Origin of the sequence: Paenibacillus sp. FSL R7-0163 (genome assembly GCF_037969975.1) — a bacterium.
In the GTDB taxonomy this organism is placed as follows: Bacteria; Bacillota; Bacilli; order Paenibacillales; family Paenibacillaceae; genus Paenibacillus_AQ; species Paenibacillus_AQ odorifer.
On the sequence record NZ_CP150224.1, the window covers coordinates 576716 to 634386 of the forward strand.

Consider the following 57671-nt stretch of genomic DNA (forward strand, 5'->3'; position numbering starts at 1 on the left):
AGCGCTGCCTGGTTTTTTAGTTTGCAGCGCGGCGGATTGACTAAAGCATCTCTATCTGGCAGATGCAGTTTTCGGTCTCCACCCAGCATTTTTTTTGTGCGCCGATTCTTGCTGGAATCCGCGAAATAACTGCATTCTATACAGTTATTTCTTATGCAAAAGGTGAATGTGTATCTTTAATTGCATTCTCTGCAACTAAAAACTAGAGAATTCACCTATCGGCGAGAAAAGCAAGAATATAAGTGTACGAAATACACTTATATCCTTTGGCTGAGTGATTTGATGCATTATAAGTGTACTAAATACAATTAAACGCGTAATGCCGCGTAATGCCGCGTAATTCAATGCTGAATTCAACGTTGAATTTATCCTCAGGGCAATCCTCAACGCAATCCTCAGTCCATACCTCCTACACTATGTACCGACGGCTCACTATATAGGTAATCTTGATGGCTAAGATTCTTAAGGGGTAGCATAAGGATCAGCCTCTTTTTTGTGTAATTAATTACCAATACATAGACACTAACAATCTCACAGTATTATGATAATCAGAGTGACCCTAAAGCGGAGCTTTGTTAGGCGAACATGAATAGGTAAAGAAAAGATACCGAATGTAAACGGTTCACACTCGCTGTGTTAACGCTTTCTTCTTACAATTAGGATATAGAAAATAAGGGAGGTTCAATAGATGAAAAGTAAGATTAAAGGCTTGCCTTTAATGGCATCGGCCATTGTTTTATCATTAGTTTTCAGTGGTTGCTCCAGCAATAATAGTGGAGACAGTAGTAGTTCCGCAGAGGGAAACACTAGTGCGCAAACGGAAATGGAAGGCGGTCCTTTAACCAAATATGATCCGCCGATCAAACTTCGCTCCACGATGAACGAAACAGGCAAAGAGACGTTGGCGCAGGGAGATACACATTCCAATAACATCTGGACCAGAGGATACGAGGAAGAACTTGGGATTAAAGTGTCCTATGACTGGATTGTGGCTGATGCCAACTATAACGATAAAATGAATGTTACCTTGGCGAGCGGAGATTTACCTGATTTGTTAAAGGTGTCCACGGTGCAATTCGAGCAGCTTTATGAAGCTGGCATGTTGGAGGATTTGACCGGGGTGTTTGATAAATATGCTTCGGATCTTGTGAAAGAATATTACGCTGAAGAGGACGGAGCAGGTCTAAAGCCGGTTACGAAAGATGGAAAACTGATGGCGATGGTAAGCTTCCCGGGTTCGCTGGATTCCTCTGATATGATATGGATTCGAAAAGACTGGATGGATAAGCTGGGTCTGGCAGAACCAACATCCATGCAGGATATTATTAAGATTGCAGAAGACTTTACATTTAAAGATCCAGACGGAAATGGCAAACAGGACACTTACGGCATTTCGTTGAACAAGGACTTGCCAATCAATGCGTTTCTACTCGGGTACCATGCTTACCTGGAAACTTGGATCAAAAATGCCGATGGCGAGGTTGTGAATGGTACGATTCAACCGGAGGTAAAGGCTGGACTTGCGGAGCTGCAAAGATTGTATAAAGAAGGAGTCATTGATCCAGAGTTTGGGGTAAAAGACTTTGCCAAAGCGATGGAGGATGTGAATGCTGGTAAATCCGGTATGTTATTTTTGCCGCAATGGGCACCTTTCCAAGTAAAGGACATGATTAAAAAAGATCAAAATGTTAACTGGGTGCCTTATCCAGTACAATCTATTGATGACCAACCTGCCAAAACTCAAAACCATCTTACAATTGGTGGCGTATTCGCGGTCCGTAAGGGCTACGAGCATCCGGAGGCATTGATCAAGCTGCTTAACTTCCAAGCAGAGAAAATGTTTGGGGAGTCCGCTAAAACAGAACGGGCAAAATATTTGAACGGGGACACAGGTCTGGGCTTCCAAAACGCGGTTGTATCCAACCTGCCACCGAACAAAAATGTAAAGGCACAGGATGAAGTGGAAAAAGCCCTTGAATCGGGGGATACCTCAAACATGGGCCTTGAAGCTAAATTATTCTATGATGATATTCAAAGCTACCGCGGCGGAGATCTTGATAAATGGCATATGGAACGGATCTTTGGGCCGCTTAGCTCACAATCGGTTATCAAACACTACCGCGACAATGACTTGGTGTTGATGAACGAGTTCATTTATGCCCCAACCAAAACGATGAACAGCAAAGCGGCTACCTTGGATAAACTGCGTGCAGAGACCTTCGTCAAAATCATTTACGGAAGTCTTCCTATCGATGAATTCGACAAATTCGTAGCCAACTGGAAAAAGCTCGGTGGAGATCAAATTACGAAAGAAGTAAATGATATCGTAAAAGCTAAATAGTAAAAACGACGCAGAAGAGGACTGCCCCTAGTCATGATAATGACAAACGGGTAGTTCTTTTTTTGGCTGAACAGCTATTCGGTTCGATAACCAGGTCAACAAAAGATACTTAAAGTCAATACGCTACACTATTAAGGCAATTTGGGGCTGCTCTATAATTGAGATACAAGGAGGAGAAAGCATATGCACTTTAATACTAAGCAATTTCTACGTAATATTCCGCTCCATTTAATGATTTTACCTGCCTTAATAGTAATCATTATTTTCAGTTATATTCCGATGGCTGGCCTTGTAATTGCCTTCCAGAATTTTTCCCCGATTTCAGGGTTTAAGAATATGAACTGGACAGGGCTCGAAAACTTTCGTTATTTGTTTGAGCTTCCCGGTTTTGGACAGGTCGTATGGAATACTGTATTTATCTCCGTCATGAAAATTATTGCTGGGCTGACCGTGCCGGTTATAGCGGCTTTATTGCTTAATGAGGTTCGTGTAAACGGCTTCAAACGTTCGATTCAGACGATTATTTATATGCCGCACTTTTTCTCATGGGTTATCTTGGGCGGGATTATCGTAGATGTACTGTCTCCGAGCAGCGGGATTGTTAACATGCTTTTAAAAGCACTAGGCATGCAGCCTATTCAATTTCTAGCCGACAATAGCTGGTTCCCATACGTACTAGTGATCACAGATCAATGGAAGGAGTTTGGATTCGGGACGATCATTTATTTGGCGGCTTTAACCAGCATTGACTCCTCCCTTTATGAAGCTGCTGTAATCGATGGTGCCGGAAGATGGAAGCAGACCTGGCATATTACGCTTCCGGGCATTCGCCCGATTATGATCCTGATGCTTACACTCAGTCTTGGCAACGTCCTGAACGGGGGATTTGACCAAGTGTTCAATCTGTACAATCCGCTAGTGTATGAATCAGGCGATATTTTGGACACGATGATTTACCGAATTGGTCTTCAGGATGCTCAGTACTCTGTATCGACCGCATTAGGATTGATAAAATCTGTAGTTTCCTTCGTATTTATCGGGCTGGGTTACTATCTGGCGTATCGTTTTGCTAAATATCGGATTTTTTAGAGAGAAAGGAGTGGACTAAATGCACCATACTTCAACTGCTTATCGTTGGTTTCTCCGCTGCAATTATGTATTTCTGACTTTGCTCGCAGTGCTTTGTCTTTTTCCGATCGTGAACATTCTGGCGATCTCCTTCAGCTCCAGCGCAGCTGTTAACGCGGGTAGCGTAACCTTCTGGCCTGTGGATTTCACACTTTCTTCCTATAAATATATCCTTCAGAACAACCAGTTCATTCACTCCTTCGGAACTAGTCTGCTCCGGGTAGTGCTTGGCGTATCCGTTAACCTGTTGTTTACGATTCTAGTAGCTTATCCATTGTCTAAAGAGGCAAAGTCCTTCCGCTCACGGACCGTGTATGCCTGGGTTTTTGTGTTCACGATGCTCTTCAGTGGGGGTCTGATTCCTGGCTATTTAATTGTAAAAGAAATGGGGCTGCTGGATAGCATCTGGGCGCTTGTTATACCGGGCGCGGTGCCGATCTTTAATGTTCTGCTTATGCTCAATTTCTTCAGAGGTTTGCCAAAAGAATTGGAGGAAGCCGCATGGATGGATGGCGCAGGACACTTACGTACGTTATGGAGTGTGTATCTGCCGGTATCTATGCCAAGTATTGCGACCATTACGTTGTTCGCTTTGGTGGGGCACTGGAATGCATGGTTCGATGGTATGATTTATATGAGAAGCCCGGAACATTATCCGCTGGCCACCTATTTACAATCCATACTTCAGCAGGTATCGATCCAGACTGAAAATATTACTTTTGAACAAGCTGCGTTATTAAATCAAATCTCAGACCGTACAACGCAAGCCTCCCAGATCTTCTTGTCTATCATTCCGATCCTGGCGATTTATCCGTTCCTGCAAAGATATTTTGTGCATGGACTAGTCGTGGGTAGTGTAAAGGGGTAAACTGGACTGGACCTAAATATAAGAAGGAGCCTGAACATGGCTCCTTCTTTATTATTATTCGATAGAAGAGGGAGAAAATTCCAATGAAATCATTCTCCATCGGGTGGAACCCCGATTCCATTGTGATCAAGCTGATCGGAGCTTTCCTATTGGTCATGCTTCCACTCTGTGCGCTGAGTATATCTATTACCTACTATAGCTCCAACCAAATGCAAGCTGAAGTGGAGAGGGCGAACGAATCGAAGGTTCATTTTTACTATAGCCATCTTGAATTTGAGCTGCAACGGATAACGGGCTTAGTCACGGAGTACTCTCAGGATGAAACGCTGGCTACCTTCAGTACCCGTATTCCAATTATGAGCCGGTACGAAGTGGATTCTAATCTGAACAATATATACACCAAGCTAAAACAAATCAAAGAAACCAGTCCTTATATTAGTGATGTTGTGTATTATGTACCGGAAATTAATAAGCGGGTTAGCGCTGCGGTGGGGGTTAGGGATGTCACCAATGAGGAATGGCAAAGTCTGCTGGCCACTATGGGCAATCTGAAGGGCGCTTTATCTAAATACGAAGACGAGTTGTATTTACTGCGCAGTAATCCCTATAACCTGGATCGCAATCTTTCACCTAATTTTTTGCTGGGAGTGAAGCTTTCGTCGCCTGAGCTTGAGTTGCGTTTGAAAGAATTTGCTGTATCAGGGGGGAGCGATATTACGTTGGCCTTCGGCAATAACGATTATGTGATATCAACTTCTGACCAGAAGCCCAGGTTATTCCCAGTAGAGAAACCGCTAAATAGTGAAGATACTGTAAGTGTGCAGCGGTATCGTTATGATGACTCTTTTTATTATTCGCTCTACGATCACAGCAATAACTTTAGGCTGACCGCAAATATTCCCAACACGGTGCTCATGAAGCCGATTCATGTGTACTCATTGCTGCTGTGGCTGTTGTTCGTTGTCTCGATAGTGATCATTATCTTGTTCTCTTTATGGACGTACAGGATGATTCATCGACCGATGTCTATTCTTATCAGAGGGTTTAAGAAAGCGGAGCAGGGGCAGACGGGGATCTTTATTACTCACTCCCGCAGGGATGAGTTTGGGTATCTATATTCTCGTTTCAATGAGATGCTTAAGCATTTAAATACACTAATTGATGAGAACTACGTGCAGCGTATCCGGACAGGGGAAGCGGAGCTTAAACATTTACAATCGCAGATCACACCTCATTTTCTCTACAACAGTCTATTTAGCATAAAACAGATGGCTGAGGTGGAAAATGTAGAGCTGATCAAGGAGTTCTCTGATTATTTAGGGCAATATTTTCGGTACATGACCCGGGATTCCGCCCAGGAGGTTACTTTGCGGCAAGAGCAGGAGCATGCTTTGGTCTATCTGGCTATACAACGGATTCGTTTTGGCGCGAGAATTAGAGCTGAAGTAGATGAGATTGCAGCGGATTGCCGGGACATCAAAGTCCCACGGGTCCTCCTGCAGCCCATTATTGAAAATGTATTCGAGCATGGGCTTAAGCAAAAAAGCAGCAATGGCCTATTAAAAATGAGTTATGAAAAAGTTGAGCATACGCTGACTATTATAATAGAAGATAACGGTGACTCGCTTAGTGAGGACAAGTTAAATCTCTTGCAGCGCCAGTTCTCCGAGCAGAATGCTATTCAGGGGGAAATCACGGGTTTATTAAATGTGAATCAGAGATTGAGGATCAAATTTGGTTCTCCTTATGGCTTGCAGGCAGAGAGAAGTTGTTTGGGCGGGCTTTGTGTAAGAGTCAATTTACCGCTTAAAGGGGATGTGCAGGATGCAACGAATGATGATAGTTGATGATGAGCCTAATATTTTGGATGGGTTGTACGAATTTTTTGTAAAGGCAGATTTTAAAGATTTGGAGATCATAAAGGTTCATTCAGCGGATCATGCCATAGATTGGCTTAATACCGTAAAAATAGATATTGTGCTTAGTGACATCTGTATGCCAGGAATGGATGGGATGGCGTTAATTCAGGAAATTGTCGACCGCTGGCCGCGTTGTAAAGTAATTCTGCTGACAGGACATAATGAATTCGATTTTGCCCATCAGGCGATCCGAAATCCATGTGTAGTTGACTATTTATTGAAGACAGAGGGGATGGATAAAATTCGTGCCGCTGTGGAGCTGACTTTGGAGAAAATATCTTCAGAAGAGGATTATTTCTATAAAAGCCAATGGCTTCGCGATAAGCTCCCGCGTGCTCTGCCCCAGTTACAGCAGCAATTATTACACGATATTCTAAGACGCACTGAACGGATAGACCGGCAGAGCTTACAGGTTGAATTTGACGCCATTCAGCTCCCGTTCAAAGCGGATGGACCCGTCCTGCCTATTATTCTGCGAATGGAGGCTTGGCGAAATTATGAAACGGCTTCAGACCGGAGCTTAATTCGTTATGCGGTAGCCAATATTGCGGAGGAGCTGCTCAGCGACAAAGTTGAAGTTAAGGCTGTGGATCTGGACCCGGGGACGATAGCTTGTTTTGTTCAGCCTAAAAGTGAAAGTGTATCCTCAATCAAGGAAGAAGAGCTCTGGTTAAAAACGCTCCGTTTCGTCCATGGAACCATGGAATCCGTTCAGCAAGCCTGTGGCAAATGTCTGCAACTATCTGTGTCTATTATCGCCAGTGATCAGGAAGTGCATTGGCATGAGCTGAACTATGCCTTGAACCGTTTACGATTAGCCATTTTTGATAGCCCCGGACTTGGGATGGAAAAGCTGCTGAGGATAAATACCAAGGAAGTGAGCCCAAGTCCAGGTTCTATGCATAATCGAAATGCAACAGCAGAACTACTGCTCGACTATTTAAAACAACGGCTGCTTGAAGGTGATCTCGATTGGGGCACATCTTTTCGCAAATGGGTGGAGCTCTCGGGGGAAGGTGGGCCGGAGGATCCTTTTTTGAGATTAAGATTAATGTCTGGGATCAGTAACACCCTGCTGCAGACTTTACAAGAGTTAGGTTTAACGGAAAAAGCCCATAGCGGTATGAATTTATCACGTATGTTATATTTTAATATCAATACACACTGGTCGGACGTCATCTCTTTTTATCACACGTTTTTTGAATGGATTATCTCGAACAGAAGCGCTACCTATAAACATGATGAATCGAATATCCTGTCCATGATCCACCAATATATTAAATCCCATCTGGCCGATGATTTGTCCTTAACCCGGATTGCGCAGGAAGTCTCACTTAATCCGTCCTATCTGTCACGCTGGTATAAAAGAACGACAGGGAAGGGGATTTCTGATTATATTCTGGAGAAAAAAGTGGAGCTGAGTAAGGAGCTGTTGCTTGGAACTGCTCTAAAAATGCACGAGATCTCCGGCCAGCTCGGGTTTAGTGATCAGCACTATTTTTTTCGATTCTTCAAAAAAACCGTTGGCTGTACGCCGCAGGAATATCGAGAGCAAAAACGAGGATAAATAACAATACCCCGAAAGACGTACACCTGTTCAGAAGGTGCATCTTACGGGGTATTGTTTGTGGCTGTATTTTAACGATTATTTACCGAGTTGTTTGTCTACTTCTCTAACCGGATTCTCGCCAACATTCTCTTCAACCTTGTGGCTACTCATAAACCAGCCGATTACAGCGATGAGTACGAGCACAACGTAGAAGGTGGCTTTCCACCAGGTACTATGAGCGAAATCTTCGGACAGAACACCAAGTGAAGGGTGCGCCAATGTAATGACTGACAGCTTAACACCCACCCAACCTACGATAAAGAAGGCTGCAATTTCAAGTCCTGGACGGGAATGCAGCAGCTTAACGAAGAAGGAAGCTGCGAAACGCATAATGACCAGACCGATAAATCCACCGGCAAAGATGACGAGGAATTGTCCGCCATCGAGGCCTCCGATTTTTGGAAGACCACTTGCAGGAAGAGCAACCGCGAGTGCAACTGCGGCTAGGATGGAATCGACCGCGAAGGCGATGTCAGCGACTTCTACCTTCAGAACAGTAAACCAAAAGCTGGATTTCTTTTTATTGACCGCACCGTCAGTGCCGCTTTCAGCAGCTTCATCTGTGACGGGCTTCTTAAACAACAGTTTTCGGAAAATATGATTACCCGCGATAAATAATAAATAAATCGCGCCGATGGCTTGTACTTGCCAGATATCGACCAGATAGGAGATGACAAATAGCGAACCGAATCGGAACACGAAGGCCCCCGCTAATCCGTAAAACAGCGCTTTTTTTCTTTCCTCATCAGGAAGGTGCTTAACCATAATTGCCAATACCAATGCGTTATCTGCGGCGAGTAGTCCCTCTAGTGCTACCAGAACAAGCAATACCCAACCGTACTCTAATAATAATCCCCAATCCATTACTGTTGTCCTCCCTTTTTGAATGCAAATATCTACCAAAAGATATCTACCCTACCATTTTAACCAAATTTATATAAAAAAGACCTTTACCAAACAGATTAGCCTTTGGAATAAAGGTCTAACCTGATTGGTAAAGGTCTCGCTAACAATGTGAATTGCCAATAAAGCCGGAGAATATCCTCATATTCTCGTATTGACGACTTTATTTAACAGCTACTCCCCTTTACGGGATATATTAAATTTTTAAGATTATTCAATGTGTTCTTGCCTAAAGAGATCATATACGAGATGAAAGTCATTGTCAATAAAAGTTGCAGAAATAAATGGATTCTATCTTTTAAGAATCATTAAAATGGCCAGAAACATGACATGATGACGGAAATCAACAGAGATTGAATAAAAATGGAAACGGAAACATGATACATTTAGGTTATATAAACTAACATTTAATATGACGAAACTGCAAACATAAGGAAAAACAGGACTTAAAAAGGAAAAACTCGATTGACGATGTAGGTTGATGAAAATATGATGAAACTAATCAAAGCAATCGAACATGGTTTGTGTTAACTAAAATTACATCAGTTGTTCTGTTGAAGTGAGTTTTACTGCGAAGAAGTACTAGAAGTTCATGTTGCATAAAACTTTTAGGAGGTGGGGAAATGCCGCAGACGTCATCGAGGTTATCCATTGAAGCAGAGGAGGAGCTCAGCCGCCATCCCTGCTACAGCGAGGAAGCTCATCGTTTTTTTGCTAGGATGCACATCCCGGTTGCTCCCGCCTGTAACATCCAATGTAATTACTGCAACCGAAAATTCGATTGTGTGAATGAAAGCAGGCCTGGTGTAGTTAGTGAAGTGCTAACTCCAGAGCAAGCTGAAAGAAAAGTGAAAGGTGTAGCCGCACAGCTGATGCAACTGTCGGTAGTTGGGATTGCAGGTCCGGGTGATCCGCTGGCGAATCCAGAACGAACCTTTGACACGTTCGAACGAGTCAAGCGGCAGATCCCTGATGTTACCCTTTGCCTGAGTACTAATGGATTGACCCTTTACAGGCATGTAGACGCCATACTAGCGCTAGGTATCCGTCATGTCACGATCACCATCAATGCCATTGATCCCAATGTGGGCCGTGAAATTTATCCATGGGTTGTTGACGAAGGGGTCCGGTACGAAGGACAAGAAGCAGCGGAGCTGCTGATCAGCCGCCAGCTTCAAGGTTTGGAGCTGCTGGCACAGCAAGGTATTCTTGTTAAAGTTAATTCCGTTATGATTCCAGGGGTCAATGATCATCATCTCCCTGAAGTATCGCGAACAGTTAAAGCGCTCGGGGCAACTCTGCATAATGTGACGCCTTTAATTATCGCACCGGGAAGTCAGTATGAACGGGATGGGCGCAAGGCGCCGCGTCCTAAAGAACTGCACAACCTGCAGGAAGTGCTTGGGCGCGAAGGAATGAAGGTCATGCGCCATTGTCGGCAATGCCGTGCTGATGCCATTGGGCTGCTGGGTCAGGATCGTAATCAGGATTTTATATTAGAAAAGATGGATGCAAATCCAGTTATAAATGAGCAAGCTAGAGCGCTTTTTCAACGTGAACTTGATGCCAAAATCCGTCAGCGTGTCAAAGCCAAAGAGCTAAGGCAGAACTCTTTCCAGCAAGGGCAGCACACCACCAAAGTCGCTGTTGCTACACGCGGTGGGGATAAGGTCAATCAACATTTTGGCCACGCGACAGAGTTCATGGTTTATGAAACAGATGGAGTAAGCGTGAAGCTGCTAGGTGTCCGAAAGATTCAGGCCTATTGCCACGGTAAAGCGGATTGTAATGGGGATAAGAATGCCACGCTACAAGAAATTATTTCTATATTAAAGGACTGTCAAATATTGCTCTGCTCTGGCATTGGCGATGTCCCTCGCGCCAGCTTAAATAAAGCCGGAGTATTGCCTCTGGTGCGTAAAGGTGAAATACAGGATGTGATTCTCGAAAGTGTGAAGATCAGCTCTTATTTTGAAAATATATCGATTTCGAAGGGATGATGAATGATGAGACAAATAGCTTTTTACGGTAAGGGCGGTATCGGTAAATCCACAACTTCGCAGAACACTTTGGCGCAGCTCGCCACTAAATTTGGTCAAAAAACAATGATCGTAGGCTGTGATCCTAAAGCGGACTCCACACGGTTGATTCTGAACACCAAAGCTCAGAATTCAGTGCTCCAATTGGCAGCTGAAAGAGGAACGGTTGAGGATTTGGAGCTTGAGGATGTAGTTCAGTTGGGATATGGCGACATTCTTAATGTGGAGTGCGGTGGACCTGAACCGGGTGTGGGTTGTGCCGGCCGCGGGATTATTACAGCGATTAATTTTTTGGAGCAGCAAGGGGCTTATGAAGGATTGGATTTTGTATCCTATGACGTACTTGGTGACGTGGTATGTGGTGGATTTGCAATGCCGATCCGTGAGAATAAAGCACAGGAAATTTATATCGTATGCTCCGGGGAAATGATGGCTATGTATGCGGCCAATAACATTGCGCGCGGAATTCTAAAGTATGCCAACAGCGGTGGCGTAAGATTGGGCGGTCTGATCTGCAACAGTCGTAATACGGACCGTGAGGATGAGCTCATTATGGAGCTGGCACGCCGTTTGAATACGCAAATGATCCATTTTGTCCCGCGGAATAATGTGGTTCAGCATGCAGAACTGAGAAGAATGACCGTAGCCCAATATAATCCTCATCATCAGCAAGCGAGAGAATATGAGATTTTGGCAGAAAAGATCCTGAATAACAATATGATGACAATCCCGACCCCGATTTCTATGGAAGAGCTGGAGGATTTACTCATGGAATTTGGTGTGATTGAGGATGAAGAGACGGCGCTGAAAAAGCTGAAGGCATCTGGCCAATAATTAGGTTCGTCCGGTGAACAGGAGTGGAGAGACGGCTGTTCACCGGATCACTCTAAGGGATGAGGAGGATTCAGAATGGGGCTGAATATCGAAGATAACCAAAAGATGCTCGAAGAGATTCTTGAGGTTTACCCGGAAAAGGCACGGAAGGATCGTCAGAAGCATTTTGAAATCAATAATGAAGAGTTAATAAACTGTGGCAAATGCGCCATCAAATCGAATATGAAGTCCCGTCCGGGGGTTATGACCCAAAGAGGATGTGCTTATGCCGGTTCGAAGGGCGTGGTCTGGGGCCCGATCAAGGATATGGTGCATATCAGCCATGGTCCTGTAGGTTGTGGGCAATATAGCTGGGGAACAAGACGGAATTATGCCAACGGAACACTGGGCATTGATAATTTTACGGCTATGCAGGTGACGAGTGATTTTCAGGAGACAGATATTGTATTTGGCGGTGACAAGAAGCTTGAAGTCATTTGCCGTGAAATTAAAGAAATGTTCCCACTGGCTAAAGGAATTTCGATCCAATCAGAGTGTCCTGTGGGGCTAATCGGAGACGATATTGAAGCGGTGTCCAAAAAAATGTCTATCGAGCTAGGTCTCCCGATCATTCCCGTTCGTTGTGAAGGATTCCGTGGGGTTAGCCAATCCTTGGGTCATCATATTGCTAACGATGCGATCCGTGATTTTCTGATGGGGAAGAAGGAGCTTGCGGAATGTGGTCCTTACGATATTAATATTATCGGAGATTATAACATCGGTGGGGACGCTTGGGCTTCACGCATTTTACTGGAGGAAATGGGTCTGCGTGTTATTGCGCAGTGGTCTGGGGATGGAACCATCAATGAATTGGCGATCGCGCATAAGGCGAAGCTCAATCTGATTCACTGTCATCGCTCCATGAACTATATGGTAACGACGATGGAGAAAGCATATGGGATTCCTTGGCTGGAATACAACTTTTTCGGGCCGACCAAAACAGCTGAAAGCCTTCGAGCCATCGCCGCAAGGTTTGATGAGTATATTCAGGAAAATTGCGAGAAAGTCATCGCTAAATACACGCCACAAATGGAGGCGATTATCTCTAAATTTAAACCCCGGCTGGAAGGTAAAAAGGTCATGCTGCTGGTAGGCGGATTACGTGCCCGCCATACACTGGGGGCTTATGAGGATCTGGGTATGGAGGTAGTGGGCACAGGTTATGAGTTCGCTCACAAGGATGATTACGAGAAAACATTCCCTGAACTGCCGGAAGGCACTATTATCTACGATGATCCAACCGCTTACGAGCTGGAAGAGCTTGCGCAAAGACTTGATATTGATCTGATGGGCTCGGGTGTGAAGGAGAAATATGTGTATCACAAGATGGGTATTCCTTTCCGGCAAATGCACTCTTGGGATTATAGTGGTCCTTACCATGGCTATGACGGGTTTAAGATTTTTGCTAAGGACATGGACATGACCATTAACAGCCCAGTGTGGAGCTTGATCAATTCAGGGAAAACAGGATCACTCCCTAAAAAGGAGGCGGGCGTATGAAGGACAAACTGGAGATCCCGGATTACAATACATTATTTCAAACTGAACCCTATGTGAAGCAACGTGAAGGGAAAAAAGCATTCGAGGCACCCTGCAGTGAGCAAGAGACAGCGGAAGCATTAGCCTACTCGAAGTCGTCTGAATATAAGGATAAGAATTTTGCTCGCACCTCACTGGTAGTTAATCCTCATAAAGCATGCCAGCCCCTAGGAGCCTTGATGGCTGCGCTGGGATTCGAAAAAACTCTGCCGTTTATACATGGCTCCCAAGGCTGCACTGCGTATTTTCGTAGTCATTTGAGCCGTCATTTCAAGGAGCCAACCCCCGCGGTTTCTTCTTCTATGACAGAAGATGGTGCGGTGTTCGGAGGGATGAACAATCTTATTGATGGTCTTGAAAATAGTGTGGCGCTCTATAAGCCAGAGATGATAGCTGTATCCACTACATGTATGGCTGAGGTTATAGGGGATGATCTGCAGGCTTTTATATCCAATGCCCGCCAGAAGGGTGCAATTTCGAAAGAAATTCCTGTACCCTACGCCAACACACCAAGTTTTTCCGGATCACATATTACAGGTTACGATTCCATGTTAAAGTCCATCCTCAGTACCTTGTTCATCCGCTCTGGGATTGAAGCTACCCCTGGCAGTGGAGAGGGAACTGGAGAGAAGCTGAATGTCATTTTAGGGTTTGAGCCTTATACGGGGAATTTTGCGGAAATTCGAAAAATCCTTGCCGCGTTTGATACAGGCTACACCTTCCTTGGTGACCACAGCGGCAATTTTGATTCCCCGGCTACAGGAGAATATTCCTATTATTATGGGGGAACGAAGCTGGCAGATGTGCCGAAAGCAGCTAATGCGTTGGGTACTCTTTCACTTCAGAAATATTCTGTCAAAAAAACGTTGGAATACATCAGCGGCACATGGAAACAACAGACCGTTGCGATGTCGACTCCACTGGGCATTAATGCGACAGATCGGCTAATAGAGTCTATCAGTGAATTAACGGGATTGCCCATTCCGCCTGAGCTTGTGGAAGAACGTGGCCGGGTAGTGGATGCTTTACTCGATAGCCACCCTTATCTGCATGGCAAACGAGTGGCTTTAGTTGGCGATCCGGATTTGCTGATCGGCCTGATTGAATTCTGTCTGGAAGTCGGTATAGAGCCTATTCATATTGTGTGCTCCAATGGGGAAAACGGATTTAAAGAAGAAGCGAAAGCTCTGCTTGCTGCCAGTCCCTACGGAGCAGAAACAACGGTTCATATCGGAAATGATTTGTGGCATATGCGCTCTCTGCTGATTGATGATCCTGTGGATCTGGCCATTGGAAGCTCTCATCTTAAATTTGCTGCCAAAGATGCCGACGTTCCTTTGATCCGTGTAGGCTTCCCTGTTTTTGACCGCCATCATCTGCATCGTTATCCGATTATCGGTTATCAAGGTGCCTTGAACTTGTTAACTACTATAGTAAATACAATCCTGCAGGGGTTGGATGAGGATTCATCTGGCTTCAACCACGATCTTGTTCGTTAGTCCAATATTTATCGTAGTGACACTGAATAATTGAGCATTTTAAGAGTAAGGAGTATTCAGTTACGGGAGGTGGTACGATGGAGTCCATCAGAAACGATGTATTCGACGCGCAAGCTTGCGGGAGCTTAACTCCGAAATCGAAGCCATGTCCACGCCCCAAGCCGGGCGAAGCGGCTGGGGGCTGCTCCTTCGACGGAGCCCAAATCACGCTGCTGCCGATCATGGATGCTGCGCATCTCGTCCATGGGCCGGCTGCTTGTGCCGGGAATAGCTGGGAAAGTAGAGGGGCTTTGTCAAGCGGGCCATCACTTTCACAATACGGATTTACTACAGATCTCAACGATAACGACATTATTTTTGGCGGAGAAAAGAAACTTAAAGATAGCATTGACTATATTGCCGGGCGCTTTATGCCTCCGGCAATATTTGTATATGCGACCTGTGTGACAGCATTGATTGGCGAGGATTTGGATGCGGTATGCAAGGAAGCGGCAGGCAGATTGGGGCTTCCTGTGATCCCCGTGAACAGCCCTGGATTCGTAGGCAGTAAGAATCTTGGAAATCGGCTGGCTGGTGAAGCGCTGCTACAATATGTCATTGGCACAGGTGAACCAGAGATTGAGATTCCTTTAGGTGTGAATTTGATTGGAGAGTACAATATCGCGGGTGAAATGTGGGATATCGAGAAATTAATGAAGAGTGTTGGAATTACGCTAATGTCCAGAATTACAGGGGATGCAAGATATAAGGAAATTACATGGGCACATCATGCAAAAGTGAATATGGTTGTGTGCAGCCGTGCATTGTTAGGTCTGGCAAAAGAAATGGAGGCAAGATACCACATTCCCTATTTCGAAGGCTCCTTCTATGGGGCCAAAGAGACAACTTATTCCTTACGTCAAATGGCTTATTTGCTGAATGACCGTGAGATGGAGCGGCGTGTGGATCGGTTGACGGAACGAGAGGAAAACAGACTGATTCAGGAGCTGCGGCCCTACCGCAAGCTGCTTAAAGGAAAGAAAGCAGTTCTCTATACGGGTGGAGTAAAAAGCTGGTCGATTATTTCCGCACTGAAGGAGTTAGGCGTTCAGGTGGTAGGTGTAGGCACGAACAAAAGCACGGAAGATGATGTACGGCGTATAGCGGATCGTGTTGGTGATGACACCGAATATATTCCGGAGGGCGGGGCAAGCCGAATTATCAAAACCGTCCGGGATCGTAAGGCAGATATTATGATTGCTGGCGGACGGAATATGTATGTGGCAATGAAAGAGCAGATTCCGTTTATCGATATTAATCAAGAAAGACACAAGGCCTATGCTGGTTACGAAGGTTTACTAAGGCTGGCTAAGGAGCTGACGTATTCTCTTGCTAATCCAATCTGGAAGCTGGCTGCCAGTGCCGCTCCCTGGGATAAGGAGGAACCTTCCTATGACCGTTAACAAAAGGAGTAAACCGACTTCGGTTAATCCAATGAAAATAGGCCAATCCCTTGGTTCCGTAATGGCATTTCAGGGTTGCTACAAGGCATTGCCTATTGTGCATGGTGCGCAAGGTTGTTCCGCATTTCCGAAGGCACTGCTTACCCGGCATTTTCGTGAGCCTATAGCCGTACAGACCTCTGCTTTGCAGGAGATGGATGTAATCTTTGATGCGAATCGTAATTTAGAGGAAGCTCTAAATACCATACTCAGTAAACACCGACCAGACATTATAGGCATTATTGGGACTGAGCTGACGGATGTGGCAGGAGTGGATTATCAATCCATGCTCAAGACCTATAAAAGGGAGCGGAACATGCGGGGTGGGCTTGCTTTTTCCGTCACCTTACCAGACTTTCGTGGTTCATTGGAATCGGGGTTCAGCTCTACCGTGGAGGCAATGCTTGATGAGATGATCCAGCAGGTAGGCCATCGGGGTTCAAGGAGTGTAAATACACGTCAGATTACCCTCTTGCCGGGATCGTTTCTGACGCCGGGTGATGTGATGGAGCTGAAAGAAATGATATCCTCCTTCGGTTTTGAGGTAATCGCTGTACCTGATATTTCGACCTCTTTGTCTGGGCATCTGCTGACAGGATTTTCACCGCTGACAAGAGGTGGGGTGCCTCTGGATTCGATGCTGCAAAGCTTGCATTCGGGTCTAACCATTGCCATCGGCGGAAGTATGGAGCGTCCAGCTAGAAGACTGCATAATGCGCTGGGAACTCCCTACAAAGTATTCGAGAGTGCGATGGGGCTTAAAGCAACGGATGATATTTTGCAATTCCTGCATCAAATTAGCGGGGAGCCGGTACAGCTTCGTTATTGCTGGCAACGGGAGAATTTATTGGATAGCATGCTGGATGCTCATTTTCAATTTGCGGGGATGTCTGCACTTGTCGCGCTGGAGCCAGATCATTTGTATACCGTATCTTCTTGGCTCGAAGAGCTAGGGGTGGAGCAAAAGGTCCTGGTCACCTCCTATGAAACTCCTTTGGTGGTTGAGATGGAACGAGAGGTATGGGTCGGTGATCTGGATGATGTTGAGTTTTTGGGTAAAGGTGCAGATTTATGGATCGGTAACTCACATGGGATAAATGGAGCGGCGCGGTTAGATGCAGCATTTATGGCGGCTGGATTTCCCGTTTGGAATGAGCTTGGTGCTTATATGGCCATCTCTGTAGGGTATCGGGGAGCGATGGAGTGGACGAATAAAGCGGCGAACCTGTTAATGCGAAGGGAGGAGGAACATCGTGAAAGTAGCATTCGCTACAGTTGATGGAATTAGAGTGAATGCCCATTTTGGGCAGAGTCCGATGTTCGCAATTTATAAAGTTACCAAAGGTGGCGGGGAGCTTATAGGTCTTCGTAAACTGCCAACGATTCTCAATCAGGATGAAGCAGGCAAAATAGAGAGTCGTCTGGAGGTGGTAGAGGATTGCACGCTAATATTCATCATGCAGATTGGAGCCTCAGCAGCGGCAAGAGTCACACGTCGTAAAATTATGCCGGTAAAGGTTCCACCAGGCAGTCCTATTGATGAGCAAGTGAAGCGGATTGTTGAAATGCTACAGGGCAAACCACCGATGTGGCTAGCCAAGGTATTACATGCTGAAAATGAAGCGGAAGGGGCGAGTGTAGATGGATCCCATAGCTAATGAGAGTGCTGCATTAATGGGCCGGGTTGCTCCGGAAGCGGCAGTATTAAAACGCCGTTGTCGAACCACGGAGAAAAAGCTGGATAAAGATATAGCAGAGATGCTCATACGCCGGTTATGTCAATTGCTTGATACAGAAGACTTTTTTGGAAGGCATGCTTCTCTTTCACCACAGAAGAAGATCGAACGATTGTTTCTCGCTTCCCCTGAAGACAAGAACAAATCTGATTTTAACTGCGCGGTTTCTCCAAAGGTCCGTTTGCAGGTTCCTCTCTTGTTTCAGGCGGTGGCGGGCGTGATCGAGGAGAAAAGTGGGGTTCTGGTTCAAAGCTCTTCTGAAATAAATGGGGAAGGATTTGGGCGTGCTCTTTTATATAGTGATCGGATTATTCTTGTGTTAAAAAGCTTGAGAGCAGGTTTTCCGTTTCCTTTTACCTCGGAGGATAAAGTAATTCGCTACGGCGTTGCTTGTGTAGAAGAAGGGCTGGCCTTTATGGATAAATTTAATGAAATGACAGCTCTCTATGGAACGGATGGTCTGGAGGGTTAGATTCCAATGATGCAGCTCAGCCACAGGGAGGGAGCAAAATGGAGCAGCTTGTAGGCGGCACCGAACTGGAACGATACGCACGCCAATTGAAGCTGCTTGGAGAAGGCGGGCAGAAAGCGCTAAAAGAAGCTACAGTGATGATTGCTGGAATTGGTGGGCTTGGAGGCACTGCCGCACTTTATCTAGCTGCTGCCGGAATCGGCAAGCTGATCTTGGCGCATGAAGGAAACATTGTGCCTCCAGATTTAAATCGACAGATTTTGATGGACAGTGATCATTTGGGTATGGAAAGGATGAGCACAGCAATTCAGCAGCTAAAACGTCTGAATCCAAATGTTGAAATGGAAGGATTTAATTCGAAGATTGAATATAATATAGCAAAACCTTGGGTAGAACAAGCCGATATAGTGATTGATGCACGGTATGATTTTCCGGAAAGATATACGTTGAACCGACTATGTGTAGAAACCGGCACGCCAATGATAGAGGCGGCGATGTATGGATTTGAGATTTCACTAACAACGGTTATACCTGGTGAAACCCCTTGCTTAGAGTGTCTTTATCCGGATGTTAATCCAGAATGGGAACCGTTTGGCTTTCCAGTATTGGGAGCGACCTCCGGAATTGCGGGTTGTCTGGCTGCGTTGGAAGCCGTAAAATGGGTTACAAAGGTAGGGACGACTTATGCGGGCGTAATGCATCGCTTCAATTCACTCGACTTCGCCTGTTACAGCGTCCATATTACCCGTAATCCGAATTGCACTTGCTGCGGAGAGGAAGGTAAACCGTGAAAAGTCTCAGGCTATGTGACACGACACTTAGGGATGGTGAACAGGCGGCTGGAGTTTCATTCACGAGGGAAGAAAAGCTGGAAATCGCAAGGTTGCTGTCGGAATGCGGAGTGGAGCAAGCAGAGGTAGGAATTCCTGCCATGGGCAAGCAAGAGCAAGAAGATATTGCGGCTATCGCTGATTTAGGTCTACCTATGAAGATGATGACCTGGAATCGGGCCTTGGAAAGTGATATCGACAAAGCATGGGCGACGGGTGTGAACTGGAGTCATGTATCGATCCCTGTCTCGGAAATTCAATTACAAGGTAAGCTAGGTTTAACACCTGCCAAAGGTCTGACAAGATTACTGCATGCGACGGAATATGGTCAACGGCTAGGAATGACTGTGTCGGTGGGGATGGAGGACTCTTCAAGGGCAAGTATGGAGTACTTGGTTGAACTGGTAAATACATTATATAAAGAAGGCATTCGTTGGTTCCGTTATGCAGATACGGTATCTGCTCATCATCCGGGTCAAATGGCAGAGCGGGTAAGCACATTACTTAGTGCTGTTCCTGCAGATGTAGAGCTTGAGGTACACTGCCACAATGATTTTGGTCTTGCGGCAGCAAACACACTTAGCGGTATTGCCGCGGGTGCGGTCTGGGCAAGCACTACGGTGGCAGGGATTGGTGAACGCACCGGGAATGCAGCAATGGAAGAAGTAGTGATGGCTTGGCGTTATCTTTATGGCGGGGAGAGCAGCGTGCGTCCAGAGTGTCTGAAGGGGGTGGCGGATAGGGTGATCGCAGCCTCGGGCCGAAGTGTCGGCGATGCCAAACCAATCGTCGGATCACTCGCCTTCACACATGAATCTGGGATACATGTTGACGGTTTGTTGAAAGAAACAGCCACCTACCAGACCTTTGATCCCACTGAGGTGGGGAGAGCACATCATTTTGTGTTAGGTAAACATTCCGGAAGTGGTGGAATCATGCATGTTCTGAACGCACATGGTTTAGAGGTTAGTGAGGGAACCGCGGGACGTTTGCTTGAACGGGTGAGAGACTATGCCGAAGTTAATAAAGTGAATGTGCCAGAGCTCCTCTTGGTTGAATGGCTGAGGGAGGATTGGCAACGACCGTAAGGGATATAATAAGAATGAATAAAGGCTGACAAGACGGGTAAGAAACCTGTCTTGTCAGCTTTTTTATGTTGTTATGATTAAGTTTATTGTGTTAGCCCTTAACCGCCCCGGCGGTAATTCCCTTGGTCATCTGTTCTGTGAAGAGCAGGTAGATCAGGATGGTTGGGATGGCGATGATCGTCATAACCGCGAACTGTGCACCATAGTTGGATGAATACTCACCAGTGAATTTCATAATGGAGAAGGGAATCGTCTTAAGATCTTCCGAGGTGAGGAAGGTGTTCGCCATAATGAATTCATTCCACGTGCTGATGAAGTTGAGCACACAGATGGTTGCCAGCGCCGGTTTGGTGATGGGCAGGATGATACGGAAGATTAACCCGTAAATGCCACTGCCATCAATAACGGCGGACTCTTCAATAGCCCGTGGGATGGTCTCCAGGAACCCGGTCATAATCAGGACACTCATGGGGATGACAATGGCTGAGTAAGGCAAAATCAATGTGTACATATTGTTCAGCATCCCAAGCTTGTTAAACAGAATGAAGTTTGGCAGCAATGTGGCGTGAATGGGAATGATCATGCCTAACATGATTAGAGAGAGGACGATGCCACTTAGCTTCCATTTCATCCGGGTAAACGCATATCCCATCATCAGGGACACCAGCGCAGAGAGCATAACAGTAATCACTGTAATGATAAGACTGTTGGCAAAATAACGTGGCACACGCCCGTAGGTAAAAGCGTTTCGATAGTTCTCCCACTGGGGTGGAGAGGGCCATTTCAGAAATGAGCTTCCAAAGAACTCACCGCTCTTGAGCAGGGAATAATCGATCAACCAAATAAGCGGAAATAACTGAATCAACGCGATGATACACAGGAACACCATCATTAGGATTTTGCCCGTTGTAGGCTTTCTGCGTTCTTGTTTGTGAAGGTTTAGCTTAGGGGGTGAAGCGGTAGGCGATAAGGAATTATTCATAGGATTTCCTCCGGTTACAGGGTTTCTTTAAAATTCTCCGATATCTTTCTTTAAAATCTTGTTGAGGATAACGGTTAGGATCAGGCAGAACACAATAAACAGAATCGAAATGGCATTACCATAACCGTATAGCGATGATGAGAAGGCAGTTTTGTACAGATAGTTCCCTAGGAACTGTGTGCTATTTGCAGGGCCACCGTTGGTCATTAAGAATACGGTTTCCATTTGCTTAAGGCAGGTGGTGACGGCAATGATGATGGCAACCCGCATCATCGGCGAAAGCAGCGGAATGATGATACGCGTGTAGAGGGTGAAGTTGTTGGCGCCGTCGATTCTTGCGGCTTCGCTTAAATCTTCCGGAATGCCTTGCAGACCTGAATAATACAGCAGCAGTGCATACCCAAAGCCTTGCCACATAACAACAATGATGATGCACCAGATGGCCGTCTTTGGATCACCGAGCCAATCATGCGTAAGTGCATCCAATCCAACTCCGCTTAGCAGCTTGTTGAGCAGTCCGTAGTTTGGATGGAAAATTCCGGTCCACAGCTTGGCTGTAACGACGACGGAAATTACAGCGGGGATAAAAAAGATCGTCCGGAATATTTTTTCGTATTTGCCGGAATTGGTTAGGAATATCCCCATGAGAATGGCAAAGGGATGTTGTAAAAATACAGTGGCGGCGGTCAGGAGCAGGGCATTGACTAGCGATCTCCAGAACACTTTGTCATGAAATAGAATTTCACGGTAGTTATCAAAGCCGATGAAATTGTATTTGCCGATTCCGCCCCAATCCGTAGAACCGTAATAAGCGCTCATGAAGATAGGGATGCAGATCATAAAAGCAAATAGGAACAGTCCAGGTGCGATGAGTAAGAATATCGCTTTTTTGTCGCTTAACACTCTGTGCATGGAAATCTCCGTCCTTTTAAAGAGTAATCTATCTATTACCATCGTAACGGGAAGCCAGGCACCGGAACATGCCGTAAATTTCAGATCGGTGTATACATTTTTTCGAAAACAAAACCCCGGCCTCTGGGGGAAGCCGGGGTTTGCGCACTGCCATCTATAAGGTTACTTCAGGAGCGCTAAGGTTCATGTTTTTTGTAGTCTCTGGTTTATTTACCAGCGAATTTATCGGATGCAGCATCCAGTGCTTTGGCGAATTCTTCAGGGGTAATTGCATCAGAAAGCAGGCTTTGATGCGCCTCCATTACCTTTTGCTTGAACTCATCGTCACCCACATCCTGCAGTGGAGTACCGCTGGAGGATGTCATCGAGCTGAACACTTCAATCAATTCTTTTTGCAGCTGGGTTTCGTTACCCGTTAGGAATTGATCGAATTGCTGCGCAGGTGTACCCGCGCCGGCTTGCCATAGCATTTTAGACCAATGCTCTGGAGCGAAGAAATATTTCAAGAAATCAACAGCGGCTTCAGCATGTTTGGAATTTTTGCTGACTGCATATCCACCACCATACCAAGCGGCATCATCGGTTGCTTTACCTTTATCTGAAGCAGGGAAAGCGAAAGCGCCTACGTTATTGCGGAATTCTTCAGAGAAGTTCTCGTCTGTTGCCAGACCCGACTCCCAAGCGCCCATAAAGAACATGGCAGCTTGCCCTTGTCCGAACAAGTTGCGTGCAGCACCGTAATCGGCAGTCAGCCAGCCATCGGCAAAACCTTTAGCATCGGCAAATTGCTGCATTTCAGTTGCGGCTGCAACGAGACTAGGATCTGTAAAGGATATTTTACGCGCAACAGCTTCATCCATTGTATTGAAATCGCCAGTCTGACGTTGGGCTACAAATTCATACCAGATAGGCAATGTCCAAGCGTCCATACCATTCATAGCGATCGGGTTAATTTTCTTGGCACGAAGTGTTTTGACGGCGGCAAGCAAATCATCTGTGGTTTTTGGAACCTCGATGCCGTTGTCAGCGAATATTTTTTTGTTATAGTACATGACCATGTAGTCGGCACCACGCGGCAAACCGTAAAGTTTACCATCTTTACTGAAGCCGTCCATGGATCCGGACACAAACTGATTACCTTCGAAGTCAGCGCTGTTCAGTTCAAGCAGCAGATCGTTATCCAGCAGGGGACTCAGGAAGGAGGGCTGACCCCAGGCTTGAATGATATCAGGCAGCTGATTGCTGGAGGCATACACTTTGATTTTTGATTTGTAAGGCTCATCTTGAAGCGCTTCCACTTCAATCTTGACGTTAGGGTTCTCTTTCATGTAAGCATCGATAATGTCTTGCTCTACCTTACCTGAACCATTTGCCCGATCCGCGAGCGCGGTGAAGAACTTCAGTGTGATTTTTTCGGCGGGTGTGTTTTCCCCTGCACTAGCTGTTGCTTCGGCAGTAGCTTCGGCCTTGTCATTTGTAGGTGCATTGGTAGCTTTCGCATTGTTATTTCCGCCACCGCAGCCTGCCAGCAGAGCTGGTAGCATTAGACTCATAAGTGCTAGCTTTATTCCTTTACCTTTCATCAAAAACCCACCTTTTTTATGAGATATATTTCCACTAGAACGGCTGTCATCAAACGAGGACGACAATGTCGTTTCTTCTTGCATCCCCATCTTAAGAGTTTATGACCGATAGAAACATGGTCCATATTTAAGAACTATGTAGGCATTTTTCAGTGATTGTAAAAAGCTGGTTCAGGGTTTAATGATTTCAGTTATACTTGGTTTACACATTTATTGATTATACATGAAGGTGGTTCTCATGAATCGAAACATCCGCTTATTAAGCCGTTATCGCCATCTTCCGCTCCAGTTTAAGCTGTTATTATGGTTTGTGCCGCTGCTTCTCGTGACTATATTCGCTATGGGGTGGAACTCCTATCAGATCTCTTCGCAGCAGGTGGTGGAGAAAATGAAACAGTCACAGGATCACCTGACCCGAAAAACAGCAGAGCAGATTGATGAGATGGTGAGGGGAATGATTTCTTTTTCCAATACACTCTTTCTGGATGAAAGTGTGCAGCGGCTCTTAGTGTCGTCAGAAGCACAAAAAGAACGAAATTCCGTATTTAAAACGGTCACCAACCTGATGGTCGCTGGCAACTCGATTCAATCACTGATTCTATACTCTTTGGAAGACCAGAATAACGGGGCGGAGCCTTTTGCTGCGAACCAAGCCGGATTGACAACTGGCATGAAGTTCTCTAACTTTATCCAAACCTCGTACTACAAGGAAGCCGTTGAAGCCGCAGGTAGTCCAACCTTTGGATTGTCCAGACCCACGGATGGCATATTTGTTGGTGATCATTATCATAAGATTGTACTTTCCAGAATTATCAAGAATGTATATACTTTAAAACCGGCAGGGCTTGCGGTGATCGGGGTCGATGCTGGTAAGATTGGAAGCCAATATCTAGACAACTCTGAAGATGATGTAGATATGTTTGTGGTAGATCGAGACGGGCTCATCATTACGGCTTCTAACAAGAGCTGGATCGGCAAAAGAGATCTTGATCTTCCGTATTTTGCGGACAGCGATCCTAAGTTGAGCCTAAAGGAGAGGCTGGAGTCTACAGCGGATCACAAACAGTGGATTGTCTCGCATCTGCAGTCAGAAACGACGGGTTGGTATGTAGTGGTGGTGCATTCCAAACGGCAGCTTGTCAAAGAGCTGGGACAGATTTCACAGGTCACGGTGACGATCGCTTTTCTGTGCTTAGCAGTTAGCTTAATGGTTACCTGGCTCGCCGCCGCCTCAATAACGAAACCGCTGAAAAAGCTTTCCCGCTCCATGCGCAGATTGCAGACAGGGGATTTCACGCAGCGCGTATTTTTTGAAGGAAATGATGAGATTGGTCTCTTGGGCCATGGTTATAATCTAATGGTGCAGCGGATCAAATCGCTCATCAATGATGTATATGCCTCCAAACTGAAGCAGCAGGAAGCAGAATTGAAAACGCTTCAGGCGCAGATCAGGCCGCACTTTTTATATAACACGCTGAATACGATTTGTTGGGAAGCTGAGAAGAAGGGCGACAAAGAAATAGCGGATATGGTCTATTCGCTTTCTCAAGTATTCCGGCTGAGCTTAAATGATGGGCGTGATACGTTTACATTAGAACAGGAAGTAGAGCTTGTGACGAATTATTTGTTCCTGCAAAAAAATCGGTTTCGAGAACGTTTTGAGTTCGAAATTGCCTTGGATGAGAGTATCAAGGATTTCACAGTTCCGAAGCTGCTGCTCCAGCCACTGGCGGAAAATGCAGTGATTCATGGGATCGAGCCACTGGCTGGAAGTGGACTAATCTCGATTCGCGCCTTCCGCAAAGATAGAACTATTGTACTCGAGGTTCAAGATAACGGGGTGGGAATCACGCCGGAAAGACTTCAGGAGCTACATCAGCGTTTAGCGAGAGGAAGCTCTATTTCGGAGGAAGAGGAGAATGCTGGACGTTCGGGGTTTGCACTCTCGAATGTACAGGAACGTTTAGCTTTGTTTTTTGCCGGAGCCTCATTGCAAGTAGAGAGTGTAGAAGGAGCAGGCACACGTATTATCATTCATATCACTGTGGAGGGTCCCTAAATGATGAAGCTGAAGCTGCTGATTGCTGAAGACGAAGACACCATCCGTGAGGGTATCGTCAATATGATTGACTGGAATTCGCATCAGATTGAGGTAATGGGCGAGGCGGGGAACGGAAGTGAAGCGCTGGCTCTGATGGAGTCTGAACAGCCGGATTTATTGTTAACGGATATCCGCATGCCGCAGATGAATGGTCTGGAGCTAATCGAAGCTGGACGGCGTCGCGGTTACGACTTTCGCTCGATTATTTTATCTGGATACAATGAGTTCTCTTATGCGAAACAAGCGATTGCGCTGGGGGTTGTCGATTATGTGCTGAAGCCGTGCCGGCCGGAAGAAATTCTGAAGACGGTACTAAAGGCTAAGGAGCTAATTGAAAGGCAGCGTTGTCAGGAGAATGAGCAGCTAAAAAGAGATCGTTCCTGGCATAAAAATGCACCGCTTGTCAAAAGCCAAGTGCTGTCCCAATGGATTCATCATCCTCCGGTTCCGCTGGAGCGGCGGCAGGAGCTGATCGGTGAGTTAGCTATGGCTATTAGCCACGAAGGTCCGCAGATTGGGCTGGTCAGCTTTGATTTTGATCCTCCCTCTGCCGGTGGGTCTGGGCAGGATTTTGTACTTTTGCGTTACGCGGCCCTAAATATTATTAGTGAAACCTTGTCTCCTATCTATAAAGGAAAAATCGAGACCTTTCATGATGGCAATCTCCTGCTCTGGATCGGCAGTGGTTTAGCTGGAACGGATTCCCGCAAGTCTTACCGAACCCCCATCTATTTAAAAGAGCAAATCGGGATGCTGCAAAGCAATCTGGAGAAATACCTCAAGCTGTCAATCAGTATTGCTGTAGGCTCCTGTCGTGCGGATATTTCGGAAGCTCACCTGTCTTATAAAGAAGCGCTTCAGGCCATGGAATCCCGCTTTCTGAACGGGAAAGGCGGCGTTTATTTTTATACAGAAGGCTCGGGAGTTATTGGGGGTGGCGCACAGGAGATCGGGATTTTAGATGATCCTGAATTAAATGTGCTGGAGGATGAGATGCTTGTGGCAGTCGGTGCAGGAAGTAATGAGCTTGCCCTCGATCTGCTGGAGCAATGGCTGGAACGTTTTCGCGGAAACCCCGGATGCCTCAAGCAGGAGGTGAATATTCGGGCAACAGCTTTTGTCGTTCGCCTTAAGAGGCTTGCGCAGGAAAAACAAGTAGCCGGATTCGAATGGAAGCAGCATTTGGTCAATTGGATGGAGCAGGCACCACAGATCGAGACGCTGGAAGAATTGTCTACGATCCTGAATAAGATCATGCAGAATGTGGTGGAGGCTTTTTCTAAACATCGCCCTCTGCATCGAACAGTAGTTACAGCGCTCGAGATCATCCGTAACAAATATAATACCAATCTGTCTCTGGAATATGTTGCGAAGGAAGCTTATGTATCTAATACTTATTTAAGTTCACTGTTCCGCCAGGAGCTGGGTGTGAATTTTCTCGATTATTTGCATCAATACCGGGTAGAAGAGGCAAAAAAGCTGCTCCGCCAAAACTTAAAAATGTACGCTGTTGCAAAGTTAGTAGGCTACGGGGAAGAACGCCACTTCAGTGCTACTTTTAAGAAATGGACCGGACTTACGCCCTCACAATATCAAAAGGGACTAGGGAAGTAGGAGCAAATTGTTATCTACTAGGCTTTGTGTGGTTAAACTCTACATATAGCTAAATAGGAGGTAACCGAGAAATGAACCCGAAATGGTGGAAAGAAAGTGTCGTGTACCAAATTTATCCGATTAGCTTCATGGATAGTAACGGAGATGGGATTGGAGACTTGCAAGGAATCATATCCAGACTGGATTATTTGCAGGATTTAGGTGTAGACGTGATTTGGGTCTGCCCTATTTATAAATCGCCAAACCATGATAACGGTTATGATATCAGTGATTACTGTGACATTATGAAGGAATTTGGCACGATGGATGATTTTGACCATTTGCTGAGGGAGATGCACGCACGTGGGATGAAGCTGATGATGGATTTGGTTCTGAACCATACGTCACATGAGCACCCATGGTTTGTTGAATCCAGATCGTCGAAGGATAATCCGAAACGGGACTACTATATTTGGCGAAAAGGAAAAAATGGAGGTCCCCCGAATAACTGGGAGTCTTATTTCAGTGGCTCGGTGTGGGAGCTTGATCCGCGGACCGATGAATATTACCTTCACCTCTATTCCAAATATCAGCCTGATCTGAACTGGGAGAATCCCGTGGTCATTGATAAGCTGCATGAGATGGTGGAATGGTGGCTGAAGAAGGGTGTGGACGGATTTCGCTTTGATGCCATTGCACATATCGTGAAGACGAAAGGTTACCCGGATGCGGATAATCCAGGTGGAACACCTACCGTACGGGCTTATGGAATGTTCTCCAATCTGGCAGATGTGCATACCCTGCTACAGAATTTATATGATAAAGTGCTTTATTTCTACGATATTATGACGGTAGGAGAGACCTCAGGACTTGGACCGGAGCAGGCGCTAGATTACGTAGGTGATGGTCGCCGGGAGCTGAATATGACTTTTCAGTTTGAGCATATGTTTCTGGATGCCGCTTCGGCAGGTAGTGGAAAATGGGATGTCGTCCCATGGAGTCTACTGGAGCTGAAAAAGATTATGAGTAATTGGCAGACGGTTCTGCATGACAAAGGCTGGAATGCGAATTATCTCTGCAACCATGACCAGCCGCGCGCAGTGTCCCGGTTTGGGAACGACCTTTTTTACCGGATTCCTTCGGCTAAAATGCTGGCGACCTTCATTCACATGCTGGAAGGCACACCTTATATTTATCAAGGCGAAGAAATTGGAATGACGAATGTCTGTTTCGAATCCATTGATGATTACCGGGATGTAGAGACGCTTAATTATTATGAGGAAAAGCGAAAAAACGGCGTTCCAGAAGAGCAGATTATGTCTGCCATTCATCATAAAAGCCGGGATAATGCCCGCACCCCGATGCAGTGGGACGATGGTCACGCAGGTGGTTTTACGACGGGGACTCCTTGGATCGAAGTGAATTCCAACTATATGGAGATCAACGCTGGCAACGCGATTAAAGATCCCGATTCCATCTACAACTACTATAAACAGCTGATTGCCCTGAGAAAAAAACATAAAGTCATCGTTTATGGAGCCTACGAGCTGTTGCTTGCAGAGCATACAGAGATATATGCGTATACCCGGACATTGGAAGATCAGCGGCTGCTGGTTATTCTGAATTTTTATGATGGAGAGCCTGTATTCGAATGGCCAGCAGAGTTCCAACCAGAAAATATAGAGCTGTTAATTTCTAATTATTCCGTGGAAAAGGATGAGCAGATCCAACCGCTTAAACTTCGACCTTATGAAGCACGAGTATATTTGCAGCAGCTTGTGTAAAGGAAGCTGTAGGAATGAGTTGTCATGAAGGGGCTGAACGCTCACTGTGACAACTCTTCTTTGAGTTTGTGAGTAAAAGACTGTACAATGGCGATACATTAACATACATAGAGTGGAGTTACAGGAAGGCGCCTGTGGGAGGAGAGACAACATGACTGAATGGTATGAAAAGAGCTTCGGAGAGGATTATCTGGTCGTATACAAACATCGAGACTTTGGTGGAGCTCGTAAAGAAGTTGAACGAATGATCTCGTGGCTGGGACTACCGCCAGGCTCCAAAGTGCTGGATTTATGTTGTGGGATGGGACGTCATTCACTGGCGCTTGCGGAAGCAGGGTACGAGGTAACTGGAGTGGACTTATCAGAGGTATTGCTGCGTGAGGCAAGATCTCAAACAGGAGCGGAGCAGGTAACTTGGCTGCGTTCTGACATGCGTGACCTACCGTTAACTGGAGGTTTCGATGCTGTGGTTAATCTATTCACTTCCTTTGGTTATTTTGAAGAGGATGAGGAGCAGGTAAAGGTTTTGCGTGAAATCTATCGGATGTTGAAGCCGGGTGGCAAGTTTGTTATTGATTATCTGAATCCTGCGTATGTGATTCGTCATCTGGTGCCGCATTCTACCCGCGAGGATGGAAAAAATCTGATTGATGAGTCGCGGCGGATCGAAGATGGGTACGTGAAGAAGGACATCATTTTAACCTCTAAAAATGATTCTACACCTCGCCAATATCATGAACGTGTGAAGCTGTATTCCTTGGAGAAATTCAGCGGGATGATCGAGGAAGCGGGTTTACAGCTCGAAGCTGTGCATGGCAGCTATGAAGATGAGGTTTATAATGCAGAAAGCTCCACGCGGATGATTTTTAGTGGAATTCGATCGTAATGGTATCAGGAAAAAGATTCAAAGGCGGTGATCGCACCATGTCTAAGGCGGATATCACTTCATGGGACGAGAACATTCTTCAGGTCTCGGTGCCCATGGACTCGCCGCTTCGTCAAGTGAACAGCTATATTCTGCCCGATGAGGATGGCAGAATTACTATTATTGATCCCGGTCCGCGTAGCCCGGAGACAGAAAAATGCTGGCAGGCGATCCTGCAGGAGCTGGGATTGTCGTGGAAGGACGTGCGGGATATCGTCGTAACACATCATCATCCCGATCATTATGGATTGGCGGGATGGTTGCAGTTACAGACCGGATGTAAGGTATGGATGACTGAACGTGCTCATGCCGAAGCGATGTTGATGTGGGGCAGTGACACGGATATCAATGAAGTTTTGCCGTTATATTTCATCGGACACGGAATGTCGGAAGAATGGTCGAGTGGAATTAAAGCGCATTTGGAGAGCTTTGACACGCAAGTGGAGCCGCAGCCGGTTGTAACTTATCTGAATGAGGTAGAGCCTTTTGGGATGGGTGGCCGTGAATGGCAATTGATTGTAACTGGCGGACATGCACCGGGACATGTGAGCTTGTATCATGCGGACAGCGGGCAAATGATCTGCGGCGATGCTGTGCTGCCGCAGATTTCTCCCAATGTCAGCCTGCTTCCAGGCAGCGATCCACAGCCGCTGCAGACGTTTCTTCAGGGGCTGCGGGAGCTGGGCAGCTATCCGGTCAGCATGGCGTTCCCGGGCCATCGGGAACCGTTCACGGGCTTTGCGCACCGGGTCAGCAGCCTGCTCGCTCATCATGAGGAGCGGCTGGATACCACGGCAGCCTTGCTCGCAAACGGCCCGCTGAGCGGCTTCTCAGTCTGCGAAATTCTGTTTCGCAGCCGGGTAACCACCGTTCACCAGATGCGCTTTGCGATGAGTGAGACACTGGCGCATTTAGCGGAGCTGATGCGCCGGGAGCGGGCTGTGATGATAGAGGCGGACGGTGCTCTATTTTTTGCAGCATCTGAAAGTGCTGGAGACCATGTTAGTTAGAGTTTCTAGCGGGCTCGAAGAGTGATGAGTGATGAATGATGATTGATGAAATGAATTGAGATGTGAAGGTTATGATCGAGTAGAGGTACAGAGCAGTCCTGTGTTATTGGGACTGCTCTTTTTTTGGGTTCTGGTTTTAGTGACTAAGTAGAGAGTATAATTCGGTGCTATTTATATGAATATTGAGCTCCTCAGTCCGATCGCATACCAAACTAACCTTTGATTACATACTCATGCGTTAGGCTGATCATTTGGACTAACATTTGATTACTTTGCTTACGCGTTACACAGGTCATTCGGACTCAGATGCCACTATTCGTGGGTTTTGGGGCTTTTGAGGTTAGTATCGGACCGGAGAGGCGTTATTGATAGTGCATAGGGTTATTATTGGTCATTTTTGAGTGAATAGCGACTCTGGAGTCCGAAAGTGACTAAATCAAGGGTGTTTTATGGAAATAGTGTCACCTGAGTCCGAACGCATTACCAAACTAACATTTGATTACTTAACTCATGCGTCAGGCTGAACATTCGGACTAACATTTGATTACTTTACTTATGCGTCACACAGATCATTCGGACATAGATGCAGCTATTCGTGGATTTTGGGACTTTTGAGGTTAGTATCGGACCGGGGAGGCGTTATTGCTAGTGCAGAGGGGAGTTATTGGTCATTTTTGAGTGAATAGCGACTCTGGAGTCCGAAAGTGACTAAATCAAGGGTGTTTTATGGAAATAGTGTCACCTGAGTCCGAACGCATTACCAAACTAACATTTGATTACTTAACTCATGCGTCACACAGATCATTCGGACTCAGATGCCGCTATTCGTGGGTTTTGGGGCTTTTGAGGTTAGTATCGGACCGGAGAGGCGTTATTGCTAGTGCAGAGGGTAGTTATTGGTCATTTTTGAGTGAATAGCGACTCTGGAGTCCGAAAGTGACTAAATCAAGGGTGTTTTATGGAAATAGGGTCACCTGAGTCCGATCGCATTACCAACTAATGTTTGATTACTTTACTCGTGCGTCATACTGGTCATTCGGACACAGATTTGATTACTTTACTCATGCGTCACACAGATCATTCGGACTCAGATGCCGCTATTCGTGGGTAGAAACACATCTTGCCGAGTAACTAAGTGTTGGTATTGACTAATTGGGGAATTCCTCCCTGTTTTTTGAGGATTGTTGAGGTGTAGAGCGGATATTAGGGAATTTCTCCCTAATATTCTACGAATGTAGCTATAAATTAAGGTTTTCGTAGAGTTATTAGGGAAGAATTCCCTAATAACTTAGGTTTTGAACGATTTTCGGTATTTTTTAGGGAGTTTTTCCCTAAAACGGTCCCAAGCCAACCCAACCCAACCCAACCCAACCCAAGCCAACCCAACCCAACCCAACCCAACCCAAGCCAACCCAACCCAACCCAACCCAACCCAACCCAACCCAACCCAACCTCAAAAAAAGCGATTGTCTCATAACCCGCAAGGGCTACGAAACAATCGCTTTTTAATTCTCAGAGTGTACCCAAAACACCGGTTACTCCGGTTGTTTTTCATGTTCTGCAAGTTTCCTCGCAGCTTCTTCGCGATCCTCAGGTGAATGCGGAAGTTCGAGGTCTATCTCACGCTCCGCTTGCTTACGGTGTGCAATTCGGCTACTAGCTGCAGCGGCTACAGCTCCGACGATATCGTCGAGAAAGGTGTGGATCTGCCCGGTGTTTTTGTCGTTCAACCGTTCAAGAACGCCTGGCTTAAGCTTGTCCACATAACCATAGTTGGTGAAGCCAATGCTGCCGTATACATTTACGATGGAGAAAGCCAGAATCTCATCCACTCCGTATAATCCCTCATCATTTTCGATCATATCCTGAAGCGGCGGAAACAACTTCCCCTCCTCCGCGAGCATGTCCAATTGAATGCCCGTAAGTACTGCATTTTGCACTTCCCGTTTGCTGAGTACCATCTCAACGTTATGGACACACTCTTCCATTGTTAAGTTTGGATAATATTTTTTTTGCAGAAACATAACGAGCTCTGCGATTTCCTGCAGATTCACTCCACGCTTATTCAACCACACTTTGGTCGCATCTGCGACTGCCTTGCTGTTCAGACTGTAAGGTATTTTTGCGATTGGTTCATCAGCCATGATTAGTCACCTCGTAAGTTAAGTCTTTGCATTACAACGTTCGTTAGCATGATGTTAAGCGCTGGTGTTATCTCAGATTGTACGTTTAGAAGAAGTATTTGTCCAGAAAGCGGAGTCTATGTGAATTAAAATCTAGATCCAACCCAACCTGAAAATAAAGTACACAGGCTTTTCCAACAATTTAGGATAAGCAGTTGTTATTTTTTGGACAAAGGTCTCGTATACATAGCAGTACAAATGCTATCTAACCTTGAAAGGGGTAATAAATGATGAAAACAATGCAACAAATCCGCGGGATTTCCGCGGTCTGCCTACTCGCAGTTCCACTGGCACTGTCCGGTTGTGGCTTGTTCGGTTCGGAATCAGCATCGATTGATGCTCCGCCACCTGAGGTTGAAGCGCAGATGCTACAGACAGAGGGAAATAACACTTTGGATTCAGGTGTATTTGGTCCAGTGGCTCAGGATGATGCACAAACAGCTGTTAAGGACAGCACCAAAACCGCTAAAGCAACGGATAAAACAACGGCTTCCGGTGACCGGACGACCGTATATTTGGAAGATGGAAACGGCTTACTCGCTCCAGTGTCGCTAAATCTGCCAAAAAGCAAAGATTCCAGCACGCTCAAGAACTCTTTAATGGCATTAGTGAATAAGGGAGAATATGCGTCCTCATTGCCAGAAGGCTTCCAAGGCATTCTACCAGCTGGAACTGAGGTGCAAAGCATTACGGTAGACAAGTCGAATCTGGCAGTTGTTGAGTTCAATTCGGAATTTAACAACTACGATGCTGCGGATGAACGCAAAATCCTTGAAGCGATCACTTGGACGCTGACCGGTCAAGATGACATTAAAGGTGTACAGTTCTGGGTAGATGGTAAAAAGCTTACGGAAATGCCGCTTCAAGGTACTCCGCTGGATCGCCCGCTGTCCCGCACAATGGGCATTAACCTGCCTAAACAAGGTCCATCTTTGATGAACTCTAGTGCGGTTACTGTTTATTTTTCCACAACATCTTCTGACGGTATCCAATATTATGTTCCGGTTACGCGCTTTGTACCCGCAGGGCAAGAACAGCTGACTGCTGCTATCAATGAACTGATTGCGGGACCTGAATCCGGAGACGGTCTGGAAATGGTTATGACACAGGGCACATCACTTGATTCGGTTGAAGCCGGACAAAACGGTGTTGTTACTGTATCCTTGACTGACGATATGTTCGCAGATGGGAAGGAAGTTCCTGCCGAATTGCTGGAATCGGTTGTTCTGACTGTTGCGCAAAATACGGAAGATGCTCTGGTTCAAATTCGTTTGAACGGCAAACAATCGATTACTGACACTGACAATGTGGATTATAGCAAACCTGTTTCTGCACCTGAATTTTTGAACGAGCTCCCGTTATAGAATGACCTTCTAAGGTTTAAAAGATGCTTTTGTGCCTCCTCTTTGGTAGAATAAAAGTTGCTCAAAAAGACGTAACGTCCCGAACGGTGAACTGCCGCAATGAACAACAGGGAAACGGGACTCACACTAAACTATTAGCTATACGATGTAGGAGGCAGAAAAGATGAGATCAAACGGGCGAACTGACGACCAATTACGGCCGCTGACAATAACGACCCAAACGAATAAATATGCTGAGGGCTCCGTGATCATTGAGATGGGAGACACCAAAGTCATTTGTACGGCTACTGTAGAGGAAAAAGTGCCTCCGTTTCTTAAAGGACAAGGAAAAGGCTGGGTAACTGCTGAATATTCGATGCTTCCTCGGGCCACTCAGTCCCGTAATCAACGTGAAGCTGCACGCGGTAAACTTACCGGACGTACAATGGAAATCCAACGGCTGATCGGCCGTGCGCTTCGCTCCGTGGTGAATTTACAAGCGTTAGGTGAACGCAGCATTACGCTGGATTGTGATGTGATTCAGGCGGATGGGGGAACTCGGACGGCTTCGATAACAGGCGCTTTTGTTGCCATGGCGTTTGCTATTAATAAAATTGCACTACAGCACAAGCTGGCTGTTTTTCCTATAACAGACTTTTTGGGAGCAATTAGTGTAGGTGTTGTAGGGGATAAAACACTGCTCGATCTGAATTATGAAGAGGATTCCAAAGCCAAAGTGGATATGAATGTAGTCATGACCGGCGGCGGTGCTTTTGTTGAGGTACAAGGAACTGGCGAAGAAAGACCATTCTCGCGTCAAGAGCTGGATCTTTTATTGGGTCTAGGTGAGAAAGGGATTTATGAACTGATTGCCGCACAAAAAGAAGCGCTCGGAGCGATTGCTCTGAAAATCCCTTCCGGCCAGCCGGGCCAAGAGGTGTAACATGAATTCCACGGGCAATATTCTCATTGTCGCTACGAAGAATAAGGGGAAGGTGCGCGAATTCGAGCACGCTTTTGCCCCGCTGGGCCTGACAGTTAAGAGTATGTATGACTATCCGCATCTGCCCGATGTGGTAGAAGACGGAGCTACTTTTGCAGAAAACGCATTTAAAAAATCCAAAGCCGTAGGTGACGCACTTGGAATTCCGGTACTCGCTGATGATTCGGGTCTTTGTGTAGATGCTTTGGATGGCAGACCTGGTGTGTACTCTGCACGTTTTGCAGGTGAAGATGCTACGGATGGGGAAAATAACCTAAAGCTGCTTAGCGAGCTAGAGAGATTGAAACAGGGGGAAGACACAGATCAGCCTTTGCTGAGCACGGCTAGGTTCGTCTGTACTTTATCGCTGTACGATCCAGTTTCCAAGCAGGAGCTAACCGCAGAAGGTGCGGTCGAAGGTTGGATTACTTCAGAACCATCAGGTGCCGGTGGTTTCGGTTACGACCCGCTATTCTACCTGTCGGAACATGAAAAAACTATGGCCGAGCTTACGCTGGAAGAGAAGCAGCAGATCAGCCATCGAGGAACTGCACTGCGACTGCTGACGGCGAAGCTGGAGAAGAAACTGGCGGCTGAAGGCGGCCTATCGCCGGAATAGAGTTTTTTATAAAAGTGGGGGTGTCCAAAAGCCGCGAAATGGCTGCTGGGCGCCCCCGTTTTTTATACCTTCCCTTTGAACTAAGCCTCAAACTTCGTTCGATTCTAACACATTTACCCGTATGAAGCCGCCACCCGGACACAGCTGACCTTAAACGTAGCTATTTCCGATAATTGAGATTCTACTGGACCCCAAAGACGCTATGGGCACGAAAAACACCCCAAAAGAAGCATTTCATAAGGAATAGCAGCACTGGAGTCCGAAACATAGCTCCAAAGGCTTGAGATTTGTAAATAACGTCAACTGGGTCCTTAACGTAAGTCCCAGAGAATGAGTATGACTCTGCACTAATAATGGGATGTTCTCCTTGTAATGGGACAATCTTCTTGTTGGAATCAAAGAGAGCACCCGATTATATCAGCTTCCAAAGAGCAGGTGTAGAAGCTGGCTCCCACCCCTGAAGTGAAGTGTGAGGCTGCAAGCAGGTATACGTTTTTCCACTGTAGGCAACGACATCACCTACTTTATAAGCAACTCCTGTTACCCAGCTAGACCCTCCCGAAGTAGGTGTAGCAGTCGGTAATGGAGTTTGCGTGGGTGTTACGGTTGCAGTAGGCGTCGGTGCCACCGTAGGTGTCAAAGTCGGTATTACCGTTGGAGCTACAGTTGCCGTTGGTGTAGACGTTGCTGTTTCACATACGCTGATGTATTTCCAGATACCGTCCGGTCCGCTAAGATCGGGACGATCGCCTTGTGTCCACCACTTGGCTTCATAGATTGAGCCGTTGTAGGAAACACGTTGTCCGCCAGTATATGCGGTTGCCGCATTCCAGGTCGCTGCCGAGCATTGTCCCGGCGTAGGAGTAGGTGTTGGCGCTACAGTTGGCGTTGGCGTCACGGTTGCCGTCGGAGTCGGTGTTGTTGTAGGTGTTGCCGTTGGTGTTGCTGTTGGTGTAGTCGTCGGAGTAGGTGTTGCTGTCGGTGATGCAGACGGTGTTGGTGTTGGCGTAATGCCACCGTACAGTTTATCGTATTCCTGTTGAGACGAGTTTCCGTTCAGGGTGATTCGCTGTGGACCGCCTGAAAAATTCAGCTTCATCATACCCGGAATTTCAAGTGAAGCTCCGTTTGCAATGGTTTGAGTAGCTGTACCTGTAATACGGTAGCGGTTGAAATCCCAGGCCGTGGAGATTTGCTCAACGCTACCGGCTCCCCATGCCGATGTTAGGGTTGTAGTTGTTGGCAGGTCGAATTCTAGCTTCCAGCCACCGGGAATATCCGCACCGGTGTTGTTCGTTATTTTTAATGAATAGGTATAGTTCGGATGATCATAAGCGCCGCTGAAGCTGAGGTTGAAGTTTTTAGGTTCAGGCAACTGCGGCTTAGGAGCTCCGCCCGGCGGCGTGGCTGTTTTCAGCTGATCATAGGCAAAATCGGTCAGAGAATTGCCGTACGTATAAGTGCCATCGCTCTGCTCAGAGTAATCGCCCGTTAATTCCCAGAACATCATGCCTCCCAAGCCTTTTTGTTTAATGTAATCCAGCTTGTAGCCTAGAGATTCCTTATCTTCATACGTAAGAAAAACCTTCTTGTCTGCGTTGAACAAGTACGGTGTTTTGGTAACAGGATCGAAGTAACGTTTATTCGCTGGATCTTTGAGCAGATTTAGCACATGCCAGATCGGATTTGCACCAGCAGGCTGCTCTGGTGCGGGATCATTCCAGATGCCGTATTGGCCATCTGCTCCCCCACCGGTTGTCGGAGCTGTGCCGTAAAGGCCGGTATTGTTGATGCCTCCATTCACATTTTTCCAGCCTCGTGAATAATAAGGAACTCCGATCACGATTTTTTCCGGAGGAAGCGTACCGAGATAGTATCGGACCGCCCAGTCGGTATTCAGAACCGGAGTACCCAGCGCAGCAGTTTCAGTATCGCGGGAATCCGGGTACAGTGCAGAATGCGGCCCTACATAACCATTCCACGCACCATGGAAATCATAGGTCATAAGGTTCGCCCAGTCTAAATACTGATTGGCTTCCCCAAGCTTCATGCCCCCAAGAATCCAGGAAGAGGCGGTGGCCGCAATAGTCAGGTCATATTTCTGATTGTCTTGTGAACCTGCCAGATCGAGCTTTTCGCGAAGTTTTTTCATAAGAAGAACGTAGTTGTTGTAATTAACTGTACGCAGCGGTTCTGCCACGGCAAAATCGTTAGGATTACCGGACTGCCCAGTGCCAGAAGGGTACTCCCAATCGATGTCCACTCCGTTGAACTGATAGGTACGCAGAAAATCCACAACACTATTGGCAAAAGCTTCTCGCCCGGCTTCCGAATTCGCCATGTTGAAGAATCCTCCGGAACCCGACCAGCCGCCAACAGAAATCAGGGTGCGTACATCAGGATAGAGCTGTTTGTACTTGACCAGTTGGTTAAAATGCCCCTTAAAAGGCAGGGTGGTCAGCTGGCCGGGGTAGTCTTTTTCGATAGCGGCTGTACGGTCCATGAGATCAATCTTGTTCGTTTGAGGATTTACCTTGGCGAAGGCATAGTTAATATGGGTAATTTTATCCCACGGAATTTTGTCTACGGTGTAAAATCCTTTGTTCTCCTGATCGCCCCACTCTGGGAAGTAAGCAACGATTTTGCGAGGATGATCAGCTGCTGGAGCGGGAGCGGAAGGTGTTGTTTCCGTTGCATGGGCCACTGGTAAGGATGCACCTGTCCCGGTGTAAAGTGGAACCAGAACGATTAGGCTCATTAGCGCAGCAAGGTAACTTATGGATATTTTGCGCTTAGCACGTGCTTTTGCAATCATATTTAATATACCTCCAAGGGGGGATAATGTTATTTAGGGAACGCTGCTTCCTGCATGACTTTAATTGAGCTTCCAAAGAGCAGGTGTGGTGGCTGGCTCCCAGCCCTGAAGTGAAGTGTGGGGCTGCAAGCAGGTATATGTTTTTCCGTTGTAGGCGACGACATCACCTGTTTTGTACGCAACGCCTGTTCCCCAGCTAGACCCTTCCGAAGTAGGTGTAGCGGTAGGCAAAGGAGTTGGCGTAGGTGCAACGGTTGCAGTTGGCGTTGGCGCGACAGTAGGCGTAGGTGCAACGGTTGCGGTAGGCGTTGGTGCTACCGTAGGTGTTAAAGTTGGGACCACAGTTGCAGTTGGCGTTGGTGTCGCTGTTCCGCATACGCTGATGAATTTCCAGACCCCATCAGGTCCGCTAAGATCAGGACGATCCCCTTGCGTCCACCACTTGGCTTCATAGACTGAGCCATTGTAGGAGACACGCTGTCCGCCAGTGTATACGGTTGTTGCACCCCAGGTCGCTGCCGAACATTGTCCCGGTGTAGGCGTTGGGGTTGGCGTCACGGTTGCAGTTGGCGTTGGCGTTGCTGTTGCCGTAGGAGTTGGAGTTGCCGTAGGTGTAGGTGTTGGTGATGTGGATGGTGTCGGTGTCGGCTGCACCACTCCGCCACCAAGATCGGCGTTTAGTTTATTGGTTAGTGTTTTGTTCCGGTCACCACTTGTTTCCCAGAACATAGCACCTGCAAGACCCTTGGACTTCAGGTAGCTGATCTTGTGGCCAAAGGATTCTACGTCGTCATAGCTGATAAAGGTTTGATTTGTTGGATTATAGAGATAAGGCACTTTGGATGTATCATTCCAATAGCGGGTATAGCCGTTTTTGTTGATATAATTAGCTTCGAGATCATAGAAATCATAGCTGCCTTTTTCCCATGTTCCTGTTGGTGAGATGCCAGCGGATACCTGATATTGGCCGTTTCCTGAAGCAGGAGCTCCGCCCCAACCACGACCGTAAAAAGCCATGCCAAGTACAAGCTTGTTCGCAGGTACACCATTCGCAAGATAGGAGGTTACCGCTTTATCGATGTTAAAATTTTGCGGTTCGGTTAAGCCCGAAGCGGAAGCTGCGGGATCATAGTACAACGGAGCATTATGTCCGGTGGTGGTGTTCCAGCTCCCATTAAAGTCATAGGTCATAATATTGATCCAGTCGACAACGGAAGCAATGCCGGCCAGGTTATTGTTGTTGATATACGTTGGGCCTGCCCCGGAAGCAATGGTCAGCAGATAGGTTTTTCCATCCGCCGCGCCGGCTGCATTTAGCTTTTCGCGAACTTTTTGCAGCAGCAGTACATAGTTTTCTTTATCTTCAGGACGGTAGCTATTGCCTGCGAGTCCACCACTTACTGGATATTCCCAGTCGAGATCCACGCCGTCCATCTTGTATTTTTGAATAAAATCAACCGCGGAATTGGCAAAAACCTCACGGGTCGCAGCTGTCGCAGCTACATCCGAGAAACGGTTCGACCAGGTCCAGCCCCCAACGGAGATTAGGGTCTTCAGGTTCGGGTTCTTTTCCTTCAGCTTCCATAGCTGCTTCAGGTTACCTTTGATGGGATCATCCCATTTGTCATCCCCGAAGCTTTTTCCAGTGTCAATCCAAGGGTCACCAAGAACAATCGTACCGTTCGGAACGCTGATGGCTTGGCCTTGTTCATTCTGGCAAGACCAGGTCACCGGATTAGGGCCAGTGGGGTCGGGATTGCCATGAATGCCATTCCAACAAATATCCGCAAAAGCGTAGTTAATGACATTCATTTTGGTAGGATCGATATCTGTTACATTGTAAGCACGCCCGTAAGCGGCCCATGAAGCGTAATAACCAACCAGTTTGTAATTCTGTGCGGCGTTGGCTGTTTTGGGACTGCCACCCAGGGTGGAAAAGAGTGTCAGAACAAGCGCGGCGATCATCGCAATTGCAAAGGTTTTGCGTGAAGCTTTTTTCGTGAAGATCATTGAATTTCTACCTCCTAGATTCAAAGTGTAGTTCGAAATTCTTTTCGGCAAGATGTCCTGACCTTCACCTCCCGTCGGTTGTAGTGCACCATCACCCTTGGCGTCCCTATCATTCTATTGAAGTTCAATTCGTAGATTCAGCAGCAAAAAAGCAGCGGTCCAAATCAAGCCTTACCCAATCAGTAAGCGCTTTCTTTTATGCTTTTTGTGTGCTGCTGTTTCATTGATTTTAAAAGATGTAACATGCTGTGTATGGTTTGAATGAATAGAGGAGGATGTTTGGAAGTTGGATAATTAGGATGAATTAGATATAAATGGGTGATGGTAACTCTTATTCTCAAGCATAGCTTGCAATTGCGCTAGGGATAAAATCAGGTGATATAGGGGGAGAATTTTCTAATTTATAGTGACTCGTCAAAAAGTGAACCCTTTTGGATTTGTATACTCGCCTTTTATCAAGAAACTCATGAAGAAACACATAACCACCGATGTAATGAATATAAATTATATACATGCCTGAAATATTTTTTTATGGAACTATGCAACGCATCGATGTTTCTTTTCGTTATAGTAGTATCATACGGAAGGTGGTGGGCTCACCGATGGTTGTGTGGGTGTTTTGGCTGATCGCAGCCGGTGTCCTGTTTGTTGTAGAGATGATGACGCTTACTTTTTATTTATTGTGGCTTAGTATTGGTGCTTTGGCCGCAGGTTTGGTGTCGCTGATTGTTCCCGAAGCCATTTTGTTTCAGGTGGTCCTTGGATCACTGGTCGCACTTGGTCTGACTATATTCTCGAAACCACTGGTTTCTAGATTTCGCCATTCACGTGGGTTCAAGGATACAGGTACAGAAATCATCGGTAGGCAAGGAGTAGTTGTTGAGCCGATAGAGCAGGGACGTTACGGGCAAGTGAAGGTAGGCGGAGATACGTGGAGCGCGACCTCTGAACAGTCTCTGGGCAAGGATGAGGTTGTAAGAGTAGTGAAAAGAGGCACGACGATTATCGAAGTAGAACGATGGGGGGAAATGAACTAATGCAATGGGCAATTATCGCAATTATTATTGTAGTGGTCGTAGTTTTTGTGGCATTAACAGTCAAAATCGTACCACAGCAGCGGGTAGGCGTAGTGGAAAGGCTCGGTAAATTTAATCGTCTGCTGACACCGGGGCTGAACATTCTGATTCCTGTAATTGATCAGGTGCGCACCTACCATGATTTACGGATTCAACAAGCAAATGTACCTCCGCAAACGGTAATTACAAAGGATAACGTGCAGGTGCAGATTGATACGATTATTTTCTACCAGGTGGTTGGACCAGAGGAAGCTACTTATGGTATTTCTGATTATGTTTATGGGGTAAGAAACATTTCGACGGCAACGATGCGGCAAATCATCGGTAAGCTGGAATTGGATGAGACCTTGTCTGGACGGGAAAAGATTTCGACGGATATCCGTCTTGCTCTCGATGAAGCTACTGAGAAGTGGGGCGTACGGATCGAGCGTGTGGAAGTTATCGATATCAAACCGCCGTTGGATATTCAGGAAGCGATGGATAAGCAGATGAAAGCAGAGCGGAGCAAACGTGCCATTGTTTTGGAAGCGGAAGCTGCCAAGCAGGATATGATCCTACGCGCTGAAGGGGATAAACAGAGTAAGATTCTAAAAGCAGAAGGCGATAAAGAAGCGCGTATCCGTCAAGCTGAGGGTTCACGGCAGGCGCAGGAACTGGAAGCACACGGTGAGGCTAAAGCGATTCAAGCCGTGGCAGAAGCAGAAAAATCACGCATTGAGCTGATTCGTTCAGCAGGTCTGGATGAGCAGGTACTGGCTTATCGTTCCTTCGAGGCTCTGGCTGAGATTGCCAAAGGCCCTGCTAATAAAGTGTTCTTGCCAACTAGCGCTGTTGAAACGCTGGGAAGTCTTGGAGCGATTGCGGAAGTCTTCAAAGCGAGCAAGGACAGTAAATAGATTTTACAATTCGAGCTTATTCCGTTAAAGTAAAAAGCAAAAACAACCTTATGCATATGAAGCTATTGTTGTTCATGCTAACTTTGAAGGAGAGAAGCTACTGTGACGCAAAAAGAAATTTCACCGCTAGTTGAACTGCTTGGATTACAGCCTCACGTTGAGGGTGGTTGGTACAAAAGACTTTGGAATTCGGAATTTGAAATTTCGCAGGAAGTGTTAGGCGATAGCTATTCTGGATCACGTCATTCGGCATCTTCAATTTATTTTCTGCTTCACGAAGGCGAACAATCTGATTGGCATACTGTATTGTCCGATGAAGTTTGGTTGTGGCATTCCGGTAGTCCAATCGTGCTTAGTCTCGGAGGTAATGGAGATAAGCCTGAGGATGTGCAGGAAGTTATTCTGGGTCTCGATATTGCTGCAGGCCAGCAGCCACAAGTGGTTGTTCCAGCGGGAGTATGGCAGGCCGCGCGTTCGTTAGGCAAAGAGCCGACGCTGGTATCCTGTATTGTTTCTCCTGAATTCCATTTTGATGATTTCAAACTAATTGAGAAATAAAGAAGAGCGGGGGCGCTTACGCCTCCGTTTTTTTATAAGGATTTGGGGAATGATGAAGCCATCTGCTATACTTTTTATGGTAGCGTTTGCTTCTTAAGTGGGTAAAAAGGTTAAGTATGTTTAACGAAATAACAATAAGCTTGGAGGGTTAAGTGATGAGTGAATTGAATGCACCGTTCTCGGGTGGTCCTACTTTAAATGATGGGGTGACCATGCCGTGGCTGGGTCTTGGCGTGTATAAGACTAAAGATGGCGAAGAGGTTATTCATGCGGTCAAAACCGCAGTGGAATTAGGATATCGAAGTATTGATACGGCAGCCGGATACAATAACGAAGAAGGCGTAGGACAAGCTATTCGTGATTGTGGAGTGGCCCGGGATGAGCTGTTTATTACGACTAAAGTACGAAATCCTGATCAAGGTTATGAGTCTACGCTAAAAGCGTTCGAGGATAGCCGGCGCAAGCTAGGTCTGGACTATCTAGATCTGTATCTCATACACTGGCCGGTGGCAGGAAAATATCGTGAGACATGGAAGGCCTTAATTCATCTGCAAAAAGAGGGCCTCATCAAATCTATCGGCGTGAGCAATTTTCAGGTTCATCATCTGAAAGATATCATCGAGGATACCGGAGTGGTACCAGTGGTGAATCAGGTGGAATTCCATCCGCTGTTGACTCAGCGTGAGCTGCTGAAATATGCCAATGAACAGAGCATTCAGCTTGAAGCATGGAGTCCATTAATGCAAGGGAATCTTGATCTACCGCTCTTAAACGAGCTGGCTGAGAAGTATGGCAAGACCCCTGCTCAAATTGTACTTCGCTGGGATTTGCAGCAAGGTGTCATTACGATACCTAAATCCGTACATGCGGATCGAATCAAGGAGAATGCGGGGTTCTTTGACTTTACGCTTAGTGATGAGGATGTCAAAGCTATCGAGGGCTTGAACAAAGACCATCGATTTGGCCCAGACCCGGACAACTTTAACTTTTAAGGATCGTTCAGATAAGATCGTAGAGAATTATTGCAAATACAAGCCAAACAGCAAGTCCCCGTATCCGGTGACTTGCTGTTTGGCTTGTCGATTATCTCAGTTCTCTACGCGCTTATTGGATGGAGACGTTATATTTACGCAGCCAGAGATCCACTTGGGCGAGGTAAGCAAACAGCTGAGGACCGGACATGAGCTGGCCGAACCAAGGCAGATTGGTTGAGGATTCCGGGGAAGCGGCGATCTCACGGATTTTGGCAGCATCAATTAACGGAAGTAGGGGTGAAGTGGAGTCATCCAGAATGTTTAATACCTGAGTTCGTACCGCATTTAAATAGGCAGGATTATGAGTTTTGGGGTAAGGGCTTTTTTTGCGGTAGAGCACATCGTCTGGAAGAATGCCTTCAAGAGATTTACGTAAAATCCCTTTTTCACGGCCCCCCAGATTTTTGATTTCCCACGGAATATTAAATACATATTGAACGAGTCGGTGATCACAATAAGGAACACGTACCTCTAGCCCTGCGCCCATGCTCATTCGGTCTTTACGGTCTAGCAGAGTAGGCATGAAGCGGGTGATATTCAGATAGGACATTACGCGCATTTGTGCTTGTTTTCCCGTTTCTCCATCCAACTTTGGAACTTCAGCCACCGCATCGCTATATCTGTCACCCAAATATTCCAGTGGACGGATCCACTCGTTAATTTCTGGGGAAAGTAGACTTGCACGCATTTTCGGAGCAACTGACCAAGGAAAAGTGCCTGAGGAGAGCATTTCCTCACGGTGGAACCAAGGGTATCCGCCAAAAATCTCATCCGCAGCTTCACCGGAAATAGCTACTGTCGCGTTCTTTTTAATCTCCCGGCAAAATAAGTACAAAGAAGAGTCTACATCGGTCATCCCTGGTAAATCCCTAGTGTACAAAGCATTATCCAGCGCTTCTACAAGCTCCGGGGTATCGAACGAGATGTAGTGGTGGTTTGTATTCAATTCATCGACCATTCGTTTAATCCACGGCCCATCTGCTCCCGGCTGGAAAGTATGACTTTTGAAATGTTTGTCGTTATCTACATAGTCTACGGAATAAGTATCCACTTGTCCCTGACCATTCCGGTTGTAGTAATCCACTGCAAGTGCCGTCAGCGCACTGGAATCCAACCCTCCCGACAAAAGAGAGCAAACAGGGACGTCTGAGACCAGTTGGCGTTCGAGTGTATCTTGGAGCAGTTCACGTACCTTAGCGGCTGTCTCTGCTTCATTGTCAGTATGCTTTGCGCTCTCCAGCTTCCAATAGGCATAACTGCGCAGACCTTCACGGCTATAGATCATAGCATGACCTGGACGAAGCTCTTGCATATCCTTATAAACACCATGACCCGGTGTACGCGCTGGACCGATGATGAAGATTTCTGCGAGACCTTCAGGACCCACGATTGGTTGTACCTTAGGATGCTGCAGCAACGCTTTAGGCTCTGAGCCAAAAACTAGCACATCATCAACCTTGCTATAGAACAGGGGTTTCACACCTAAACGGTCACGTGCAAAAAAGACTTGGTCGCGAAGACCGTCCCATACTGCAAAAGCAAAGATCCCATTGAGTTTTTCTGCGCAATCCGGCCCCCATTCGATATAGGAATGCAGCAGCACCTCTGTATCGCACTGGGTGCGGAATTGATGCCCTCGCTGCTTAAGTTCTTGTTTGAGTTCGAGGGCGTTATATAATTCGCCGTTGTAAACAATCGCGTATACCTGTTCCTCATGGCGGGTGATCATGGGCTGGGCACCGTTCTCCGGATCGATAACGCTAAGTCTGCGGTGACCGAAAGCACAGGGGCCTGAGATCCAGGTTCCGGCTGCATCGGGGCCGCGGTTTGCTAAAGTTTCAGTCATTTTGACCAGCAGCTGCGAGTGCTGAGTGAGATCTCCGCGCCACTGGATAAATCCGGTTATTCCGCACATGATGGTTCATCCTCTCTTTTGTGCGATTGTTGTCCTTACTTTTTTGCCAAGTAATACAGATATATGCCGAAGGAAGGCATAAAATGTATGTCCTTATCCGAACACTAGGGGAGAGGGGAATTTGCCAGGAGGGAAGGATGACAGGTGTATTATATTAAAGACGCCAAAATTCGCAGAATGATGGAGTACGATGGTGCGCCTTGTGCAGAAGTGGGTGTTTTGCCGGGTGCTGTTAGTGATCCTGCGCTTTTGGTGTATATCGTTGAGGATCGGCGTGAAGAAGGATATGAGATTGTCCGTATTCTAACTAATGATGCTGATACCTCTACCGATTGGTTTGATAACAATATGCATGACGCTTTTCAAGATGTGACCTCGAGTGCATTTACAGGCAGCAACTTCATGTCGCCAGAAGATGAGCATTCCAAGTTTCAAAGAGAATTACTCACTTTTGGGGATTTGAAAAAGCAGCTGGAGAAGCGTTTTCGAAAGCTGGAGTAAATAACGAAGGCTTGTAAAGTGTACACTGGAATCGCTGAAAAGGACGGCAGAAATGCCGTTCTTTTCATTTCCTGTGGTTACGCTGACGTGTGAAAAAACCACACCGAAAACTCTTTTATTATTTTTCTAAGTTGTTTTGACTTGAAAAATCCGCTGAATAAGGTATAATAAATATCGTTGCGTCAATACATAGTATTTATTTCTTATATGTCCCGGTAGCTCAGCTGGATAGAGCATGCGCCTTCTAAGCGCACGGTCAGGGGTTCGAATCCCTTCCGGGACGTCAATTAACAGCCTTCCTTCGGGAAGGCTGTTTTTGCGTGCGCGAGTTTTAGTTCGAGGTCACACACGGGATACCTTTGTCTTCCTTCTTGAACTAAACGTCGAAATTCGAGTCATCGTTGAACATTAAACTTCAAACGACTAGACCACATTTGTACATTACGTAGCAGCTATCGGACCCAGATGACCTTAAATGCTGAAAAGTGTGGGATTTTCGATGTTATCGGACTCCATAGTCGCTATTGATGCCAAACGTGCCCCAAAAGAGCCGCTTTCTCAGGAATAGCTGCACTGGAGTCCGAAACGTTGCTCAAAAGGCGATAAATGAGCAAATAAGGTCATCTGAGTCCGCGAGCCTCCTCAGCAACAGAAAGTGCTGGTTACTTGGTGTGATGAGCTACTTGTAGGCGGTGGAGAATTACGGTTTGAGCATCGATTGGTGTGAACGCTTGGGCGTGTTTAGCTACTAATCATCGTTGAACATCAAACTTCGAACATCTAGACCACATTTGTACATTACGTAGCAACTATCGGACCCAGATGACCTTAAATGCTGAAAAGTGTGGGATTTTCGATGTTATCGGACTCCATAGTCGCTATTGATGCCAAACGTGCCCCAAAAGAGCCGCTTTCTCAGGAATAGCTGCACTGGAGTCCGAAACGTTGCTCAAAAGGCGATAAATGAGCAAATAAGGTCATCTGAGTCCGCGAGCCTCCTCAGCAACAGAAAGTGCTGGTTACTTGGTGCGTGAGTTACTTATTTTGTACATACGCAGCAGCTACCGGACCCAGAGGACCTTAAATGCTGAGAATTGCGGGATTTTCGATGTTGTCGGACTCCATAGTCGCTATTGATGCCAAACGTGCCCCAAAAGAGCTACTTTCTCAGGAATAGCTGCACTGGAGTCCGAAACGTTGCTCAAAAGGTGATAAAAGAGCAAATAAGATCATCTGAGTCCGCGAGCCTCCTCGGTCTGAGTAATGCTGGTTACTTGGTGTTGTGCCTCTATTGTTGTTGACTGCATGGCGAGTTTGATGGTGGGGACTTACGGTTTGAGCATCGATTGGTGTGAACGCTTGGGCGTGTTTAGCTACTAATCATCGTTGAACATCAAACTTCGAACATCTAGACCATATTTGCACATACGCAGTAGCTATCGGACCCAGATGACCTTAAATGCTGAAAAGTGCCACATTTGCGATGTTATCGGACTCCATCGTCGCTATTGGTGCCAAACGTGTCCCAAAAGAGCCGCTTTCTCAGGAATAGCTGCACTGGAGTCCGAAACGTTGCTCAAAAGGCGATAAAAGAGCAAATAAGGTCATCTGAGTCCGCGGGCCTCCTCGGTCTGAGTAATGCTGGTTACTTGGTGTGTTGAGCTACTTATTTGTGTACATACGCACCAGCTATCGGACCCAGAGGACCTTAAATGCTGAAAATTAAGGGATTTTCGATGTTATCGGATTCCATCGTCGCTATTGATGCCAAAGGTGCCCCAAAAGAGCTGTTTTCTCAGGAATAGCTGCAGTGGAGTCCGAAATGTTGCTCAAAAGGCGAAAAATGAAAAAATAACGTCATCTGAGTCCGCGAGCCTCCTCCTCAGTTTGAGTAATGCTGGTTACTTGGTGTTGTGCATCTATTGGTGTTGACTGCATGGCGTGTTTGGCGGTGGGGACTTAGGGTTTAAACGGTTTGAGCATCGATTGGTGTGAACGCTTGTGCGTGTTTATCTTCTTATCATCGTTGAGATCAAACTTCGAGCCTCTAGACCGCATTTGCACATACGCAGCAGCTATCGGACCCAGATGACCTTAAATGCTGAAAAGTGCCACATTTGCGATGTTATCGGACTCCATAGTCGCTGTTGGTGCCAAACGTTCCCCAAAAGAGCTGCTTTCTCAGGAATAGCTGCACTGGTGTCCGAAAGGTTGCTCATAAGACGATAAAAGAGTAAATAACGTCACCTGAGTCCGCAAGCGTCCTCAGTCTCGGAAAGTGCTGGTTACTTGGTGTGTTGAGTTACTTATAGGTTTTGGGCACTTACGGTGTTGGGCACTTACGGTGTTGGGCACTTACGGTGTTGGGCGCTTACGGTGTTCAGCACTTATCGTCGTCGAGCACCAAACTCCGCGAGCCTCCTCAATCGCTAATCGCCGAAGAATGTAAATTACCCATTATGCGCACGCTAACCTCAAGCCATAAAAAAGACCGCTCCTAAAGAAGCGGCCAGATTTCCTCCCAGACGATATCCAGGATGCCCTGCATGTTATCTTCCATGCTGTTAATTGCAATGACTGCTTGAGCGTCCGGCACCACAAGACAGAATTGTCCATGAGCGCCATCGGCACGGTAAGCGTCGTGGGAGCAGAGCCAGAATTGGCAGCCGTATCCTTCTCCCCAGTCGCCGTTTCCATCATTGTCGATCTGTTTTTGTGTAACAAAATCGATCCATGCTGCGGGGATCAGTTGCTGGCCCTGCCACTTTCCTTGCTGTAAAAGCAGCTGTCCAAACCGGCTTAACTCTTCCGTGTTAATCTGAAGTCCGGCACAGCCAAGGGTTACCCCTTGAGGTGTTGTTTCCCAATCCACATTGTTTATACCCAGAGGTGCAAACAAACGAGGTACCAGATAATCCTTTACGGTTTGCCCGACGCGGGCTTGCACCATTGCAGAGATCATAATGGTATCTCCGCTGCTGTATGTAAATTTCTCTCCGGGAGCTCTGTCTAAAGTCAGAGATAAATAATGCTGCACCCAATTTTTATCCTTCAAGGCTAATCTCTCTTCAGCCCAAAATGGAGGGGAGTCGTGCCCTGTACTCATTCGCAGTAAATCGAACAAAGTTATATCTCCGGGCTGCATGGAAGGAGGTGTTTGTTTAAGAGGAGAGACATACTCCGGAAAAACATCTTTAAGCGTTGTTTCCAGTGTCAGCTTCCCTTCATCAATGGCAAGACCTACTGCCATAGAAGTAAAAGACTTGCTGACGGAATGCTGCAAGCGCCGAATATCCTCCGTGAGATCCAGTTTTCCCACAAGGTTTCCGTTTTGAAGCACACGAACATTGAAGATATTCAGGTTTCGTTCACGAGCCTTAGCTGCGAATTGAGCCATGTTCAACATAAAAAGAGTCCTTCTTTCTCTTGATATTCCTAGCTAGGATAGCGAAGTGACAAAAAGAAAAACTAGAAAAATGAGTGGAAACGTTTTCTGTTAAAACGATAAAAATCACTAAATTGATGGTATTCCATTCTTATTTTAAAGTCAATAAAGCAAGGTTGATATATAAATACCAATTATTTCTAATTTATAGATTGAGTAACTATAGACTTATTGTAATTTTAACCAAATAAAAAGTGATGAATCACAATTTTTTTGTGTTTTTAGTTGACTTATAAAAATTACCTGTTCATAATGGACGAAGTAAGCGGAAAAAACACGCTAAGGACTCAAAATGATGTCGTGGGAAACGTTTCCCATCATTTCATGCGTTTCCACAACCTGATTTTCATCGGGTGAAGGGGGGACTCATCATAGGAGTGGAGCAAGGTAAATATGAATATCAAAGATATTGCAAGGCTATCAGGCGTGGGTATCGCCACAGTCTCCAGAGTAATCAATAATAGCGGTGTTGTAAGCGATACAACTAGAGCTAAAGTAATGGCGGTTGTTAGAGAACATAACTATATTCCAAATGGTAATGCGAGCAACTTGAAAAAAACGCGATCCAATACCATAGCGCTAATGGTAAAAGGGATCTCAAACCCGTTTTTTGCAGACATGATCAAGGAAGTTGAACGCCAGGTGAACCTGCGGGGATGTCCGCTAATGATCCAGCATGTAGAAGATGGAGTAGACGAGATCGATATCGCTCTACAGCTTGTAAAAGAAAAAAATCTATATGGCATAATTTTTATGGGCGGAACGTATGATCACTCCGAAGATAAATTCAAACAATTAAAAATTCCATTTGTTCTGACTACCATCACGACTACAAAAGAAGTCGATCCTGCTGTTTTTTCAAGCGTGATCATTGATGATCTTCAGGAATCTTATAAGGCTGTCAGCTATTTAATCTCATTAGGACATCGCAATATCTGCTTTTTGGCCAGATTTCCTCTGGTACAAAATACGACAGGCAACCGGCGGCTTATGGGATATATCAAAGCGCTTGAGGAGCATGGAATTGAGTACGACCCTTCAATGGTAGAGGATTGTGAATATAGTCCAAGCTCTGGCTTTACAGCTACCAAACGTCTGCTCAATAAGAAAAAAGATATCACTGCTGTTTTTGCTGCATCAGATACGATTGCCATTGGGGCTGCTAAGGCGTTATTGTCTTTGGGCTTATCAATTCCAAATGATGTTTCGATTATCGGATTCGACGGGATTGAAATGGCAGAATATTATCATCCATCTCTGGATACGATCAGCCAACCCGGAGTGGATATGGCGAAGGCCAGTGTTGAAATTTTGTTTGACCTGATCACAGGTGATTCGCAAAACAAACATATGGTATTCGAATCCGTACTGGTTAAGCGGGGATCTTGCAAGAAAATAAACAAATGAATAAGAACGAAAAGGAGATAACTCATGGCATTATTAACAGTTGAGACAGGCTCTCCTACCTTGAGAATGACAACGACCATCAGTATTATCTCCCCCGTCGATTCAGGCAACATGTCTGGAGGAACGCTCTACCTGCTGCATGGTGCTGGTGATAACGCCAGTACTTGGCACAGGATGACTACTATTGAGCAGTATGCAAGTCAATATGGTTGTACAGTCATAATGCCGCAAGTAAACAGGAGCTATTATACAGACATGGAGTACGGACTGGATTACTTCCACTATGTGACCCATGAGCTTCCCGAGCTTTGTGGCCGAATGATGAGGTTGGATGATAATCCGCAGAAGACGTATATCGCTGGTTTATCGATGGGCGGGTATGGCGCTCTGAAATGTGCACTTACCTATCCCGAGCGTTACAGCAAAGTGGTTTCGTTATCAGGAGTTACCGATCTCCAGAAACGATTAAACGATCCGCAAATGTCCAAGGACATGGCGAGGGAGATGGCGGGTACTTTTGGAAAACGCTTACAAATTAAGCCGGATCAGGATCTGTACGCTTTAGCCGCTAAATTGGTCGACGATAGACGTAACCTGCCTTCGATTCTGATTTGCTGTGGTTCGGAAGATCCGTTTGTGGAGATGAATCGGGAATTCGCAGCTTACCTGGAGACGACCCCTTATGAATTTCAGTATGTTGAGACCCCTGGAACTCATGAATGGCGATTCTGGGAGGAACATCTGAAGACAACCTTTGATTTCTTGTACAACTAAAAGACATAAGCAGAGTGAGGAGATGCAAATTGAAATCCGAAGTTGCAATACCGGCTAAAAAAATGAACGACAGCAGATTCCAACTGTTCCTAAGAGAAGTCTGGAAGAACAGAATGGTCTATACTCTGGTGCTTCCTGGACTAGTGTGGCTTTTCCTATTCGCTTATCTGCCGATGGGTGGTCTATCTCTGGCTTTTAAAGATTTTAAAGCGAATTTAGGAATTTGGGGCAGCCCATGGAGCGGATTCGAGAATTTCACCTATGTGTTCCGTGACCCGGCTTTTATTGACGCCGTATGGAGAACGTTAACCATTAACATCGGTAAGCTGATTATTCAGTTCCCTTTTCCAATCATATTGGCATTGCTGCTGAATGAACTGCGCATGAATCGTTACAAAAAAGCTTTACAGACGGTGTTCACATTTCCGAACTTCCTGTCATGGATCGTAGTATCCGGGGTTGTTATCAATGTGCTTTCCTATGATGGTCTGGTCAACAGCCTCATTCAAATGTTTGGCGGGACAGGCATTAACTTCCTAGGTTCTGAAAAAATGTTCGTTCCGATGTTGTATCTTACGGATATCTGGAAATCAGCAGGTTGGGGAGCCATTATCTTTATGGCCGCTATCTCTGGTATTGATACAGACCAATATGAATCCGCACAGATTGATGGTGCCACACGCTTGCAGCAAATGTTCCGCATTACTCTGCCTAACATTCTTCCGACGATTACGATCATGTTTATCCTTTCCGTCGGTGGCCTGATGTCATCTGGATTTGACCAAATCTTTAACTTGAGCAACGCTGCAACGAAAAACGTCTCAGAAGTACTAGATGTGTATATCTACCGAATCACGTTCCAGTCTTCAACAGACTTTTCATTCTCCACTGCAGTCAGTTTGTTCCGTTCACTTGTTAATATGATTCTGCTGATTCTGGCAGATAGAGCTGCCAAACTTATGGGCGGAGACGGTTTATTCCGGTAAGAAAGGAGTGCAAATGTATGAGTAAAAAAAAGCTGACCATTATGCAAGACCATAAAAAAATGACCGCTATGGATTATGTGATTTTCGTAATTCTGAGTGTGGGAGCTTTGGCCATTCTTATTCCATTCTGGAATGTCATTATGATTTCTTTTTCTACGCAAAAAGAATACGCTGATAACCCTATGATGTTATTTCCGAAGAACCCAACACTGGAATCCTATCGGGCACTCTTTGCTGATGGGCGGATCGGGACAGGGTATTGGAATACCTTTAAGATCTTAATCTTAGGACTCCCGCTTAGCTTGTTCTTAACGACAAGTATGGCTTACGGCCTTAGCCGCAATAAATTCCCGGGTAAAAAGCTGATTTTTATGCTTGTCCTGTTCACAATGATTTTTAATGGCGGGATTGTACCTTTGTATCTGGTGATGAAGGATCTGCATCTGACAGGCAACCTTTGGTCAGTTATTCTGGCTGGAAGCTTCAGTGCGTTTAACCTGATTCTGATGTCGAACTATTTTAGCAGTCTGCCTGAGTCCCTGATGGAATCTGCGCGACTTGATGGTGCTGGAGAATGGAGAATCCTGTTCTCTGTAGTCCTGCCATTATCTGCTCCAATCGTAGCTACCATCACACTGTTCTACGGAGTAGCCTTCTGGAATGGATGGTATGACGCCATGATCTTCCTGCGGAAAGCGGATCAGATGCCACTGCAGAACGTGTTGCGATCTATCATTATGGAAGCCCAAGTGAATGCATCGAATGCAACAAGTGTTGACGCAGTGGGTAAACAATCATTCTCCATGGGTATGAAAATGGCGGCAGTGTTCGTTACCATGGTTCCTATTATGTGTTTCTTCCCGATGCTCCAAAAGCACTTTGCCAAAGGGGTACTGACAGGGGCTATCAAGACCTAGGGATTTATGATTTATCCATACAAAAGAGGGTCAGTCACACAATTTAAGGAGGACAAAATGAATATTTTAAAAAGAAAATCTGTAAAGTCAATCCTTGCCGGTGTTTTATGTCTTACTCCAATCATGTTGGCAGCATGCTCAAGCTCAGACAATAATGCTAATAGCGGAAATTCAGGCAATCCAACAGATGGATATAAAGATGAGTTGAAGATTTCGTTAGCCAGCACCATTAAGACAACAGAATCTGATTTTGATAACGTGTATCATAAATATTTTACGGATAAGTTCAATATTAAATGGGATTACAACTATATTGAATGGGATTCATGGGCTGAGAAGCTGCGCCTGTGGATTAACTCCGGTGATCTTCCTGACGTAGCAAGCTGGAACTATGTTCACGGTGATGCTCTTAATTACATTGATCAAGGGCTGCTGTACAAGCTGCCAGATGACTGGAAAGAACGTTGGCCGAATGTGGCAGCCGCTTATAAGCTGACAGGACTTGGCGATGAATTGGAGAAAGCGGTAGGTGGCACTTATGTTCTGCCAAGACCGGTATACTTTGAGAACAAGCCGGCAGATCCGCTCATTAACCAAATCGGAGTAATTGCTCTGCGTTCTGACTGGGCTAAAGCCGTTGGTTTTGAATTGAAAGATGCCTACACTACTACAGAACTGATGGAATTTGCTAGATTGCTTAAAGAGAAAGACCCTGGCAAGGTAGGAGATAAACTCATTCCTATTTCTTATGACATCAACGATGCTTTGACTAATATTGTAATGGCTAATAGCGTGCACTCCAGAGTAGAGTCAGCATTCTATAAAGATGCAGATGGCAAATACCAATGGGGTCCAGCCAACGATGAGACGTTAGCGGCACTGAAAGAACTTCAAACTACTTATAAAGAAGGACTGCTGCACCCTGAGTTTTATACTTGGAAAAATGGCGAATCTGGCCAAAAGTTCACAGTTAACGGTGTTTCCGGTATTACGAGTCTAGGTGGTTTGGCTTCTTACAGAAAAGACATGGACGTTAAAATGAAAGATAACCTAGGTGTAAATAGTGATGACCTAGTGCACACAGCTATTGTACTTGGCGATGACGGTAAATATCGTAACCTCGATCAAGTTAACTTCTGGTCTGCTGTAATCTTCTCGCCAGATATCAGCAAAGAGAAATTTGAACGGATTATGGACTTCATGGAATATACAACAAGTAAAGAAGGTCAATTGACCGTTAACTTGGGCTTTGAAGGAACAGATTGGAAAAAAGGCGAAAATGGCGAATTAATCAGCTTACTCCCTGAAGGAACAACATTGGATAAGAAATATCCGAACCGTTTTGAAGGACTGTATGTCTTGGCGGATGACTTTAGTATCGTGAACCCTGCGATCAAAAAAGAATATCGCGATCGTTCTGTAGAACTGTTCAAAGAAAAAGCTGAGCTTGCTTTAAAAGACAAAGCAACGGCTGAATATGACTGGGATTACCAGTTGTATGATTCCAAGGCTAAAAATCAGGCTTCCTTTGACTATGCTACAGAATACACTAACCTGATTTTGAAACCAGGCGATCTAGAGACGAACTGGAAAGAATGGGTTAAGAGCAAACAATCCCTCGTTCAGCCGGTTCTAGATGAACTAAACAATCTAAAAAAATAGCTTTCGCCCTATGCATGTAGGAATGAACCTACAGGACCCGCGTGCAATTCTTGCACACGGGTTTTTCCATTCATAGGCATCGGCAGAATTGAACAATGGAGGATTTGAAATGAATGAGCAGCAACTGACTACCTTGTTGAACCAGATGACGCTTGAAGAAAAGATTGCACAATTGCAGCAGCTAGCCGCTAATTTCTATGAAGGGGCAGAGGATGGAGGACAAATCACTGGCCCTATGGCATCCATGGGAATTACGGACCACATGATCGAGAGCAGCGGCTCTGTACTTGGTCTATCAGGTGCAGCGCAAGTCATTGCGGTTCAGGAAGCCCATTTACGCAAAAATAGATTGGGCATTCCCTTGCTGATGATGGCGGATATTGTGCATGGCTTCAAGACGATTTTTCCGGTCCCGCTGGCAATTGGCTGCTCTTGGGATATGGATCGCGCAGAGCTGAGCGCCGAGATTGCGGCAAAAGAAGCGGCAGTCTCCGGTGTGCACGTTACTTATGCGCCAATGGCGGATCTTGTACGGGACCCGCGTTGGGGAAGAGTAATGGAGTCTACAGGAGAAGATCCATATTTGAATGGTAGGTTTGCCCGTGCGTTTGTGCGCGGATTTCAAGGAAGTGACTTGACTGGTGATGTAGATCGTCTGGCGGCTTGTATTAAGCACTTTGCTGCCTATGGTCTATCCGAAGGCGGCCGCGATTATAATACGGTGGATTTATCGGAACGGCAGCTGCGTGAATATTATCTGCCGGCCTATCGTGCAGCACTGGATGAAGGTGCAGAAATGGTCATGACTTCATTTAATACGATTGATGGGATTCCGATAAGCGGCAATGTCAAACTCCTTCGCCAGCTGCTTCGTGAAGAATGGGGATTTGATGGCGTATTGATTTCGGATTGGGGTGCAGTGAAGGAACTGATCCCACATGGTGTCGCCGAGGATGAGGCTGAGGCAGCACTTAAAGCCATCAAAGCTGGTGTAGACATCGAGATGATGACGGCTTGTTACATTCATCAGCTTCCGGCGCTTGTTGCAGATGGGCAAGTAGATGAGAAGATTATTGATGAAGCTGTGCTTCGTATTTTGAAATTGAAGCAAAGATTGGGCTTGTTCGAGCATCCGTTCCGCGGAGCTGACGTCGAGAAAGAGCGTGAGGTAATCTTCTGTGAAGATCATCGAAATGCGGCGCGTGAGTTGGCGGTTAAATCCTGCGTACTGCTCAAGAATGATCAGGTTCTGCCGCTCGCTGCAGAGCAACGGATTGCGCTAATTGGACCGTTTGCTACTAGCGGAGATATTCTTGGACCGTGGTCCTGGTTG

General features: G+C 46.1%; 43 protein-coding genes and 1 tRNA gene (1 of these 44 cut by a window edge). 35 read left to right on the forward strand and 9 right to left on the reverse strand.

Annotated elements, in window-relative coordinates; translation table 11 throughout:
* Positions 1–688: 688 nt before the first annotated feature.
* The 5 genes from NST45_RS02480 to NST45_RS02500 all read left to right on the forward strand — a co-directional run bounded on the left by NST45_RS02480 (position 689) and on the right by NST45_RS02500 (position 7823).
* Positions 689–2341 (forward strand): extracellular solute-binding protein, encoded by a 1653-nt coding sequence (locus NST45_RS02480; RefSeq protein WP_339824800.1) that lies wholly within the window; start codon positions 689–691, stop codon positions 2339–2341.
* A 183-nt stretch (positions 2342–2524) separates the two neighbouring features.
* Entirely contained in the window at positions 2525–3430 is a 906-nt protein-coding gene (locus tag NST45_RS02485; protein WP_036679607.1) for an ABC transporter permease subunit, read from the forward strand.
* 19 nt (positions 3431–3449) lie between these two features.
* Positions 3450–4337: a carbohydrate ABC transporter permease gene (locus NST45_RS02490; RefSeq protein WP_076099478.1), complete on the forward strand. Its 888-nt coding sequence runs from the start codon at positions 3450–3452 to the stop codon at positions 4335–4337.
* A gap of 83 nt (positions 4338–4420) precedes the next feature.
* On the forward strand, positions 4421–6184 hold the full coding sequence (locus tag NST45_RS02495; RefSeq protein ID WP_076212889.1) for a histidine kinase: 1764 nt from the start codon (positions 4421–4423) through the stop codon (positions 6182–6184).
* Positions 6162–7823 (forward strand): response regulator, encoded by a 1662-nt coding sequence (locus NST45_RS02500; protein ID WP_076099476.1) that lies wholly within the window; start codon positions 6162–6164, stop codon positions 7821–7823. Before NST45_RS02495 ends, NST45_RS02500 begins: the two co-directional genes overlap by 23 nt.
* Positions 7824–7901: 78 nt before the next feature.
* On the opposite strand, the gene NST45_RS02505 is transcribed toward NST45_RS02500, so the two are convergent.
* The gene (locus tag NST45_RS02505) at positions 7902–8729 is read right to left on the reverse strand and encodes a TerC family protein (protein ID WP_036679597.1); all 828 of its coding nucleotides are present in this window, start codon (positions 8727–8729) and stop codon (positions 7902–7904) included.
* 662 nt (positions 8730–9391) lie between these two features.
* Here NST45_RS02505 and nifB point away from each other — a divergent pair.
* From nifB to NST45_RS02555, 10 genes are all read left to right on the forward strand, one after another.
* Positions 9392–10768, forward strand: coding sequence for a nitrogenase cofactor biosynthesis protein NifB (gene nifB / locus NST45_RS02510; RefSeq protein ID WP_076179396.1), 1377 nt, complete (start codon positions 9392–9394; stop codon positions 10766–10768).
* Between the two features lie 3 nt (positions 10769–10771).
* The gene (nifH, locus tag NST45_RS02515; protein WP_235219430.1) at positions 10772–11641 is read left to right on the forward strand and encodes a nitrogenase iron protein; all 870 of its coding nucleotides are present in this window, start codon (positions 10772–10774) and stop codon (positions 11639–11641) included.
* A gap of 75 nt (positions 11642–11716) precedes the next feature.
* A complete protein-coding gene (nifD, locus tag NST45_RS02520; RefSeq protein WP_036679590.1) occupies positions 11717–13180 on the forward strand; it encodes a nitrogenase molybdenum-iron protein alpha chain in 1464 nt (487 codons plus the stop codon).
* Entirely contained in the window at positions 13177–14718 is a 1542-nt protein-coding gene (nifK, locus tag NST45_RS02525) for a nitrogenase molybdenum-iron protein subunit beta (RefSeq protein ID WP_076103662.1), read from the forward strand. The genes nifD and nifK overlap by 4 nt, the downstream gene beginning before the upstream one ends.
* 77 nt (positions 14719–14795) lie before the next feature.
* Positions 14796–16160 (forward strand): nitrogenase iron-molybdenum cofactor biosynthesis protein NifE, encoded by a 1365-nt coding sequence (gene nifE, locus NST45_RS02530; protein ID WP_038573091.1) that lies wholly within the window; start codon positions 14796–14798, stop codon positions 16158–16160.
* Positions 16150–17478 (forward strand): nitrogenase iron-molybdenum cofactor biosynthesis protein NifN, encoded by a 1329-nt coding sequence (nifN, locus tag NST45_RS02535; RefSeq protein WP_076212895.1) that lies wholly within the window; start codon positions 16150–16152, stop codon positions 17476–17478. Before nifE ends, nifN begins: the two co-directional genes overlap by 11 nt.
* On the forward strand, positions 17453–17857 hold the full coding sequence (locus tag NST45_RS02540) for a NifB/NifX family molybdenum-iron cluster-binding protein (RefSeq protein ID WP_076099472.1): 405 nt from the start codon (positions 17453–17455) through the stop codon (positions 17855–17857). The genes nifN and NST45_RS02540 overlap by 26 nt, the downstream gene beginning before the upstream one ends.
* Positions 17841–18407: a DUF269 domain-containing protein gene (locus NST45_RS02545; RefSeq protein ID WP_038573089.1), complete on the forward strand. Its 567-nt coding sequence runs from the start codon at positions 17841–17843 to the stop codon at positions 18405–18407. Before NST45_RS02540 ends, NST45_RS02545 begins: the two co-directional genes overlap by 17 nt.
* A gap of 38 nt (positions 18408–18445) precedes the next feature.
* Positions 18446–19198 carry a HesA/MoeB/ThiF family protein gene (locus NST45_RS02550; protein WP_076212898.1) on the forward strand — a complete coding sequence of 251 codons (753 nt, stop codon included), beginning with the start codon at positions 18446–18448 and terminating at the stop codon, positions 19196–19198.
* A complete protein-coding gene (locus NST45_RS02555) occupies positions 19195–20325 on the forward strand; it encodes a homocysteine methyltransferase (protein WP_076212901.1) in 1131 nt (376 codons plus the stop codon). Before NST45_RS02550 ends, NST45_RS02555 begins: the two co-directional genes overlap by 4 nt.
* A 91-nt stretch (positions 20326–20416) precedes the next feature.
* Here the strand turns inward: NST45_RS02555 and NST45_RS02560 are convergent, their stop codons facing one another.
* The 3 genes from NST45_RS02560 to NST45_RS02570 form a co-directional block, all read right to left on the reverse strand.
* Positions 20417–21307 carry a carbohydrate ABC transporter permease gene (locus NST45_RS02560; RefSeq protein WP_081386630.1) on the reverse strand — a complete coding sequence of 297 codons (891 nt, stop codon included), beginning with the start codon at positions 21305–21307 and terminating at the stop codon, positions 20417–20419.
* Between the two features lie 27 nt (positions 21308–21334).
* On the reverse strand, positions 21335–22219 hold the full coding sequence (locus NST45_RS02565) for a sugar ABC transporter permease (RefSeq protein ID WP_036679565.1): 885 nt from the start codon (positions 22217–22219) through the stop codon (positions 21335–21337).
* A gap of 206 nt (positions 22220–22425) precedes the next feature.
* Positions 22426–23802, reverse strand: a complete 1377-nt coding sequence (locus NST45_RS02570; protein ID WP_036679562.1) for an extracellular solute-binding protein — start codon at positions 23800–23802, stop codon at positions 22426–22428.
* Between the two features lie 238 nt (positions 23803–24040).
* On the opposite strand from NST45_RS02570, the gene NST45_RS02575 reads away from it, so the two are divergent.
* From NST45_RS02575 to NST45_RS02595, 5 genes are all read left to right on the forward strand, one after another.
* Complete coding sequence (locus NST45_RS02575) at positions 24041–25861, forward strand: sensor histidine kinase (RefSeq protein WP_076212905.1); 1821 nt, start codon at positions 24041–24043, stop codon at positions 25859–25861.
* Complete coding sequence (locus NST45_RS02580; protein ID WP_038573084.1) at positions 25862–27517, forward strand: response regulator; 1656 nt, start codon at positions 25862–25864, stop codon at positions 27515–27517.
* A gap of 71 nt (positions 27518–27588) precedes the next feature.
* Positions 27589–29280, forward strand: a complete 1692-nt coding sequence (locus NST45_RS02585; RefSeq protein ID WP_076099470.1) for an alpha-glucosidase — start codon at positions 27589–27591, stop codon at positions 29278–29280.
* Positions 29281–29431: 151 nt separating this feature from the next.
* Positions 29432–30166: a class I SAM-dependent methyltransferase gene (locus NST45_RS02590; RefSeq protein ID WP_076099469.1), complete on the forward strand. Its 735-nt coding sequence runs from the start codon at positions 29432–29434 to the stop codon at positions 30164–30166.
* A gap of 38 nt (positions 30167–30204) precedes the next feature.
* Positions 30205–31215, forward strand: coding sequence for an MBL fold metallo-hydrolase (locus NST45_RS02595; RefSeq protein ID WP_339824807.1), 1011 nt, complete (start codon positions 30205–30207; stop codon positions 31213–31215).
* A gap of 1535 nt (positions 31216–32750) precedes the next feature.
* On the opposite strand, the gene NST45_RS02600 is transcribed toward NST45_RS02595, so the two are convergent.
* Positions 32751–33359 (reverse strand): phosphatidylglycerophosphatase A, encoded by a 609-nt coding sequence (locus tag NST45_RS02600; protein ID WP_036686950.1) that lies wholly within the window; start codon positions 33357–33359, stop codon positions 32751–32753.
* 269 nt (positions 33360–33628) lie between these two features.
* Here NST45_RS02600 and NST45_RS02605 point away from each other — a divergent pair, with 269 nt between their 5' ends.
* From NST45_RS02605 to NST45_RS02615, 3 genes are all read left to right on the forward strand, one after another.
* Positions 33629–34762, forward strand: coding sequence for a GerMN domain-containing protein (locus NST45_RS02605; RefSeq protein ID WP_176462677.1), 1134 nt, complete (start codon positions 33629–33631; stop codon positions 34760–34762).
* A 163-nt stretch (positions 34763–34925) separates the two neighbouring features.
* The gene (gene rph, locus NST45_RS02610) at positions 34926–35684 is read left to right on the forward strand and encodes a ribonuclease PH (RefSeq protein WP_036686952.1); all 759 of its coding nucleotides are present in this window, start codon (positions 34926–34928) and stop codon (positions 35682–35684) included.
* Between the two features lies 1 nt (position 35685).
* On the forward strand, positions 35686–36342 hold the full coding sequence (locus NST45_RS02615; RefSeq protein WP_038573081.1) for an XTP/dITP diphosphatase: 657 nt from the start codon (positions 35686–35688) through the stop codon (positions 36340–36342).
* A 412-nt stretch (positions 36343–36754) separates the two neighbouring features.
* On the opposite strand, the gene NST45_RS02620 is transcribed toward NST45_RS02615, so the two are convergent.
* Both NST45_RS02620 and NST45_RS02625 read right to left on the reverse strand, forming a co-directional pair.
* Positions 36755–39157 carry a glycosyl hydrolase family 18 protein gene (locus NST45_RS02620; RefSeq protein WP_339824810.1) on the reverse strand — a complete coding sequence of 801 codons (2403 nt, stop codon included), beginning with the start codon at positions 39155–39157 and terminating at the stop codon, positions 36755–36757.
* 60 nt (positions 39158–39217) lie between these two features.
* Entirely contained in the window at positions 39218–41167 is a 1950-nt protein-coding gene (locus NST45_RS02625; RefSeq protein ID WP_339824813.1) for a glycosyl hydrolase family 18 protein, read from the reverse strand.
* Between the two features lie 602 nt (positions 41168–41769).
* On the opposite strand from NST45_RS02625, the gene NST45_RS02630 reads away from it, so the two are divergent.
* The 4 genes from NST45_RS02630 (at position 41770) to NST45_RS02645 (ending at position 44689) form a co-directional block, all read left to right on the forward strand.
* Positions 41770–42204 (forward strand): NfeD family protein, encoded by a 435-nt coding sequence (locus tag NST45_RS02630; protein ID WP_036686960.1) that lies wholly within the window; start codon positions 41770–41772, stop codon positions 42202–42204.
* Complete coding sequence (locus tag NST45_RS02635) at positions 42204–43139, forward strand: SPFH domain-containing protein (protein WP_036686962.1); 936 nt, start codon at positions 42204–42206, stop codon at positions 43137–43139. Before NST45_RS02630 ends, NST45_RS02635 begins: the two co-directional genes overlap by 1 nt.
* A 102-nt stretch (positions 43140–43241) precedes the next feature.
* Positions 43242–43697: a cupin domain-containing protein gene (locus NST45_RS02640; protein WP_036686965.1), complete on the forward strand. Its 456-nt coding sequence runs from the start codon at positions 43242–43244 to the stop codon at positions 43695–43697.
* A gap of 155 nt (positions 43698–43852) precedes the next feature.
* On the forward strand, positions 43853–44689 hold the full coding sequence (locus tag NST45_RS02645) for an aldo/keto reductase (RefSeq protein ID WP_076225256.1): 837 nt from the start codon (positions 43853–43855) through the stop codon (positions 44687–44689).
* A 112-nt stretch (positions 44690–44801) separates the two neighbouring features.
* Here NST45_RS02645 and asnB read toward each other — a convergent pair whose 3' ends face one another.
* Positions 44802–46646, reverse strand: a complete 1845-nt coding sequence (gene asnB, locus NST45_RS02650; protein ID WP_076129204.1) for an asparagine synthase (glutamine-hydrolyzing) — start codon at positions 46644–46646, stop codon at positions 44802–44804.
* Between the two features lie 144 nt (positions 46647–46790).
* Here asnB and NST45_RS02655 point away from each other — a divergent pair, with 144 nt between their 5' ends.
* Positions 46791–47147, forward strand: a complete 357-nt coding sequence (locus NST45_RS02655) for a hypothetical protein (protein ID WP_036686975.1) — start codon at positions 46791–46793, stop codon at positions 47145–47147.
* Between the two features lie 209 nt (positions 47148–47356).
* A tRNA-Arg gene (locus NST45_RS02660) sits at positions 47357–47430 on the forward strand.
* A 2214-nt stretch (positions 47431–49644) separates the two neighbouring features.
* On the opposite strand, the gene NST45_RS02665 is transcribed toward NST45_RS02660, so the two are convergent.
* Entirely contained in the window at positions 49645–50553 is a 909-nt protein-coding gene (locus NST45_RS02665) for a serine hydrolase (RefSeq protein WP_326046228.1), read from the reverse strand.
* 432 nt (positions 50554–50985) lie between these two features.
* Here NST45_RS02665 and NST45_RS02670 point away from each other — a divergent pair, with 432 nt between their 5' ends.
* The 6 genes from NST45_RS02670 to bglX all read left to right on the forward strand — a co-directional run.
* Positions 50986–51999, forward strand: a complete 1014-nt coding sequence (locus NST45_RS02670; protein WP_036686978.1) for a LacI family DNA-binding transcriptional regulator — start codon at positions 50986–50988, stop codon at positions 51997–51999.
* A 24-nt stretch (positions 52000–52023) separates the two neighbouring features.
* Positions 52024–52773, forward strand: a complete 750-nt coding sequence (locus tag NST45_RS02675; RefSeq protein WP_076317326.1) for an alpha/beta hydrolase family protein — start codon at positions 52024–52026, stop codon at positions 52771–52773.
* 62 nt (positions 52774–52835) lie between these two features.
* Positions 52836–53759, forward strand: coding sequence for an ABC transporter permease subunit (locus tag NST45_RS02680; RefSeq protein ID WP_036687012.1), 924 nt, complete (start codon positions 52836–52838; stop codon positions 53757–53759).
* A gap of 17 nt (positions 53760–53776) precedes the next feature.
* A complete protein-coding gene (locus NST45_RS02685) occupies positions 53777–54676 on the forward strand; it encodes a carbohydrate ABC transporter permease (RefSeq protein ID WP_036686985.1) in 900 nt (299 codons plus the stop codon).
* Between the two features lie 57 nt (positions 54677–54733).
* On the forward strand, positions 54734–56338 hold the full coding sequence (locus NST45_RS02690) for an extracellular solute-binding protein (RefSeq protein ID WP_038573076.1): 1605 nt from the start codon (positions 54734–54736) through the stop codon (positions 56336–56338).
* A 109-nt stretch (positions 56339–56447) separates the two neighbouring features.
* Positions 56448–57671: the 5' portion of a beta-glucosidase BglX gene (bglX, locus tag NST45_RS02695; protein WP_076142393.1), read on the forward strand. Its footprint extends 945 nt past the window's final position; the window shows 1224 of its 2169 coding nt (coding positions 1–1224); it begins with the start codon at positions 56448–56450; its stop codon lies beyond the right edge, outside the window.

Coding starts and splice junctions, on each gene's coding strand:
- NST45_RS02575 (WP_076212905.1), top strand. CDS start 24,041: ATGAATCGAAACATCCGCTTATTAAGCCGTTATCGCCATCTTCCGCTC.
- NST45_RS02585 (WP_076099470.1), top strand. CDS start 27,589: ATGAACCCGAAATGGTGGAAAGAAAGTGTCGTGTACCAAATTTATCCG.
- NST45_RS02615 (WP_038573081.1), top strand. CDS start 35,686: ATGAATTCCACGGGCAATATTCTCATTGTCGCTACGAAGAATAAGGGG.
- NST45_RS02580 (WP_038573084.1), top strand. CDS start 25,862: ATGATGAAGCTGAAGCTGCTGATTGCTGAAGACGAAGACACCATCCGT.
- NST45_RS02505 (WP_036679597.1), bottom strand. CDS start 8,729: ATGGATTGGGGATTATTATTAGAGTACGGTTGGGTATTGCTTGTTCTG.
- NST45_RS02565 (WP_036679565.1), bottom strand. CDS start 22,219: ATGCACAGAGTGTTAAGCGACAAAAAAGCGATATTCTTACTCATCGCA.
- NST45_RS02620 (WP_339824810.1), bottom strand. CDS start 39,157: ATGATTGCAAAAGCACGTGCTAAGCGCAAAATATCCATAAGTTACCTT.
- nifN (WP_076212895.1), top strand. CDS start 16,150: ATGACCGTTAACAAAAGGAGTAAACCGACTTCGGTTAATCCAATGAAA.
- NST45_RS02570 (WP_036679562.1), bottom strand. CDS start 23,802: ATGAAAGGTAAAGGAATAAAGCTAGCACTTATGAGTCTAATGCTACCA.
- NST45_RS02675 (WP_076317326.1), top strand. CDS start 52,024: ATGGCATTATTAACAGTTGAGACAGGCTCTCCTACCTTGAGAATGACA.
- NST45_RS02635 (WP_036686962.1), top strand. CDS start 42,204: ATGCAATGGGCAATTATCGCAATTATTATTGTAGTGGTCGTAGTTTTT.
- NST45_RS02665 (WP_326046228.1), bottom strand. CDS start 50,553: ATGTTGAACATGGCTCAATTCGCAGCTAAGGCTCGTGAACGAAACCTG.
- NST45_RS02690 (WP_038573076.1), top strand. CDS start 54,734: ATGAATATTTTAAAAAGAAAATCTGTAAAGTCAATCCTTGCCGGTGTT.
- NST45_RS02625 (WP_339824813.1), bottom strand. CDS start 41,167: ATGATCTTCACGAAAAAAGCTTCACGCAAAACCTTTGCAATTGCGATG.
- NST45_RS02630 (WP_036686960.1), top strand. CDS start 41,770: ATGGTTGTGTGGGTGTTTTGGCTGATCGCAGCCGGTGTCCTGTTTGTT.
- NST45_RS02600 (WP_036686950.1), bottom strand. CDS start 33,359: ATGGCTGATGAACCAATCGCAAAAATACCTTACAGTCTGAACAGCAAG.
- NST45_RS02485 (WP_036679607.1), top strand. CDS start 2,525: ATGCACTTTAATACTAAGCAATTTCTACGTAATATTCCGCTCCATTTA.
- nifH (WP_235219430.1), top strand. CDS start 10,772: ATGATGAGACAAATAGCTTTTTACGGTAAGGGCGGTATCGGTAAATCC.
- NST45_RS02480 (WP_339824800.1), top strand. CDS start 689: ATGAAAAGTAAGATTAAAGGCTTGCCTTTAATGGCATCGGCCATTGTT.
- NST45_RS02545 (WP_038573089.1), top strand. CDS start 17,841: ATGGATCCCATAGCTAATGAGAGTGCTGCATTAATGGGCCGGGTTGCT.
- NST45_RS02680 (WP_036687012.1), top strand. CDS start 52,836: ATGAACGACAGCAGATTCCAACTGTTCCTAAGAGAAGTCTGGAAGAAC.
- nifD (WP_036679590.1), top strand. CDS start 11,717: ATGGGGCTGAATATCGAAGATAACCAAAAGATGCTCGAAGAGATTCTT.
- NST45_RS02590 (WP_076099469.1), top strand. CDS start 29,432: ATGACTGAATGGTATGAAAAGAGCTTCGGAGAGGATTATCTGGTCGTA.
- NST45_RS02645 (WP_076225256.1), top strand. CDS start 43,853: ATGAGTGAATTGAATGCACCGTTCTCGGGTGGTCCTACTTTAAATGAT.
- NST45_RS02550 (WP_076212898.1), top strand. CDS start 18,446: ATGGAGCAGCTTGTAGGCGGCACCGAACTGGAACGATACGCACGCCAA.
- nifK (WP_076103662.1), top strand. CDS start 13,177: ATGAAGGACAAACTGGAGATCCCGGATTACAATACATTATTTCAAACT.
- NST45_RS02500 (WP_076099476.1), top strand. CDS start 6,162: ATGCAACGAATGATGATAGTTGATGATGAGCCTAATATTTTGGATGGG.
- rph (WP_036686952.1), top strand. CDS start 34,926: ATGAGATCAAACGGGCGAACTGACGACCAATTACGGCCGCTGACAATA.
- NST45_RS02490 (WP_076099478.1), top strand. CDS start 3,450: ATGCACCATACTTCAACTGCTTATCGTTGGTTTCTCCGCTGCAATTAT.
- nifB (WP_076179396.1), top strand. CDS start 9,392: ATGCCGCAGACGTCATCGAGGTTATCCATTGAAGCAGAGGAGGAGCTC.
- nifE (WP_038573091.1), top strand. CDS start 14,796: ATGGAGTCCATCAGAAACGATGTATTCGACGCGCAAGCTTGCGGGAGC.
- NST45_RS02595 (WP_339824807.1), top strand. CDS start 30,205: ATGTCTAAGGCGGATATCACTTCATGGGACGAGAACATTCTTCAGGTC.
- NST45_RS02605 (WP_176462677.1), top strand. CDS start 33,629: ATGAAAACAATGCAACAAATCCGCGGGATTTCCGCGGTCTGCCTACTC.
- NST45_RS02560 (WP_081386630.1), bottom strand. CDS start 21,307: ATGAATAATTCCTTATCGCCTACCGCTTCACCCCCTAAGCTAAACCTT.
- NST45_RS02670 (WP_036686978.1), top strand. CDS start 50,986: ATGAATATCAAAGATATTGCAAGGCTATCAGGCGTGGGTATCGCCACA.
- NST45_RS02495 (WP_076212889.1), top strand. CDS start 4,421: ATGAAATCATTCTCCATCGGGTGGAACCCCGATTCCATTGTGATCAAG.
- NST45_RS02685 (WP_036686985.1), top strand. CDS start 53,777: ATGAGTAAAAAAAAGCTGACCATTATGCAAGACCATAAAAAAATGACC.
- asnB (WP_076129204.1), bottom strand. CDS start 46,646: ATGTGCGGAATAACCGGATTTATCCAGTGGCGCGGAGATCTCACTCAG.